The sequence below is a fragment of the Lactococcus sp. FSL K6-0773 genome, assembly GCF_038006485.1.
GTDB lineage: Bacteria > Bacillota > Bacilli > Lactobacillales > Streptococcaceae > Lactococcus > Lactococcus lactis.
This window is the reverse complement of sequence record NZ_JBBOVF010000001.1, coordinates 1844214-1901884: the sequence shown is the minus strand read 5'-3', so window position 1 is coordinate 1901884 and position 57671 is coordinate 1844214. Positions and strand designations below refer to the sequence as shown.

The 57671-nt window shown below is 38.2% G+C and carries 45 protein-coding genes, 10 tRNA genes, 6 rRNA genes and 1 pseudogene (2 of these 62 cut by a window edge); 29 read left to right on the top strand and 33 right to left on the bottom strand.

Annotated features, from left to right (window positions below; genetic code table 11):
- A protein-coding gene (locus MHB61_RS09420; protein ID WP_262651913.1) for an IS30 family transposase crosses the window boundary here: on the top strand, positions 1–932 show its 3' portion. It extends 4 nt beyond the left edge of the window; the window shows 932 of its 936 coding nt (coding positions 5–936); its start codon lies beyond the left edge, outside the window; the stop codon is at positions 930–932.
- An 83-nt stretch (positions 933–1015) separates the two neighbouring features.
- Positions 1016–2383 carry a tRNA uridine-5-carboxymethylaminomethyl(34) synthesis GTPase MnmE gene (mnmE, locus tag MHB61_RS09415; protein WP_003131240.1) on the top strand — a complete coding sequence of 456 codons (1368 nt, stop codon included), beginning with the start codon at positions 1016–1018 and terminating at the stop codon, positions 2381–2383.
- Positions 2384–2433: 50 nt separating this feature from the next.
- Here mnmE and MHB61_RS09410 read toward each other — a convergent pair whose 3' ends face one another.
- The 5 genes and pseudogenes from MHB61_RS09410 to MHB61_RS13830 all read right to left on the bottom strand — a co-directional run.
- Positions 2434–3180 (bottom strand): hypothetical protein, encoded by a 747-nt coding sequence (locus tag MHB61_RS09410; RefSeq protein ID WP_003131241.1) that lies wholly within the window; start codon positions 3178–3180, stop codon positions 2434–2436.
- Positions 3180–5180, bottom strand: coding sequence for an ATP-dependent DNA helicase RecG (recG, locus tag MHB61_RS09405; RefSeq protein ID WP_003131242.1), 2001 nt, complete (start codon positions 5178–5180; stop codon positions 3180–3182). Before recG ends, MHB61_RS09410 begins: the two co-directional genes overlap by 1 nt.
- 137 nt (positions 5181–5317) lie before the next feature.
- Positions 5318–5683, bottom strand: a complete 366-nt coding sequence (locus MHB61_RS09400; protein WP_170959132.1) for an alkylphosphonate utilization protein — start codon at positions 5681–5683, stop codon at positions 5318–5320.
- 47 nt (positions 5684–5730) lie between these two features.
- Positions 5731–6909: a tyrosine-type recombinase/integrase gene (locus MHB61_RS09395; protein ID WP_137015852.1), complete on the bottom strand. Its 1179-nt coding sequence runs from the start codon at positions 6907–6909 to the stop codon at positions 5731–5733.
- 1483 nt (positions 6910–8392) lie between these two features.
- Positions 8393–8576: pseudogene (locus MHB61_RS13830) on the bottom strand (helix-turn-helix domain-containing protein); the annotation flags it as partial.
- A gap of 137 nt (positions 8577–8713) precedes the next feature.
- Here MHB61_RS13830 and MHB61_RS09385 point away from each other — a divergent pair.
- The 14 genes from MHB61_RS09385 (at position 8714) to MHB61_RS09320 (ending at position 16222) form a co-directional block, all read left to right on the top strand.
- Complete coding sequence (locus MHB61_RS09385; RefSeq protein ID WP_021212072.1) at positions 8714–8953, top strand: hypothetical protein; 240 nt, start codon at positions 8714–8716, stop codon at positions 8951–8953.
- Between the two features lie 146 nt (positions 8954–9099).
- Positions 9100–9792, top strand: coding sequence for a BRO-N domain-containing protein (locus tag MHB61_RS09380; protein ID WP_046781648.1), 693 nt, complete (start codon positions 9100–9102; stop codon positions 9790–9792).
- A gap of 75 nt (positions 9793–9867) precedes the next feature.
- Positions 9868–10062 (top strand): DUF1655 domain-containing protein, encoded by a 195-nt coding sequence (locus tag MHB61_RS09375; protein ID WP_023188559.1) that lies wholly within the window; start codon positions 9868–9870, stop codon positions 10060–10062.
- Between the two features lie 4 nt (positions 10063–10066).
- Complete coding sequence (locus MHB61_RS09370) at positions 10067–10492, top strand: hypothetical protein (protein ID WP_098404901.1); 426 nt, start codon at positions 10067–10069, stop codon at positions 10490–10492.
- Positions 10493–10503: 11 nt separating this feature from the next.
- Complete coding sequence (locus tag MHB61_RS09365; protein ID WP_137015854.1) at positions 10504–10785, top strand: hypothetical protein; 282 nt, start codon at positions 10504–10506, stop codon at positions 10783–10785.
- Between the two features lie 36 nt (positions 10786–10821).
- Positions 10822–11061 carry a hypothetical protein gene (locus MHB61_RS09360; RefSeq protein WP_137015856.1) on the top strand — a complete coding sequence of 80 codons (240 nt, stop codon included), beginning with the start codon at positions 10822–10824 and terminating at the stop codon, positions 11059–11061.
- Positions 11058–11312, top strand: coding sequence for a hypothetical protein (locus tag MHB61_RS09355; RefSeq protein WP_137015858.1), 255 nt, complete (start codon positions 11058–11060; stop codon positions 11310–11312). Before MHB61_RS09360 ends, MHB61_RS09355 begins: the two co-directional genes overlap by 4 nt.
- Entirely contained in the window at positions 11309–11644 is a 336-nt protein-coding gene (locus MHB61_RS09350) for a hypothetical protein (protein ID WP_137015860.1), read from the top strand. The genes MHB61_RS09355 and MHB61_RS09350 overlap by 4 nt, the downstream gene beginning before the upstream one ends.
- The gene (locus MHB61_RS09345; RefSeq protein WP_262652051.1) at positions 11641–12435 is read left to right on the top strand and encodes a bifunctional DNA primase/polymerase; all 795 of its coding nucleotides are present in this window, start codon (positions 11641–11643) and stop codon (positions 12433–12435) included. Before MHB61_RS09350 ends, MHB61_RS09345 begins: the two co-directional genes overlap by 4 nt.
- Positions 12436–12445: 10 nt before the next feature.
- A complete protein-coding gene (locus MHB61_RS09340; RefSeq protein ID WP_262652053.1) occupies positions 12446–14074 on the top strand; it encodes a DNA primase family protein in 1629 nt (542 codons plus the stop codon).
- Positions 14075–14309: 235 nt separating this feature from the next.
- Complete coding sequence (locus MHB61_RS09335; RefSeq protein WP_262652054.1) at positions 14310–14891, top strand: hypothetical protein; 582 nt, start codon at positions 14310–14312, stop codon at positions 14889–14891.
- A 132-nt stretch (positions 14892–15023) separates the two neighbouring features.
- The gene (locus MHB61_RS09330) at positions 15024–15461 is read left to right on the top strand and encodes a terminase small subunit (protein ID WP_042748244.1); all 438 of its coding nucleotides are present in this window, start codon (positions 15024–15026) and stop codon (positions 15459–15461) included.
- A 2-nt stretch (positions 15462–15463) separates the two neighbouring features.
- Positions 15464–15874: a RinA family protein gene (locus MHB61_RS09325; RefSeq protein WP_137016602.1), complete on the top strand. Its 411-nt coding sequence runs from the start codon at positions 15464–15466 to the stop codon at positions 15872–15874.
- A gap of 24 nt (positions 15875–15898) precedes the next feature.
- A complete protein-coding gene (locus tag MHB61_RS09320; protein WP_137016600.1) occupies positions 15899–16222 on the top strand; it encodes a sigma factor-like helix-turn-helix DNA-binding protein in 324 nt (107 codons plus the stop codon).
- Between the two features lie 722 nt (positions 16223–16944).
- On the opposite strand, the gene gap is transcribed toward MHB61_RS09320, so the two are convergent.
- Positions 16945–17955, bottom strand: coding sequence for a type I glyceraldehyde-3-phosphate dehydrogenase (gene gap / locus MHB61_RS09315; protein ID WP_340817529.1), 1011 nt, complete (start codon positions 17953–17955; stop codon positions 16945–16947).
- A 278-nt stretch (positions 17956–18233) separates the two neighbouring features.
- On the bottom strand, positions 18234–18755 hold the full coding sequence (locus MHB61_RS09310) for a DUF536 domain-containing protein (RefSeq protein WP_003131246.1): 522 nt from the start codon (positions 18753–18755) through the stop codon (positions 18234–18236).
- Between the two features lie 128 nt (positions 18756–18883).
- Between MHB61_RS09310 and MHB61_RS09305 the strand changes: the two genes are divergently transcribed.
- Entirely contained in the window at positions 18884–21577 is a 2694-nt protein-coding gene (locus MHB61_RS09305) for a cation-translocating P-type ATPase (RefSeq protein WP_003131248.1), read from the top strand.
- A 41-nt stretch (positions 21578–21618) separates the two neighbouring features.
- On the opposite strand, the gene MHB61_RS09300 is transcribed toward MHB61_RS09305, so the two are convergent.
- A complete protein-coding gene (locus MHB61_RS09300; RefSeq protein WP_003131249.1) occupies positions 21619–22146 on the bottom strand; it encodes a TetR/AcrR family transcriptional regulator in 528 nt (175 codons plus the stop codon).
- Between the two features lie 124 nt (positions 22147–22270).
- Here MHB61_RS09300 and MHB61_RS09295 point away from each other — a divergent pair, with 124 nt between their 5' ends.
- From MHB61_RS09295 to MHB61_RS09285, 3 genes are all read left to right on the top strand, one after another.
- Complete coding sequence (locus MHB61_RS09295) at positions 22271–23290, top strand: SDR family NAD(P)-dependent oxidoreductase (RefSeq protein WP_014570889.1); 1020 nt, start codon at positions 22271–22273, stop codon at positions 23288–23290.
- A gap of 302 nt (positions 23291–23592) precedes the next feature.
- Entirely contained in the window at positions 23593–24297 is a 705-nt protein-coding gene (locus tag MHB61_RS09290) for a CPBP family intramembrane glutamic endopeptidase (protein ID WP_003131254.1), read from the top strand.
- Positions 24298–24482: 185 nt separating this feature from the next.
- The gene (locus tag MHB61_RS09285; RefSeq protein WP_003131256.1) at positions 24483–24776 is read left to right on the top strand and encodes a hypothetical protein; all 294 of its coding nucleotides are present in this window, start codon (positions 24483–24485) and stop codon (positions 24774–24776) included.
- Between the two features lie 131 nt (positions 24777–24907).
- Here the strand turns inward: MHB61_RS09285 and MHB61_RS09280 are convergent.
- The 12 genes from MHB61_RS09280 to rplM all read right to left on the bottom strand — a co-directional run bounded on the left by MHB61_RS09280 (position 24908) and on the right by rplM (position 31651).
- Positions 24908–24991, bottom strand: a tRNA-Leu gene (locus MHB61_RS09280).
- A 12-nt stretch (positions 24992–25003) separates the two neighbouring features.
- Positions 25004–25075, bottom strand: a tRNA-Gln gene (locus tag MHB61_RS09275).
- Between the two features lie 6 nt (positions 25076–25081).
- Positions 25082–25154 (bottom strand) — tRNA-His (locus MHB61_RS09270).
- Between the two features lie 10 nt (positions 25155–25164).
- A tRNA-Trp gene (locus tag MHB61_RS09265) sits at positions 25165–25235 on the bottom strand.
- 6 nt (positions 25236–25241) lie between these two features.
- Positions 25242–25322, bottom strand: a tRNA-Tyr gene (locus MHB61_RS09260).
- 35 nt (positions 25323–25357) lie between these two features.
- Positions 25358–25430, bottom strand: a tRNA-Val gene (locus MHB61_RS09255).
- 3 nt (positions 25431–25433) lie between these two features.
- Positions 25434–25549: ribosomal RNA gene (gene rrf / locus MHB61_RS09250) — 5S ribosomal RNA — on the bottom strand.
- 83 nt (positions 25550–25632) lie between these two features.
- Positions 25633–28533, bottom strand: a 23S ribosomal RNA gene (locus MHB61_RS09245).
- Between the two features lie 138 nt (positions 28534–28671).
- Positions 28672–28744: transfer RNA gene (locus MHB61_RS09240), tRNA-Ala, on the bottom strand.
- Positions 28745–28837: 93 nt separating this feature from the next.
- Positions 28838–30384 (bottom strand): 16S ribosomal RNA (locus tag MHB61_RS09235).
- The 16S, 23S and 5S rRNA genes sit together here with 7 tRNA genes alongside, the layout of an rRNA operon.
- 408 nt (positions 30385–30792) lie before the next feature.
- Positions 30793–31185: a 30S ribosomal protein S9 gene (gene rpsI / locus MHB61_RS09230; RefSeq protein WP_004254378.1), complete on the bottom strand. Its 393-nt coding sequence runs from the start codon at positions 31183–31185 to the stop codon at positions 30793–30795.
- Between the two features lie 19 nt (positions 31186–31204).
- Positions 31205–31651, bottom strand: coding sequence for a 50S ribosomal protein L13 (gene rplM, locus MHB61_RS09225; protein WP_010906417.1), 447 nt, complete (start codon positions 31649–31651; stop codon positions 31205–31207).
- Positions 31652–32020: 369 nt separating this feature from the next.
- On the opposite strand from rplM, the gene MHB61_RS09220 reads away from it, so the two are divergent.
- The 4 genes from MHB61_RS09220 (at position 32021) to lepB (ending at position 35432) form a co-directional block, all read left to right on the top strand.
- Positions 32021–33091: an ABC transporter permease gene (locus tag MHB61_RS09220; RefSeq protein ID WP_170959130.1), complete on the top strand. Its 1071-nt coding sequence runs from the start codon at positions 32021–32023 to the stop codon at positions 33089–33091.
- A gap of 8 nt (positions 33092–33099) precedes the next feature.
- Positions 33100–33771, top strand: coding sequence for an ABC transporter ATP-binding protein (locus MHB61_RS09215; RefSeq protein ID WP_004254370.1), 672 nt, complete (start codon positions 33100–33102; stop codon positions 33769–33771).
- A 144-nt stretch (positions 33772–33915) separates the two neighbouring features.
- A complete protein-coding gene (gene rnhC / locus MHB61_RS09210; RefSeq protein ID WP_004254365.1) occupies positions 33916–34794 on the top strand; it encodes a ribonuclease HIII in 879 nt (292 codons plus the stop codon).
- A gap of 11 nt (positions 34795–34805) precedes the next feature.
- Positions 34806–35432, top strand: coding sequence for a signal peptidase I (gene lepB / locus MHB61_RS09205; protein ID WP_004254359.1), 627 nt, complete (start codon positions 34806–34808; stop codon positions 35430–35432).
- Between the two features lie 49 nt (positions 35433–35481).
- On the opposite strand, the gene purR is transcribed toward lepB, so the two are convergent.
- From purR to rpsL, 4 genes are all read right to left on the bottom strand, one after another.
- On the bottom strand, positions 35482–36297 hold the full coding sequence (purR, locus tag MHB61_RS09200; RefSeq protein WP_004254356.1) for a pur operon repressor: 816 nt from the start codon (positions 36295–36297) through the stop codon (positions 35482–35484).
- A 350-nt stretch (positions 36298–36647) separates the two neighbouring features.
- The gene (gene fusA / locus MHB61_RS09195) at positions 36648–38777 is read right to left on the bottom strand and encodes an elongation factor G (RefSeq protein WP_003129877.1); all 2130 of its coding nucleotides are present in this window, start codon (positions 38775–38777) and stop codon (positions 36648–36650) included.
- Positions 38778–39041: 264 nt separating this feature from the next.
- Positions 39042–39509, bottom strand: coding sequence for a 30S ribosomal protein S7 (rpsG, locus tag MHB61_RS09190; RefSeq protein ID WP_003129876.1), 468 nt, complete (start codon positions 39507–39509; stop codon positions 39042–39044).
- Positions 39510–39527: 18 nt separating this feature from the next.
- On the bottom strand, positions 39528–39941 hold the full coding sequence (rpsL, locus tag MHB61_RS09185; protein WP_003129874.1) for a 30S ribosomal protein S12: 414 nt from the start codon (positions 39939–39941) through the stop codon (positions 39528–39530).
- A 327-nt stretch (positions 39942–40268) separates the two neighbouring features.
- On the opposite strand from rpsL, the gene MHB61_RS09180 reads away from it, so the two are divergent.
- Entirely contained in the window at positions 40269–41576 is a 1308-nt protein-coding gene (locus MHB61_RS09180) for a serine hydrolase (protein ID WP_003129871.1), read from the top strand.
- 74 nt (positions 41577–41650) lie between these two features.
- Here MHB61_RS09180 and MHB61_RS09175 read toward each other — a convergent pair whose 3' ends face one another.
- The 9 genes from MHB61_RS09175 to MHB61_RS09135 form a co-directional block, all read right to left on the bottom strand.
- Positions 41651–42538, bottom strand: a complete 888-nt coding sequence (locus MHB61_RS09175; protein WP_003132622.1) for a GRP family sugar transporter — start codon at positions 42536–42538, stop codon at positions 41651–41653.
- 126 nt (positions 42539–42664) lie between these two features.
- A complete protein-coding gene (locus tag MHB61_RS09170; protein ID WP_003132719.1) occupies positions 42665–43255 on the bottom strand; it encodes a tRNA (mnm(5)s(2)U34)-methyltransferase in 591 nt (196 codons plus the stop codon).
- Between the two features lie 130 nt (positions 43256–43385).
- Positions 43386–44327: a TIGR01212 family radical SAM protein gene (locus MHB61_RS09165; protein ID WP_003132720.1), complete on the bottom strand. Its 942-nt coding sequence runs from the start codon at positions 44325–44327 to the stop codon at positions 43386–43388.
- A gap of 95 nt (positions 44328–44422) precedes the next feature.
- Positions 44423–44496, bottom strand: a tRNA-Asn gene (locus MHB61_RS09160).
- Positions 44497–44532: 36 nt separating this feature from the next.
- Positions 44533–44604, bottom strand: a tRNA-Glu gene (locus tag MHB61_RS09155).
- A gap of 9 nt (positions 44605–44613) precedes the next feature.
- Positions 44614–44729: ribosomal RNA gene (gene rrf / locus MHB61_RS09150) — 5S ribosomal RNA — on the bottom strand.
- A gap of 83 nt (positions 44730–44812) precedes the next feature.
- Positions 44813–47713 (bottom strand): 23S ribosomal RNA (locus MHB61_RS09145).
- A gap of 138 nt (positions 47714–47851) precedes the next feature.
- A tRNA-Ala gene (locus MHB61_RS09140) sits at positions 47852–47924 on the bottom strand.
- A 93-nt stretch (positions 47925–48017) separates the two neighbouring features.
- Positions 48018–49564, bottom strand: a 16S ribosomal RNA gene (locus MHB61_RS09135).
- Between the two features lie 843 nt (positions 49565–50407).
- Between MHB61_RS09135 and dnaA the strand changes: the two genes are divergently transcribed.
- The 4 genes from dnaA to addA all read left to right on the top strand — a co-directional run.
- Complete coding sequence (gene dnaA / locus MHB61_RS09130; protein ID WP_003130853.1) at positions 50408–51775, top strand: chromosomal replication initiator protein DnaA; 1368 nt, start codon at positions 50408–50410, stop codon at positions 51773–51775.
- 156 nt (positions 51776–51931) lie between these two features.
- Positions 51932–53074, top strand: coding sequence for a DNA polymerase III subunit beta (dnaN, locus tag MHB61_RS09125; RefSeq protein WP_003130856.1), 1143 nt, complete (start codon positions 51932–51934; stop codon positions 53072–53074).
- 105 nt (positions 53075–53179) lie between these two features.
- A complete protein-coding gene (gene rexB / locus MHB61_RS09120; RefSeq protein WP_003130857.1) occupies positions 53180–56479 on the top strand; it encodes an ATP-dependent nuclease subunit B in 3300 nt (1099 codons plus the stop codon).
- Positions 56472–57671, top strand: partial view of a helicase-exonuclease AddAB subunit AddA gene (addA, locus tag MHB61_RS09115; RefSeq protein WP_014570317.1) — the 5' end (the start) only. The gene runs 2412 nt beyond the window's last position; only the first 1200 of its 3612 coding nucleotides appear in the window; it begins with the start codon at positions 56472–56474; the stop codon falls past the right edge of the window. Before rexB ends, addA begins: the two co-directional genes overlap by 8 nt.

The window sequence follows — 57671 nt, the reverse complement described above, 5'->3', positions numbered from 1 at the left end:
AAGACTATTCTATCACAAGCCAGAGCAAAGGGAAACACCTGACCAATCAAGACCGTTTAAACATTGAACGTTGGCACAATAAAGAAGGACTGAGCAACCGTGAGATTGCGCGCTTATTGAATAAAGCTCATGGGACGATTGACAGAGAGATGAAGCGAGGGGAAATCCAGCTCAAGCGGAAGGTAAAATACTCTGCTAAAAAGGCTCAAGAAAATTATGAAGGATTGAGGCGTCCGAGTAAACTCACGACTGAGATTGATTGTTATGTGAGTACACGTCTTAAAGAAGACAAGGACTCTTTGGAAGTCATTCATCAGGCTCTAAAAGGAGTTTCTCTGAGCAGCCTCTACAATTGGGTCAACTGGGGCTGGTTAGAAGCCAAGCGTCATCATCTTTTCTATCCGCAGTATAAGGCGGCAAAGAAAATCAAACCTCGTGCGCCAAAGCATCCTTTTGGCAAGTCTATTGAAGAACGGCCTGAGTTCATTAACAATCGCTTAGAAGTGGGGCATTACGAGATTGACACGGTCATTCTTACGAGAGCTAAGAACAAGGTGCTTTTGACGCTCACAGAGCGAAAATACCGCACGGAGATCATTCGCTTGATTGATGGGAAAACAGCACAGGCGGTCAATGATGAGCTGGTGGAACTTCAAAAAAGTTATGACTTCAAATCCATTACCCCTGACAATGGCCATGAATTTGCAAGGCTCTCTGAGGTCGTAAGCTGTCCAGTTTACTATGCACACGCCTACGCGAGCTTTGAGCGAGGGACGAATGAAAACCATAACCGAATGATTCGTAGGCATCTGCCAAAAGGCACAACAAAGACGACCCCTGAAGAAGTCGCCGCTATCGAGTATTGGATGAACCATTATCCAAGAAAAATGTTCAACTATAAGAGTTCATATGAGATGAGCTTGGCTGGCTAACTTGGACTTGCAATTTGCGGATTTATTTTAAAATAAATTAAATAGGCTAGGAAATTCAGCCTTTTTGCGTTAAAATAGTCTTTATGACATTAACACAAGAATTTGATACGATTGCGGCGATTTCGACACCGCTTGGTGAAGGAGCAATTGCCATTGTTCGTTTATCAGGGACAGATGCCCTAAAAATTGCTCAATCTGTCTATAAAGGAAAAAATTTAACTCAAGTTGCTAGCCATACGATTAATTATGGCCATATTTTTGAAGAAAAACGTCTCGTTGACGAAGTCATGGTTTCAGTCATGCGTGCGCCTAAAACATTTACACGCGAGGATATTGTTGAAATAAATACGCATGGTGGAATTGCAGTCACACAAGAAATTTTGCAATTACTTTTACGTAATGGCGCAAGACTCGCTGAACCTGGCGAATTTACCAAACGTGCCTTTTTAAATGGACGAATTGACTTGGCTCAGGCTGAATCTGTCATGGATTTAATTCGAGCTAAAACTGACAAAGCTGCCAACATTGCCGTAAAACAACTTGACGGAAGTCTTTCAAAAATGATTAATAACATTCGTCAAGAGATTCTCGAAAGTTTGGCACAAGTCGAGGTCAATATTGACTATCCAGAGTATGATGATGTCGAAACAATGACTTCACAAATGCTCCTTGAAAAAACGGCTCATTTTGAACAGCTTTTGGAAAATCTTTTATCAACAGCTAAACGCGGAAAAATTTTAAGAGAAGGTTTAAAAACGGCGATTATTGGTCGGCCAAACGTTGGAAAATCAAGTTTACTTAATCAATTGCTTCGTGAAGAAAAAGCCATTGTCACTGATATTGCTGGAACAACGCGCGATGTCATTACTGAATTTGCCAATATTGGCGGTGTTCCTCTTGAACTAGTGGATACTGCTGGTATTCGTGAAACAGATGATTTAGTCGAAGCGATTGGGGTTGAACGTTCTAAAAAAGCTTTGGCTGAAGCTGATTTAGTTTTACTCGTTTTAGATGCCTCAAATGAATTGACTGACAAAGATTTAGAGCTCTTAGAACTGTCTAAAAATTCAAATCGCATTGTTCTACTCAACAAAACCGACCTGCCAGAAAAAATTGATAGCACTCAAATTTCTGGTGATTTTATCCGAATTTCAGCCCTTAAAAATGAAAACTTAAATGCTGTTGAAGAAAAAATCAATCAAATTTTCTTTGCCGGTGAAATTGAAGCCAAAGATGCAACGGTATTATCTAATGCCCGCCACATTTCAATTGTTGAAGAGGCTTTGAAGGCTCTTAAAGAAGCAAACTCTGGGCTTGCTCTGGGCTTACCTGTTGATTTAATTCAAGTGGATGTCACACGTTGTTGGCAATTACTTGGAGAAATCACAGGGGAAGCTGCCCCAGATGAATTGATTACACAACTTTTTTCACAATTTTGTTTGGGAAAATAAAAAAGAGTTCAAATGAACTCTTTTTTTTACTGACAGAAATTGGTCAATCATCAAATCATCCCTTTAATTTCTGTCAGACATTTTCTAACAAACTGGTCAGTCATTCCACCGAAATAAGTTCCTTGAAAGTTTCGACCGTTAATCACGATTAATTTTTTATCGACACGATAAGCTCGAACGTATTTGGCAGCTTTTCCTATTTCTTCTTTATCAAATATTTCTTCGATTTCAGTTCCAGCATTTTTAAGTAAAATTTTTAAATTACTTACTGACAGACTTGTCAGTAAAATATCTGGTTCTAAAAGTTGCAAAAGTTGCGGAAATTTCATCTTGAATTGTTCTTGTTGGCTCTTAGCTAAACCTGGCCAAACTGGATGTGTCGCAATTGGGGTAAACAAATCAATGTGTAAGGCTCGATTAATTTGATTTTCAGATTCTTTATAAGCTGAATCAAAAACAGGTAAAAATTTTGCTAACTGATTGAACCAAGGACTAGGATTGTATTCAAAATACCGATTGAGATTTGACTTGTAAGTTTCCAAATTTACTGACGAAAATTCTGTCAGTAATTTTTCATAACGTTGATTTTCACCAAATTCCGCATAAGAAACATTTTTACTGACCGTCAGTATTTTTAAGTCTGATTTTTCATATTTGGCTAAGTCACCAAACCACAAAAGTGGCATACTATTTGGAATCAAAACTTCTGACAGCTCAGCCTTATTTTTTAAGTCAATAAAATCTGTCCATGTTTCTAAAATCAAGTGGTCTAATTTTTCATTATCCATTTTACTCATCAATCAAAGCCCCCGTCAACATTAACTTGAGCAATCAAATCAGGAAACTCATCTGCATTTTTAAAAATTTCAACTGCTTCTTTTCTAGCCACTTCTAAAATATTATAATCATTGACTAAATCAGCCGCAATAAATTCTGGAAGTCCTGACTGACGAAGTCCAAAAATCTCTCCAGAACCACGCATTTTCAAATCTTCTTCGGCTAAAATAAAACCATTTTGTGTTTCTGTCATAATTTTCATCCGTTGTTTTCCTGAATCGGACTTAGGATTTGCTACTAAAATGGCATAAGATTTTTTTGTTCCCCGACCAACACGACCACGCAATTGGTGAAGCTGCGAAAGTCCAAAGCGGTCAGCATCCATAATCACCATAATGGTAGCATTAGGAACGTCAACTCCCACTTCAATCACTGTTGTTGAAACCAAAATATCTAATTTTTTAGCCTTAAATTCTTGCATGATTTGGTCTTTTTCATCATTTTTCATTTTTCCATGTAAAAGACCAATTTTGGCAAATAATCCAAAGTATTCATTTAATTCCGCAAAAAGAGCTTCTGCGTTTTTCAGGTCCAACGTTTCACTTTCCTCAATTAAAGGTGAAATAAAATAAACCTGTGAATCTTTAGCAACCTCTGCTTTTATCCAACTTAAAACTTCGGAAAATTGTTCATGTTTGACCCACCTTGTAGTAATGGGTTGACGTCCCTTGGGTAGTTCATCAATAATTGAAACATCCATATCCCCAAAAGCCGTAATCGCAAGCGTTCTTGGAATGGGTGTAGCTGTCATCATTAGAACATCTGGATTTTGCCCTTTTTCTCGTAAAATTTTTCGCTGATTAACTCCGAAACGGTGTTGTTCATCTGTAATCACAAGACCCAAATTATAAAAATCTACCCCTTCTTGAATTAGTGCATGAGTTCCAACTACCATATGTGTATGACCACTAACTAAATCAGCCAAAATCTCGCGGCGCTCTGCCACTTTCAAACCCGAAACCAAAAGTGAAATTTGCAATTCTGGAAAAAGAGCTTTCAAGTTTGCAAAATGCTGACGGGCAAGGATTTCCGTTGGTACCATAATTGCTGCTTGAAAATTCGCCAAACAAGCCGCGTACATGGCAAGGGAAGCAACAACTGTTTTACCAGAACCCACATCACCTTGCAAAAGTCGATTCATGTGATAAGGAGATTTCATATCCGTCAGAATCTCTGACAAAGCGCTTAATTGAGCACCTGTCAGTTCAAAAGGTAATTCAGAAATCTTCTGATCAATTTCTCCTTGCTCAAAAACAACTTCTAATCCTGCTCGGCCCGATTTTTCTTTATTTTTTAACGCCTGTAATTTCAACTGAAACATGAATAATTCTTCAAATTTTACACGACGTAAAGCCTGCTTATGAGCTTCCATATCTTCAGGAAAATGCATAGCCAAAACGGCTTCTTGCCGGTTCATCAGACGATATTTTTTAATCAAAAATTCTGGTAAGTTCTCAGGTAATTCTGATAGAAGATCTGATTCAAAAACCTGATGAATTACTTTGACCAATTGACTTTGTTTCATACCAGCTGTCAAATGATAAACAGGTTCTAAGCCATCGTCCACCTGAGCCACAACTTTCATCCCCATCAGTTGTTGCTTTGCCTGCTCCCATTTTCCGTAAACTGCAATTTCCTTACCAACTTCCACTTTGTCAGCCAAATAAGGTTGATTAAAAAAGCTGACAGCAACCACGGCCTCACCTTCTTTAATTTTAAATGAAAGTCGATTACGTTTAAATCCGTAATACTGGACATTAGCTGGTGTCACTACCGTTCCAATAATTGTTGCTTTTTCTCCGTCAACAAGTTCAAAAACCGAACGACTTGCGAAATCTTCATAACGAAAAGGGAAATAAAGCAATAAATCTTGAACCGTGAAAATTCCTAACTTATGGAAATTTTCCACAGATTTCGGTCCCACACCTTTTAAAAATTGCACTGAATCTGTTAATTTCATACTTTTATTATACCAATATATAAGGTTAAATGCTTCAAAAATCAAATATAATTTGCTGACAGAGAATTTATCAGCAAAATTTACTGACAGAAAGCTCTGTCAGTAAAAAAATAATCAGAAATTACTCTGATTATTTTTTATGCTTTCTTAACAACTGAACCCTTCAAAGCAATTGCTCCAAAGCCCGGAATTTTTGAATCAATAAAATGTTCATTTTTCCCTTCTGGATTAATGCGAATGTTTTTCACTTTTGTTCCCTGCTTAATTGGTTTTGGCATTCCCTTAACTGGCAAATCTTGCACAATAACAAGGTCATCCCCAGTTTCTAACTCATTTCCTGAACTATCAAGGACAATAAATTTTCCAGCTGCCTCAATTTCCTCAAGAGTAAATTCATTTCCACATTCAGAACAGCCAAAGCTCGTATCTGATAATTCATAAGTATATTCACTTGAACAATGAATATATAAAGAGCTTAGACCCTTGATATATAAGCACTCCACAGAAAACAACGCTATTTTTTTACGCTTTTTAATACGTTACACAAAAATTATAATGCTTTTAAGATGTCGCCGAACTTTTCAGCGGTCTCTTTTTCTTTACTTTTGGATAAGTGGCTGTATGTGTTCATTGTGATAGCATAGTCGGCATGTCCTAATCGCCTTTGTATCTCTTTGGGGTTTACATCGTTGTTCATTAAAAGGCTGGCATGAGTATGACGGAAACCGTGAAAGCCAATATTAGGAACGTTGGCACGCGCAAAATGTTTTTTTAGTTGAGTTACTTCATTTATATAAGTGTATGTCTTCCCATTATAAGAGAATACTGGCGAATCTATAAGCCTAACAGTATTATTGTTTTGGCACTTCTTCCACTCTTTCAGCATTTTAATAGTGTCATTGTCCAAAGCGATCACCCTGTTACTCTCTTTCGTTTTAGGCATGTTTTGCACTCCCCGCGCTTGTATCATTGTTTTGCTCACAGATACAGACTTATCAATAAAATCAACATCAGACCATGACAGCGCCAAAGCCTCCCCGATACGTAAACCAGTAGCAAGCAAAAAGCGGTATAAAGTTATACGCCTTTTATTTGTTGGCGTTGTTTCCAAAGTGTCTAAGTATGTTAGAAATTGTTTAAGTTCTTCATTATCAAAGTATTTTATTTTTGAAACTTCTCTAATTTTGAGTTTTGGCGGGAAAACTTTAGTAGCTGGATTCTCTTCAATAGCCCCTAACTGTATACCATAGTCAAGAATACGTTTGATGATATTAAGCATAACTTTATAATCCTTACACTTACCGCGTTCGCGCTTTCCGTTTACTATTTTAGCCGTGTTCGCATTCTTTGCCCATTTATTAACGATTGTTTGTAATAACACGGGATTAATTCTATCAACTCTATACGCGCCAAGTTCGGGCAATATATAAACTTTCAAGTTATTGTTTGCTATCCTTATGCTGTTGGCTTTAACAGTCATCTTATAACTTTCAAACCAGCTCAAAGCCAAAGATTCAAAGTTATCAAAAGAAACTTTTTTTCTTGCAATTGTTTGACCGTTATTGATAAAATCATTTATAACTTGATGTGCTTTAGTTTCACACATCTTTTTGCTTTTTGCGGTTACGCTTGTTCGTACTTGCTTACCAGTCAGGACGTCTACACCTATATAGACGTTCGCGCGGTACACCTTTGTGCCGTCTTTTTTTATATATTCTTTAATATTCATAATTTTTTCCTTTCCTTTTTGTACTAATGTCAGGCAAGGCAATGTAAAAGGATTGAGAAATATTTTTATTAGAGATATTTACTTAACTGGTTCATTAGTTTATAGAGTTATTAAATTCTCTACTAATATAGTATTATTTACGGTAACAAGGTAACAAAGTATTATAAAGCTATATATATCAACACTTTAAGCTGTTACCGTTCTTTATATTAAGAGTAACAACAAGGTAACAAGGTAACAACTATAAGAAAAGAGATTGATAGAAAACAAACTAAAAACAGCTTAATAGAGCCTTTTTATTTGGCAGAACTATCAACATAATGGCGCCAGCTTTTAACGTGGTTCAGGTTTGCACGTATTGGCATGATTCACGCGCGTGACATGTTGCTTATATGTTTGGCGGTAAATATTGCGCTGGTTGTATATCTTCAAAAATGGAGCAAATGGAAAACGTTAGACATTTAAAAAACGGTTTTGAGTATTGAAGTGCTTTACTTCACTTTATAACTTCTTAGAAGTATAGTGACATTTCTGACACCCTAAAAAAGTAACTATAAAATATATAGGGAAATTTAAACGCTCCTTTTATGTATGGTATGAACTTTCCTAATGGTAAGGTTTTGGTAAGGTTAATCACAAAAATGTGAGAAAGTATCCTTCGTTATCTGAGACCCTAAAAAATGGGTAACTATCCGTTCCTCCCTAGCAAGTCGCGAATCACGACCCCCTTAATAACAACAACGAAATTTTCGTTTTTGCCACTTGTGGCAGAAAGCTATACCGACATTACGTAGGGTATGAACAACATACAAAATTTACATACTGTCAGTATCATACTGAACAACCGTACCTGAAAGTACACTTGCTAATTGTTGGCAAATGTTGGCAGAAATTGACTTGGTACGTCATTGTATTTTTTGTTATTTGTGTTTTTATATCATTGACTGGAAGAATAAAAACAAATTCTTTTCTATCCCACCAACTCAAACCAACACAACTCACACAGCAATGCACGCGCTTCGTCATAAGCGTTGTGATGATAGCCGTAAAAGTCTTTTTATTAATAAACATAATTTAGGAAAGATAGATAAGCCTCACTTACTCTCACTCTCTCTTTTCATATTCAACATTTCAGTATATTCAAGAATTTTATTTAAATCTTCTAAATTAAGTTTCGGAAACAACTCCAACATCTTAAGAATTGGTTCTCTTATGTTTTCATCCGATAGAACGACAACTTCGTTTCTACTGATTCCATACTCTTTCAAATATTGGTAGTCAAGTGAATTCCCTAAACTATATATCACTTTAGCATTAAATCTTTCGCGTTCTATTTCCTCAAGAACTTCTTTAAATTCTTTGTGATTTGGATTTTTTTGTAGATTTTTTTCCACCCTTTTCTGAAGTTCATCCAATTTTTTATTAGTTAGCTCAAATGTTTTTTTATTATCGGTATCAGATAAGCCTAATAAATAATTAATCGAAACATTAAAAAAACTAGCTATATCTTCTAGCTCTCCCATTTTAGGACTTCTGGATCCTTTTTCCCATGTTGAGATAGTTGATTTTGTTTTACCAAGTTTATTTCCAAGTTCTTCCATAGTCATGTCTTTCGACAATCTCAACTCTTTAATTCTTTTAGCAAATTTTATTTCATCATTATTCATAATATCATCAACTTTCTTTTTGATAATATCAATTATAATATTTTTGTTTGATTTATTCAAACTTCAGTGTTGACATTTTTAAAACTTTATTTTAAAATATTCTTGTCAACAAAAATAAAACAGAGAGGCTTTACAAAATGACACAAACACCTTTTGAAAAACTGTTAAAATCTAAAGGATTACGCACAGGATTTATAGCAGATAAGCTTGGAATGACACCTTTTATGTTTTGGCATAGAAGGCAAGACCCAGCTAATCGTTTTAAAACAAAAGAAATCGAAATGCTGGCTGAAATTTTAAGTGTAAATGAAAAAACGGTATTTGATGCCGTTAAATTTAGCTCTTTAAGTTCGCAAAAATCAAACAAAGAAGGATAAAATGGCAACTTTTGAAGATATTGAAATCAATGATATGGCAAAACTTGCGCGTATCCTTAATATTGATTTCGAAAAGATTTACTTAGCAATGAAACAAGTTTCTTCTGAAAACTACTAACTGCGTGTGAGCGCTGGAAAGAGAACAAATGAACTTACAATTAGTCAATCAAGAATTATTCAACGGCATTACCTGTGATGTTTGGCGAAATGATAATCATGAAATTTTCATGACAACTGAACAACTTGCTCAGTGTATTGGATATCAAACTAGATATGGTATTACAAAACTAGTACAGAAAAATAAGTATCTCAAAAACAGAGAATTTTCAGTTAGTGCCAAATTGGCACACGGTGACGGAAAGCAATACGATACTCGAGTATTTACTTTTGAGGGAATCAAAGAAATTCTTTTCCTTGCACCAAAGAGTGAAACGGCTCGAAAATTCCGTGAATGGACACGTAGCGTATTGAAAGCTTATTTCAAAGGCGAATTAGTCAAAGCCAAAGAAATGGCAAAAGCCACTATCACACGGCGAGAACTATCGACTGCCATAAGTGAAAGTCCTCACTTTGAGAAAAACTATCATGTTATCTTTGCTAATATGCTGACAGCTCTGGTTACTAACGGCGAATATAAGAGTGTCCAAGGCATGAGAAAAGCGCTAGGACGTCCTAACGCTAAACTTAAACAAATGCTTGACTGTCCTGAAGAACTGCAGATACTGCAAACTTATGAATCGAGTATTACTAATTTACTAGATTTAGGTTTTGACCGACACCAAATCAAAGCATTTTTGACAAAAGAAAAAGCCCAACCGCTACCAACGAAAAAGGCCTAATTCAAAACTTAGCATGATTCACGCGCTAACGTGATTTCATGCTCTTATTTTACCATAATGAGAGGAATTTTCAACATGAACACACCAATAAACAAAGAAACTTATATCCTTGACGATTCAATCGCTTTCGAGCTTATGGACTTATTAAAAGCCAAAGCAAGACACTTTATACAGCTTAATGAGTATGTTTACCGCTTGTTTGACGGTCAATCAGTAGTAACTTTCACAACTTTAGAAAATGATATCCAAGTAGAAATGGTTAAGGGGTAAGAAAATGGCAATAACAGACGAAAAATTGAATGTACGTGCAGAAATCGAGCAGGCAGTCGCAAAAGAATGTAGCTTTACAGAATTTAACCCAGTATTTGAAGATTTATTTTTCTCTCTTAACTGGCTCGAAGAACAAGACGGCTTAAAATTGGAAAAATACGATATCTATCAAGCATTAATGACCGCTTATAGTGTGGGATTTAATCGCGGTAAAAAAGCGCACAAACCTACAAAATGGCTAGAAAAAGAAACCGAAGAATTTGAAAATTATTGGCAACTCTATAACACTGTAAAAAATCAGGCAATTAAAGATATATCAGGCGGAAGCGTGGCAAGAAAAAGCCGTGAATTTAATTCTTTGGTAACTCGAAGAATGTACGAAGCAGGAATGGCAGAGGAAAAGAAAAACTGGACTTCTTGGGATAAGTAAGGAGGTAAGCCGTGAATGAAGACACACTAATAAACCTTGTGGCGCGTGGTTTAGTTGATAAAGTCATCAGCCTATTTAACGAACATCTTGCTACACAGCTCAAAATCAGAAATGAAAAGCGAGTATTGCCCTATATTTCTAAAAAGCGTGTCATGGAAGACTTAGATATATCAGACGGCACACTTGATAATTGGGAAAAGCATGGCTTGAAACGCTATAAGCCAAAATATAAAACTTCACTTATTTATTATTTGATTGATGATATATGCAAGTTCATCATCATAGATACATAGCAACTTGTCAGGCAAGGCAAAGAGGATTATAAAAAAATGCAAAATATTGTTAAAATTTGCCCTTATGTGGCTGGCATTGATAGCTTAGGCATGCAAAACTTAAAAGCCTATCATTCAGAGCTGACAGACAAGCAGATTGAAAAATTAGACCCGTTAAACGCCAATGCTGGATCCGTTGACTATTCTTTCAAAGTTCGTAAATATAAGCATGGTATCCGATTTGAGGGCGAGAAAGAGGGCGGAGAAATCAGCTTATTTGATGAGGTAGCGAAATGATTGAACACCACCAAGGCTACACGGCTATAAAACGGCACGGACAGAATAGTTTTAGACAAGCAGGTAAACACTCCTATAAGATTATTCACAACGCACGAGCGGTTAAATATGACTTAATACAGCAGTTTGAAGCAAGTACAGGCATAATCTTACCCAGCGGAGTAAAAAGCAACTTATGCACGCAATCAGTGCCGATTTTAGGCAAGCAACTGGCTATCATAAAATTACAGATAAAGGAAAATAAAAAATGAAATTAAGCGAATTACAAACAATTGACCAAAATATCATTAAATTTCTTGCTGAACATCGAGGAATTGACCGAGCCGTCAAAGGCAAAATTTTAGCACAAGCCCTTGATATTGATTTTAGAACGCTTCAAAGTCGAATTGAGTACCTCCACAAGCAAGGTTGCGCCATTGGTTCGATTGATAACGGCTATTTTATCCCAACTAATGAAGACGAGCGCAGGGCTGGCATTATCAAGAAACAACGCACAGGCATAGCGATTAATAACGCAGTCAACGGCTACACCCTTGCAGAGCTTAATTGGATTGACCAACTCTTTGAGGAGGTTGACCATTGACACCCAAAGAACAAGCCTTAAACTGTATTAATCGCGGTTTTTCTGTTATCGCTGGTTATCCCGCTGGAAAAAGTGAGAGGGCTGTTATCCGCGGGACTTCAAGCGGAACACTTGACGAAATCACAGTAAGCGCGTGGTTCGATGAAATACCGAACCGTAACATCATGATTAATCTTAGAAATAGCGGTTTGATTTGTATTGACTTAGACCAGCACCAAAACGGACAGAATGGTCGGAGTGTTTTCAGTCGATTGTGGAATGAACACAGCGAGGGCGAAATATTAAGTACCTATGTTGAGAAAACTCCCACAGGCAACGGCTTGCATGTTTTCTTCAAAGTTCCCAAAGAGCTATTCAGTCAGCCAATTGTCAGCGAACTAGCGGACGGCGTGGAGATAAAGACACACTTCACACCAATCTACCCAAGCAAACGCACAGACGGCGATTATATGCCTTTGAATGATACCGAAACAAATAAGCCCTTAACTTTCGATAGTCTTTGCGATTGCCCTGACTGGTTACTTGAAATGATACAGCGACCGCAGGCACGCGCAACAACTGGCACAAGTAGCCGAACTTATGGCGCTGAAATGTGGGAGCTATTCAACCAAGGCGCACGAAAAGGCAACCGAAACAATGACACGAACCGCATTCTTCACTACTGGCGAAAAATAGGCATTGATAACAATCATTGCATGGACTTATTGCGAACCTTTAACAATCGAACCAGTCCGCCCTTACCTGATGACGAGCTGGCAACTATTTGGAAAAGTGTATTCAAGATGAAATAGAAAGGAAGTTATGGCTGACCAATTAGATGAACTTGTGGCAGAAACACCACAGGAAAACGTAAGAAGTCCAAAACCTAAAATAGAGGACTTCACAGAATACGGAGAGGACGGCAAAAAAGTCGTCAATATCGCAGGTTATCAGGAATGTTTAAAAGACTGGCTGGAACAAGAAAAAGAAATCATTAATCACTCCGATTATGTCAAAGCAAACACTCAAACGCTTAGAGCTGTTAGAAAACTATTCTTTGAACACCGTAACTTATTTTTAAGCACACCTAAAGAGGACGGCAACACACCCAAGTCATTAAGCCCTTTAGATACGGCTAGAATCATCTATAAAACGCTCAAAGTCATCAAATTAGACCACCAAAGCGGATTGTTAGGCGTTTATAATCCTGAACTGGGAATATATGAAACAAATGAAAACTTCTTTCATCGCCTCATTTACTGGCTAGAGCCGTCATACAGTCAGGCACGGTCAAAAGAGGTTCTCTTTAAACTTGAAACCTTATCAGAGGTTAAGCAACAAACCGCAGAAGCTCATCTTATCCCAGTAGCGAACGGTATTTTTAACAAGAAAACGCAACAATTAGAGCCATTCAGTCCTAAATACGTCTTTACTTCAACGATTGCTACAAAGTACAATGACAAGGCAAAAGTACCCAATATTAACGGTTGGAACGTAGACGACTGGCTCAATGATTTAATGAGTGGAGATAAAGAACTTGTTAGCCTTTTATGGCAAATTATTTCCGCAAGTACCAACGGAAACTACTCTTATCGCAAAGGCGTTTGGCTAGTCGGTAAAGGAAATGACGGCAAAGGGACTTTTCAGAGCCTCATCATGAACCTTATCGGACGTGAGAACGTCGCAAGTGTCAAAGCTGAACAATTTGCGGAACGGTTCGCCCTTTCCCAAGTCGTTGGCAAAACTTGCGTTATTGGAGATGATAGCCAAGTCAGTTACTTAGACAACGCAGGAAATTACTTTTCAGTAGTTACTGGCGACCCTGTACCGATTGAAGCGAAAGGGAAACAACCAACTTTGGCAGTATTTAACAAGCTAGTTATTCAATCGACTAATTTCTTACCTAAGTTCAGAAACAAGTCGAACGGAACTTATAGGCGTTTGCTTATCGTGCCTTTTGAAAAGTCTTTTACCGCAGATAATGACAACTGGAAAATCAAAGATGATTATATTAAACGCAAAGACGTTTTAGAGTACGTGCTAAAAATCGCCTTATCACTTAATTTTGATAAGTTTGACGAACCTAAAGCCACACAAGGGCTATTAGATGACTTTAAAATTTCTAATGATAACGTGCTGGCTTTTGTAAATGATATGTTTGAGGAGTTCGTCAGTGATTTTCTACCGACCGCCTTTATAAGCGCCTTATATCGTGCATGGTGTGAAGATGAGGGAGTGAAGCCCTTTACTAAGCGAGAGTTTGAGAATAAACTACCTGATTATGTCAAAGACCAATGGAAAAAGACCGTGCAAAGACCAAATAGCGCAGGCTTTAATAGAGCTGTCGATTTACATCGAGCCAATGAAATGGAATTGTTTAGACGGTTGTTTTATTGGGACGATGAGAAACATAAAAAAGTCACTAAAGGTTATTCCCGCAAGAAAAAATAAAAGTGTTACTGAAAATCGGTAACACGTTACTGTTAGAAGTAACAGCTTTAACCCTATGGTTAAGCCGTTTATAGGTATCTGTTACTCTGTTACCGCAAAAACACCTACTCGCTAGGAATTTATCAGAGGAAATAAAAACATGAAAAAAGCACGCTGTCCGACAAATTGAAGTGTTGACAAATGTTGTCATAAAAAATACTACAAATTACTACATAGAAAAATCGGAGAAAATAAAATGAGCCAAAATACAAAAACAATCTTATCTAACCTTTTTACACTTACAAGTGAACTTTCAGAACCCACTTCAAAATTAATTCATATTGAGGGAGCAAACGAAACTCCAGCCACTCAGAAAGACTTAGCGGAAGGATTGCATGAGAACCTAGTCAACCTTACAGAAGTTTTGGGCTTATCTGTGGACGAACTGACAGAACCGCAGGAATACGAACCACAAGAAAAAGTAAAATCAATCATTAAGGAAATGCAAGAGCTGACCTTTGCACCTCATGAAATATCAGGCAATGACACGCAAGTCTTTGCGGACTTACTGACGGATAGTGTTGAGCGTTTGATTAAAGCGCTAGGATTGAATGAAATGAGCCTTTCAGCAGAGAGCGAGAATAAACCGCAAGAGCTGGCACTAAAAGCACAGTTACAAGACTTGCACGCGCTCAATCATTCAATGTTTAAAGAAGATATCAACGAAGTGCCACGGTTCACAGACGGCACAATCATCACAGCGAAAGACTTAGCAGATATGAATATCAACGCGCTGGATAATATCGCGGAATTAATCGGCTTTGAGTTAGAAGAATAAACAAAAAGAGCCTAGTCAATGACTGGGCTTTTTTAACGTTATGTGGAAATAAAAAACTTATAAAACTTATAAAACTTGTCTTTTTACTTTGTTATAATCAAAAGGACGTATAAACAGAAACGAGGGAAAACAATGACACCGAAACAGCGTAAATTTTGCGACGAATATATAAAAACAGGAAACGCCACGCAGTCGGCTATTAATGCAGGGTACAGCCAAAAAACAGCGAAGTCGATAGGAGCCGAAAACCTGACTAAACCTGACTTAAAAAAATACATTGATAGCAAGTTAAAAGACATTTCAAACAACGCCATAGCAACCGCAGAGGAAACCTTGGGCATATTAACACAGATAGTCCGCGGAGAGCATACAGAGCAAGTGATAACAGCAGAGGGCGACGTCATAGACAAACACCCTGATACTAATCAAGTCATTAGGGCGAGTGCTGAAATCTTAAAACGTTACCCGCTTGCCCAAGACATTAATATCAAAGGGAATTTAAACGTGAGCAATCCTTTTGAGAATCTAACGGAAGAGGAGCTTAGAGCCTTAGCAAGCAGAGAGGGGTAAGCGTGAAAGATAAAATAGATAGAATCATAAGTGATTATATTAACGGGCGCACACAAGCCAAAATAAAAGCAATTGAGAGCCGTTATCTATACAGGGTAAAACAGGACAACCTAGGGATTAGAACAGCTTATAAAGGCACAGCGGAGCCAGAGGGTAACACATTAGACAAGGAACGCATGGAAGAGGACAAAGAGCTGATAGGATTAAGGCGAACACTTGAACTTTTAGGAGCTTTATACAATACTTTAACAGTATCAGAAAAAAGAATCATAGAGTTAAGATATAAAGGGTATAACGGTTTTACGTGGTATCGTGTCGCTATGGAGTTAGAGAGTGCAGGCATAGACATACCTATCAAGAGAGCTAAAAGAATATACTTTTCTTTCAAAGAAGACGTGGCGCGTGTTTTGTAGTGTTTTTGTTTGGAGGGCGATACTATGAATAAAACAGAGTTTAATATCAGGCTATATCTTTCGGGAGTTATGGAGCCATGGACTGACAGGATAGACAGCACAGGGAAAGAAACACCACAACGCTTTGTATTAAACGCAATGACAGAGCTGTTTGATTCATTGAGTGATGATGACATAGAATTGATAAGACTTAGATACGTGGAACGCATGACACTATCAGAAGTCGCAAGCCGTTATCTGTTAAACGAGCATACTATTAGAAACCACACGAACCCAACTATTAAACAAGTCAAAGACATTATAAAACAAGGCACAGAACAAGCACAGCACGCGCGTGATGTTGATTGAATATAATTTACCGCAAAACATATTAAAAGCTCACAGACAGTAAACTGTGGGCTGTCGGTTAGGTATCCCCCCACTTCTCAAGTATTTCAAAACTTATAAAAAGAACCGATTGAGTATAGCTTTTTCCAAGTGTACGCAGGTCTGAAAAACTTTTTTTCTGAACAAAAATGGCTCAACCATGAGGTTTATAAGGGCTTAGTATGGCCCTTAGCATACATTAAAAACTAAAAAAAGAGTGTTTTTACACCTTGTAATAGGCATGGTTAAGCCATTCTTATAAATACGTAACTTTAGGTCTGTTTTTGAAAGAATATAGAATAAAAATGGCTTAGACATATTTCAAAAAACAAGAATCGCTCAACCGTGGGAATCTCAAAATATTTTTTTACGTTCGTTAAAAAAGTCAGCAAAATTAAAAGCCGTATATCGTGGATATACAGCCCCTTACCTGACAAAAATTTGTTCATTTTTTTAACGCTTTTTACTACGTTCGTATTTTTTACGTCTTTTACTACGTTTAAAAACATGTATATTATGGTCTAATAGGTCATGTTTTTGTTGCATAATTGTATAAAACGACTTTCCTGTCCTCTGTTTCCCTCTAATAGTTTATAGGGATTCAATTGAACAATGAATACATTTTGGTGTTTCCATCTTCTCTCCTTTATTAAATCAAAAAAACCAGCCCGAAGACTGGTTTTTATACCGTTAAAATCGGAAAATTATTTAGCGATTTTAGCGAAGTATGCAAGTGTACGAACAAGGTTTGAAGTGTATGACATTTCGTTATCGTACCAAGATACAGTTTTAACAAGTTGAGCTCCATCAGCTGAAGTAACTTCAGTTTGAGTAGCATCAAAGAGTAAAGAGTTTGAGATACCAACGATATCAGATGAAACGATTTGGTCTTCGTTGTAACCAAATGATTCATTTGAAGCAGCTTTCATAGCTGCGTTGATTTCGTCAACTGTAACTTCTTTGTTAAGGATAGTAACAAGTTCAGTCAATGAACCAGTTGGAACTGGTACACGTTGAGCATGTCCTTGAAGTTTACCTTGAAGTTCTGGCAATACAAGACCGATAGCTTTAGCAGCACCTGTTGAGTTAGGTACGATGTTTTCAGCTGCAGCACGTGCGCGACGGAAGTCTCCACCGCGGTGTGGGCCATCAAGAGTCATTTGGTCACCAGTGTAACCGTGAACTGTAGTCATTGTACCAACTTTGATACCGAATTGTTTGTTCAAAGTATCAGCCATTGGAGCAAGACAGTTAGTTGTACATGAACCAGCTGAAATTACTGTTTCAGTTCCATCAAGTACTTCGTGGTTAGTGTTGAAAACGATTGTTTTGACATCAGATCCACCAGGTGCAGTGATAACAACTTTTTTAGCACCGTTAGCGTGCAAGTGTTGTTCAGCTTTTTCTTTAGTTGCGAAGAAACCAGTTGCTTCAAGAACGATTTCTGCACCAACTTCAGCCCAGTTGATGTTAGCTGGGTTAGATTCAGCAGTAACTTTAACGAATTTACCGTTAACTTCAAAACCACCATCTTTAACTTCAACTTTACCATCAAAACGACCTTGAGTTGTATCGTATTTAAGCAAGTGAGCAAGCATTGCTGGATCTGTCAAGTCGTTGATTGCAACAACTTCAACACCTTCAACATTTTGAATACGACGGAAAGCAAGACGACCGATACGACCGAAACCGTTAATACCAACTTTAACTACCATTAGTAGTTTCCTCCTTATAGGGATTAGATTTTATAAAAGGCTTACCTTTTAAATTGACTAAGTTAACAATTTAACTTACTCTTTTATTTTAACACTTTTTTTAAAATTTGCAAACATAAACTCCCTTAGAAAGCGCTCTACAAAAGCAAAAGAAGTCCACTTCTCTTGAAAGCGTTTAACATTAAAAAAGCTCGTACTTTTAAGAATAGTTTCTTCTTCCACTTCTATAAAAAAGCAATAAAAAAATTTACTGATGAAACGCTCAGCAAATTTATGATTTATTTCTTACCAAATAAACGCCCAAAAAAGCCCTTATTATCAGTGGTTTTTAACTGTTCTTGCAAATCCGTAAAAAATTGTTTTTGATCTGTCAAAGCTTTTTCCATTAACTCTTGCTGTTTTTTAATCTGTACATCTTTTTCAGCAATTTGAGCATCTTTTACGTTTAATTGTTGATCTTTGGAGATAAGTTGACTGTTTAAACGTTCAATCTCAGCGTTTTTATCTTTCATCAAAGCGCTAATCATTTCGTAAGCTGCGGATGTTGCATCATCTGTCTTAAGCGCAACCTCAGAACCTTTGTCAGCATTTTCTTCCAGAACCTCTGCCTTGGCAGTCACCACTTTTCCGTATAGTCCCTCAAGTTCATGAATTCCCTCGGCATTAACGACTGTTACATTCTTCTCATTTTTTTCAACAAATTTAGTATCTAGCGACTTAACACGTTTATTCATCGCTTGGCGAGTCACTCCAAAAAGCTCTGCCAATTCACTTACTGTTTTAGTTTTCATATCATCCATAATACCATATTTTCGGCTAATTATACAGACTTTTGTAAAAATTTTATTTGCATATCGTTCCAGTAATTATTAAAAATATATTATAATTATATTATAATGTAAATTTCCAAAAGAAAGGGCTAAAAAATATGAAATATAAAACAGAATCCATTGATAATATAAAAAAATTCTATGATATTAATAGTAAAACTGGTCTCAGTCCAACTCAAGTCACAAATTCACGAATAAAATACGGTCATAATAACTTTGAAGAACAAAGTGGCCCAAATATTTTTCAAAAACTTCTTCATCACCTCTTAGAAGTCATGAATATCATTCTTATTTTAGTTGGTGTTCTCTCAGCCTATTTGGCTTATATCAGTAACGGAAACTACACTAAAACAATTGTTGTTTTACTTATCGTTGCCATCAACGTTTTCGTTTCAATCTTCCAAGAAAACAGGGCGGAAAATGCACTCGCTGCACTCAAAGAGCTTTCCTCACCAACTTCAACTGTTCTTCGTTCTGGAAAACGCCAAACTATTCCTTCAAGTGAATTAGTCTGCGGTGACCTCATTGAGCTGACAGCCGGCGTACAAGTTGGAGCTGATATTCGCTTACTCACAAGTAATAGCCTGCAAGTTGATGAATCTTCACTGACAGGTGAATCAGAACCCATTGACAAGAATGCTGACCTTGATATTACTGACGAAGTTCCTCTTGGAGATCAACTGAATATGGTTTTCTCAGGAACAAATATCCTTAACGGAACAGCCGAAGGAATCGTTGTCGCAGTTGGTTCCGAATCTCAAATGGGACAAATTGCCACACTTATTGGCGAACAAATAAAAGGAAAAACTCCTCTTCAAAAAAGAATCGATAAACTTGCCAAACGCTTAGCAATCATTGCCTTTGCCGCTGGAATCTTAATCTTTGTCATTAATCTTTTGTATGGAAACGTTCCTTTTGTTGATAATTTAATGACCGCCGTTGTTTTAGGAGTAGCTGCCGTTCCAGAAACACTTCCAGTTATTGTTACCCTCAGTCTGATTTACGGTGTAGAAAATATGGCTCAGAAAAAAGCCATTATCCGAAATGTCCCTGCCGTTGAAACTCTTGGAAACGCAACAGTCATTGCTTCTGACAAAACCGGAACACTCACACAAAATCAGATGACCATTCAAAAACTTTGGCTATCTGGACAAGATAGTTGGTCAGGAGGTCAATTATCAAGCTCTGAAGTTTCCTTAATACAAAATTTTGCTTATGCCTCAAACGCCAGTGCACAACTCATTGACGGTAATTGGGAAATCCATGGTGACCCAACCGAAGCAGCAATCATTCGCTTTTTAATTACTCATGACCTCTATGAACCCGAAAAAAATCCAAAACGACTTGCCGAACTCCCTTTTGATAGTTCACGCAAAAAAATGACCGTTGTCATTCCACATCCGCAAGATAATGAAAAATATCTTGTACTGACCAAGGGCGCTTTTGATAGACTTGCACCAAGCAGTCAACATCAAGCACAGCATCCACAGCTCCTTTCTTCAAATAACGAGGAGACTTCCACTCACTTATCAAATGATTTATTGAGTCAAGCCCAAAAAATACATGATATTTTTGCTGACCAAGCCCTACGTGTTCTTGCTCTTTCTTACAAAATCATCGATAAAGTCCCAGAAGATTTAACTGAATTAGAAAATAATCTTACCTTTCTTGGAATCGTGGGAATGATTGACCCTCCACGATTAGAATCAAAAGCCGCTGTTCAAGAAGCAAGGGCTGCTGGTATTAAACCAATCATGATTACAGGGGTCCACGCGCTTACAGCAAAAGCAATCGCTCAACAAATTGACATCTATCGTGACGGAGATAAAGTTATTGACGGCTTAACGCTCAAATCAATGACAGATGATGAACTTAGCCAAACGATTGAACAAATTTCGGTCTATGCCCGAGTAAGTCCTGAAGACAAACTTCGTATTGTAAAAATCTGGCAAGAAAAAGAACAAATCGTCGCCATGACAGGAGACGGGGTCAATGACGCACCTAGCTTAAGAGCAGCCGATGTCGGAACTGCAATGGGAATAGCTGGAACAGAAGTTGCAAAATCCGCTTCTGATATCATTCTTGCTGACGACAATTTTGCGACCATCGTCGCTGCCATTCGCGAAGGCCGTCGCGTTTACACCAATATCAAAAAAACAATTTATTACCTTCTCTCAGCAAACGTAGCTGAAATTCTAACAATGCTCATTGGAGCAATTGTCGGTTGGGGAATGCCTTTTACAGGAATTCAACTCCTTTACATCAATGTCCTTGCTGATGGAATTCCCGGATTTGGACTTTCACGTGAAAAAGCCGACAGTCATATCATGGAACAGCCACCTGTTGGAGTCAAAGAAAGTATCTTCTCAAGAGGAGTCAGCTGGCGTATCGCCATTTGTTCTACAGCATTCATCATTACTGCTCTAGTTGGTTTTTATCTTGGTAGGTTTATTGAAATCGCTGGATTGACACCCAACCATCAACTCGGACAAACAATGGCCTTTGTGATATTAACCCTTGCTTCTACGATTAATGTCTATAATGCTAGAAGTAATGAATCTCTCTTCACAAGAGGAATAACCACTAATAAAATGATTTTTGGTACCACCTTATTATCACTAGGAATAACCGTTCTCTTTACAAATGTTCCTATTTTGATGAACATCTTAGAAGTTGCTCCTTTATCAATGACACACTGGCTAATAGCTATCATCTTAGCTTTAATCCCAACCCTTGTCATTGAAATTACAAAAGTGTTTCTTAATAAACAAGGGAAAAAATTTATTGGCTAAAAGAAAGGCTCAAAATAACTTGAGCCTTTTTATCTGTCCACTTATTCATGGAATTCTACAACCATCTTCACCACTTCATCATAAGACTCTTGACAGCCATTTTTCACCCAATTTCCTAAAACATAAAATAAACCAGCAGCCATAAAATCGTTCCAAAATTTTTGCTTTGTCCCTAGATAATCAGCCCAAGTCGTTGTTTCATTATAAAAAATAATCATCTTTTGAGCAAATACCTGAAAAATCAGCGAATAATAATTCCCCTTGACAGCTTTTTCTATTTCTTCTTCTTGTTCAACAAATAGTCCCACCAACTTCTCACTTAAAATAAGTGAGTTAATACTTTCTAGCTCCAAAAGTTCTTTGAGAAATTTATCATAGATTAGCTCAAAATACTCTAATACGACTTCTTCCTTATTTTTGAAGTGCCGATAGAAAGTCATCCGACTCACCCCGGCTTTTTTGCAAACTTCTGTCAATGGCAATTCATTGATTGTATATTTCTCTAAACACAACATCATTCCTTCAATAATAAAGTCATGAAAATCTTGATATTGCTCTTTTCGCTTCATTTCTGTTACACTTTCATTTTGTTGTCACTTTTAAAGACAAACCGTCCAAAGTTAATTGTAAAAGTTCTTTTTTGCTGTTACACTTGTATCACATAAATATTATAACACAAAGGAAAATTTTATTATGTCAAATCAAGAACCAATAGCAAACTACAAATTTAATTATAAAACAACAGCAAATAAAGTTATGAAAAATATTAATCTTTCAGGAAAAACAATCATCATCACTGGTGGGTATTCTGGTATTGGTTTAGAGATGACCAAACAACTTTCACGTGCTGGAGCAAAAATTATTATCCCTGCCCGAAGAATGGAGGTAGCCAAGAAAAATTTATCTAAAATAAAAAATATTGACATTCTTCCCCTTGACCTCACCAATCCAGAAAGTATTCATCAATTTGCCGAAAGTTTTTTGCAAAATAATTCAAAACTAGATATTCTTATTAATTCCGCTGGATTAATGTACCTTCCTTTAAAAAGAGATTCACGAGGAATAGAATATCACTTTGCCACAAACCATCTAGGCCACTATCAATTAACAATGGAACTTTTACCCGCTTTAAAAAATGCAAAAAACTCAAGAGTTATAAATTTATCCAGTCGTGCTCAACAAATGACACCATTACTAGAAGATTGGAATTTTGAAAAAATAGAAAACTATAATCCCCAAATAGGCTACCAACAATCTAAAACTGCCAACGTTTTATTTTCAATAAAACTAGATGAACTAGGAAAAAAATATGGAATTAGAAGTTTTGCCGTCCACCCTGGTATGATTCCAATGACAAATATTGGTCGTCAAAATTCACCAATTACCCCTTGGCTCCGCTACCTAGCCGACTATTTTAAATTAATTCATATCCCCGTATTTTTTAATGCACTTAAATCCGGCTTTGACCGAAGTAAATATCGCTATTTAAAAACAATCGCTCAAGGTGCCGCAACACCTCTTTGGGCCTCAACAAGCCCTGATTTAGAAAGTAAGGGTGGTCTTTATTGTGAAGACCTTAATATTGCCAGACTTATGACATCAGAAGAAGCTAATAATTTTTCTGGAGGCTTACGTCCGCATGCAATAGACCACAATGACGCAGATAGACTTTGGCAGATTTCAAAAAATATAACAGGTCTAGATTTTGAATAAACCCTTACTATAAAATAAAACTGACCTATTATAAATAGGTCAGTTTATCTATTTTTTCATTAGATGAAACTTATTATACATACTACTTTTGATTAAATAATGGTATTTATATTAAAAATACACAAACTTCTTTGACATGTTATTGATCAAGTGCTAATATTATGCTATATATTCGAAATAGTTTGAATATATAGTTTTTTTATAACAAAGGAGATGCTTATGAAGAAGAATTTAAATGAACTTCAAAAATTTATAGTGATGAACCTGCAACACTCACTAAAAATTTTTATAAGAGAACAGCCATGATTTTAAAAAAATACAAACTTAATATTTTAGGAATTCTATTTTTTCTTTTATTAAACATTCTTTATCAATATCCTCTTGTTTTAGTTTTTGCCTATTTCTTTAATAAAACAATCTTTTTCTTTACCGATTTTTTATATACTAATTCCTCTTGGACCTTACCACTATTAATGACTTTGGTATTAATACTCATTTTTATAATTGCTTGGAAGCTCGGATATCTAAAAAATACACTTAAGAACTGGGATTTAAAGCGTATTTTTTGGCTAATGGGGATTGTATTTTTCACTTTAGCAACCAATTATCTAGTAACAGTACTTGTCCTAAAAGCACAAATTATTTCTTCCGTGACGAGTGATACTGGTATGTCGGATATTTTAGGCCAACTACCAATCCTTTGTCAAAAATATATTTTAGGAATTATTGTTCCACTTTCGGAAGAGCTATTGTTTAGAAGTTATATTTTTGGATCAATAACTAATAAAAAGGTTGCCTTTTTAATCTCTTTTGTACTTTTCGCTCTTGTCCATACGGGATTTTCTTGGTACTTACTTCCATATCTCATCCTTTCTTTCATTATTACTTGGGTTTATTCAAAAAGAAATAATTTCATCGAGAGCGCGATTGTCCATAGCTCAGTGAATCTTTTTGGTGGATCTGCAATCAAACTGCTAGACACATTTTTTAAGCTATTACCTTATTAAAAAATAATGTAAAAAGGAGAACTATGAAAAATTTTATAAACAAACCAAATAATATTAAAAGATGGATCTTATTACTATATTCTATCCTTTCACTAATTATTACCATCACTTATATTATTTTTAACCACACATTTTTTAAAGTAGATTGGCAAAGGTATGATATAGATGGGACTTACCGAGGAAAGGTGGATGAGATACTAAAACATGGTGTCTTCTGGATAAATGGGAATTTAACAGCAATCAACTCTACACTACTGATTTTACTTCTAGCTGTAGGGACGATTCTTTCACTATTAATTTTCTATTTAGCTTGGCATAATCTAGCAACTAGAACATGGACCCCAATTCTGTGCTTAGCAGGATTTTTGATTCCTCTAATCGTTCATGGCGACGGAAATATTCTCAAATCCTTGATTATTGGCTATATTTTTATCATTGCTGGAGCAAGCTTCTCAGTTCAGGCTTTACGCTTTTCCTGATTTTAAAAACGCATTTAATATAACAAAAAACTACTGAATTCAATAATTTTCAGTAGTTTTTTATTAACTATAAAATAATCCAATTAATTATATAAAAAAAGCTAACAATAGGCATGTTAGCTTTTATGTTATGCCGAAGGCCGGGGTCGAACCGGCACTCCCGTGAAGGAACCAGATTTTGAGTCTGGCGCGTCTGCCTATTCCGCCACTTCGGCGAAACATAACAACTGGGGTAGCTGGATTCGAACCAACGCATGAGGGAGTCAAAGTCCCTTGCCTTACCGCTTGGCTATACCCCATTAAAAGGCGGATGACGAGGATCGAACTCGCGAGTGCCGGCGCCACAAGCCGGTGTGTTAACCACTTCACCACATCCGCCATAATGAAACACGGGCAGCAGGAATTGAACCCACACTAAAGGTTTTGGAGACCTTTGTACTACCTTTATACGATGCCCGTTTTCTATGGAAGGGGAGGGATTCGAACCCCCGAACCCGAAGGAGCGGATTTACAGTCCGCCGCGTTTAGCCTCTTCGCTACCCTTCCAAACTCTTTATTCACTTAATGGCTGAAACAACCAATGGGAGTTAACGGGATCGAACCGCTGACCCTCTGCTTGTAAGGCAGATGCTCTCCCAGCTGAGCTAAACTCCCAAAACTTGGCCACTCGCCTATCTCCCAGGGGGCAACCCCCAAGTACTTCCGCCGTAGATGGACTTAACTTCTGTGTTCGACATGGGAACAGGTGTATCTCCATCGCAATGATGACCAAATCATTAAATGTTACCTTGAACATTCAAAACTAAATAACAATTCTTCTAACTTTTAAACCATAAGCATATTATATTTGACTCTTTTGGTAAAGTCCTCGAGCGATTAGTACTGGTCCGCTCCAAGTCTCGCAACTCTTCCACTTCCAGCCTATCTACCAGATCATCTCTCTGGGCTCTTAATTCTTACGAATGGGTAATCTCATCTTGAGGTGGGCTTCGCACTTAGATGCTTTCAGCGCTTATCCCTTCCCTACATAGCTATCCAGCCGTGCTCCTGGCGGAACAACTGGTACACCAGCGGTAAGTCCATCCCGGTCCTCTCGTACTAAGGACAGATCCTCTCAAATTACCTACGCCCGCGACGGATAGGGACCGAACTGTCTCACGACGTTCTGAACCCAGCTCGCGTGCCGCTTTAATGGGCGAACAGCCCAACCCTTGGGACCGACTACAGCCCCAGGATGCGACGAGCCGACATCGAGGTGCCAAACCTCCCCGTCGATGTGAACTCTTGGGGGAGATAAGCCTGTTATCCCCAGGGTAGCTTTTATCCGTTGAGCGATGGCCCTTCCATGCGGTACCACCGGATCACTAAGTCCTAGTTTCCTACCTGCTCGAGTTGTAGCTCTCGCAGTCAAGCTGGCTTTTACCTTTACACTCTACGATTGATTTCCAACCAATCTGAGCCAACCTTTGAGCGCCTCCGTTACTCTTTAGGAGGCGACCGCCCCAGTCAAACTGTCCGTCAGACACTGTCTCCCTGGCCGATTATGCCAGCGGGTTAGAGTAACCATAAGTCAAGGGTAGTATCCCAACAACGCCTCAATAGAAACTAGCGTCCCTATTTCAATGGCTCCTACCTATCCTGTACATGACTTACAGGTACTCAATATCAAACTACAGTAAAGCTCCATGGGGTCTTTCCGTCCTGTCGCGGGTAACCTGCATCTTCACAGGTACTAAAATTTCACCGAGTCTCTCGTTGAGACAGTGCCCAAATCATTACGCCTTTCGTGCGGGTCGGAACTTACCCGACAAGGAATTTCGCTACCTTAGGACCGTTATAGTTACGGCCGCCGTTTACTGGGGCTTCAATTCATACCTTCGACTTACGTCTAAGCACTCCTCTTAACCTTCCAGCACCGGGCAGGCGTCACCCCCTATACATCACCTTGCGGTTTAGCAGAGAGCTGTGTTTTTGATAAACAGTTGCTTGGGCCTATTCACTGCGGCTGGCTTTTACACCAGCACCCCTTCTCCCGAAGTTACGGGGCTATTTTGCCGAGTTCCTTAACGAGAGTTCTCTCGATCACCTGAGGCTACTCGCCTCGACTACCTGTGTCGGTTTGCGGTACGGGTAGATATGACTTTACGCTAGAAGCTTTTCTTGGCAGTGTGACATCAGAGAGTTCGCAACCGTAGTTGCTTCCCCATCACAGCTCAATGTTAAAGAGAAATGCATTTGACACATCTCACACCTCACTGCTTAGACCAGAATCCATTAACTGGCATCTCTTAGCCTACTGCGTCCCTCCATCACGATCATATCTAGTACTGGAATATCAACCAGTTGTCCATCGACTACGCCTTTCGGCCTCGCCTTAGGTCCCGACTAACCCAGGGCGGACGAGCCTTCCCCTGGAAACCTTAGTCTTACGGTGGATAAGATTCTCACTTATCTTGCGCTACTCATACCGGCATTCTCACTTCTTAACGCTCCAGCACTCCTCACGGTATACCTTCATCGCGGTTAAGAACGCTCTCCTACCATTGATAAAATATCAATCCAAAGCTTCGGTAATATGTTTAGCCCCGGTACATTTTCGGCGCAGGGTCACTCGACTAGTGAGCTATTACGCACTCTTTGAATGATAGCTGCTTCTGAGCTAACATCCTAGTTGTCTGTGCAACCCCACATCCTTTTCCACTTAACATATATTTTGGGACCTTAGCTGTTGGTCTGGGCTGTTTCCCTTTCGACTACGGATCTTAGCACTCGCAGTCTGACTGCCGAACATGTGTATTAGCATTCGGAGTTTATCTGAGATTGGTAATCCTAGACGGACCCCTCACCCAAACAGTGCTCTACCTCCAATACACTTACATTTCGACGCTAGCCCTAAAGCTATTTCGGAGAGAACCAGCTATCTCCCAGTTCGTTTGGAATTTCTCCGCTATCCACAAGTCATCCAAACACTTTTCAACGTGTCCTGGTTCGGGCCTCCAGTGCGTCTTACCACACCTTCACCCTGCTCATGGATAGGTCACTAGGTTTCGGGTCTACATCATGATACTAAGTCGCCCTATTCAGACTCGGTTTCCCTACGGCTCCGTCTCTTCAACTTAACCTCGCATCATAACGTAACTCGCCGGTTCATTCTACAAAAGGCACGCTCTCACCCATTAACGGGCTCGAACTTCTTGTAGGCACACGGTTTCAGGTGCTATTTCACTCCCCTCTCGGGGTTCTTTTCACCTTTCCCTCACGGTACTGGTTCACTATCGGTCACTAAGGAGTATTTAGGGTTGGGAGATGGTCCTCCCGGATTCAAACTGGATTTCGCGTGTCCAGCCCTACTCAGGATACTGCTAGGTATAAGCGCTATTTCGTCTACGGGATTATTACCCTCTTTGATTAACCTTCCCAGGTTATTCGACTATAATGCTTAAGTCCACGTTGCAGTCCTACAACCCCAAGAAGCAAGCTTCTTGGTTTGCCCTTCTTCGCGTTCGCTCGCCGCTACTTACGAAATCGTTTTTACTTTCTCTTCCTGCAGGTACTTAGATGTTTCAGTTCTCTGCGTTACCTTTACATGAGCTATGTATTCACTCATGAATAACTGCTAGTAGCAGCTGGGTTTCCCCATTCGGAGACCTAGGGATCAATGCGTACTTACTGCTCCCCCTAGAATATCGTCGTTAGTCACGTCCTTCATCGGCTCTTAGTGCCAAGGCATCCACCGTGCGCCCTTATTAACTTTGCCATGATGATTTATAATCATCGTTTTTCAAGTATAAGTTTGTAAATTCTTTAAAATTCACAGCTTTTGGTTTATTTATCGTTATTAGATATTGTTATTTAGTTTTCAATGTTCAAGTGATTTTAACGTCTTGTCTGACAATGGAGCCTAGCGGGATCGAACCGCTGACCTCCTGCGTGCAAAGCAGGCGCTCTCCCAGCTGAGCTAAGGCCCCACAATCAAGAATTTGATTCTTGCTTAGGTTTATCACTAAACCCCTCAAAACTGAATAAAGTTGAATGCTCATGTCTTTGTATATATTCCTTAGAAAGGAGGTGATCCAGCCGCACCTTCCGATACGGCTACCTTGTTACGACTTCACCCCAGTCATCGGTCTTACCTTAGGAAGCGCCCTCCTTGCGGTTAGGCAACCTACTTCGGGTACTCCCAACTCCCGTGGTGTGACGGGCGGTGTGTACAAGGCCCGGGAACGTATTCACCGCGGCGTGCTGATCCGCGATTACTAGCGATTCCGACTTCATGTAGGCGAGTTGCAGCCTACAATCCGAACTGAGAATGGTTTTAAGAGATTAGCTAAACATCACTGTCTCGCGACTCGTTGTACCATCCATTGTAGCACGTGTGTAGCCCAGGTCATAAGGGGCATGATGATTTGACGTCATCCCCACCTTCCTCCGGTTTATCACCGGCAGTCTCGTTAGAGTGCCCAACTTAATGATGGCAACTAACAATAGGGGTTGCGCTCGTTGCGGGACTTAACCCAACATCTCACGACACGAGCTGACGACAACCATGCACCACCTGTATCCCGTGTCCCGAAGGAACTTCCTATCTCTAGGAATAGCACGAGTATGTCAAGACCTGGTAAGGTTCTTCGCGTTGCTTCGAATTAAACCACATGCTCCACCGCTTGTGCGGGCCCCCGTCAATTCCTTTGAGTTTCAACCTTGCGGTCGTACTCCCCAGGCGGAGTGCTTATTGCGTTAGCTGCGATACAGAGAACTTATAGCTCCCTACATCTAGCACTCATCGTTTACGGCGTGGACTACCAGGGTATCTAATCCTGTTTGCTCCCCACGCTTTCGAGCCTCAGTGTCAGTTACAGGCCAGAGAGCCGCTTTCGCCACCGGTGTTCCTCCATATATCTACGCATTTCACCGCTACACATGGAATTCCACTCTCCTCTCCTGCACTCAAGTCTACCAGTTTCCAATGCATACAATGGTTGAGCCACTGCCTTTTACACCAGACTTAATAAACCACCTGCGCTCGCTTTACGCCCAATAAATCCGGACAACGCTCGGGACCTACGTATTACCGCGGCTGCTGGCACGTAGTTAGCCGTCCCTTTCTGGGTAGTTACCGTCACTTGATGAGCTTTCCACTCTCACCAACGTTCTTCTCTACCAACAGAGTTTTACGATCCGAAAACCTTCTTCACTCACGCGGCGTTGCTCGGTCAGACTTTCGTCCATTGCCGAAGATTCCCTACTGCTGCCTCCCGTAGGAGTTTGGGCCGTGTCTCAGTCCCAATGTGGCCGATCACCCTCTCAGGTCGGCTATGTATCATCGCCTTGGTGAGCCTTTACCTCACCAACTAGCTAATACAACGCGGGATCATCTTTGAGTGATGCAATTGCATCTTTCAAACTTAAAACTTGTGTTTAAAGTTTTTATGCGGTATTAGCATTCGTTTCCAAATGTTGTCCCCCGCTCAAAGGCAGATTCCCCACGCGTTACTCACCCGTTCGCTGCTCATCCAGTTGGTACAAGTACCAACCTTCAGCGCTCAACTTGCATGTATTAGGCACGCCGCCAGCGTTCGTCCTGAGCCAGGATCAAACTCTCAAATAAAGTATTTAAGTCACCTTAGTGACTGGCTTGTCTTTCATTATTGATTGACAGATTTTTGATGTATCTTACTACATCACATGAGTCATTCTTCTTTATTCAGTTTTCAATGGTCTAGCTTATCGCTTCAAGACTCTCGTCTCTTGCGACAACTATTATATTCTATCAAACCTAACTAAACTTGTCAAGAATTAACTGTGACTTTTATACCTTTTTTTATCTTACATCCGGAAAATCCCACGGTTGTCATGTTCTCTAATGTACATTTTTTATAGAAAATGTAATTTTTGGGTTTATTATTTTACCCTTTGGATATCGTAAGAGAGAATTTACAAATTTTCTAGGTGTAAATTTAATACAAAAAAAACACTTCCGTATGGAAGTGTTTTAAACATTGATATATGAATAATATTAACGTTTTGAGAATTGTGATGCTTTACGGGCTTTTTTGAGACCTGGTTTTTTACGTTCAACCATACGGGCGTCACGTGTAAGGAGTCCAGCGCGTTTCAAAGCACTACGGAAGTCTGGGTCTACTTGGAGCAATGCACGAGCGATTCCGTGACGGATAGCTCCTGCTTGACCTGATACACCACCACCATTTACGTTTACGAGTGTATCGTAGCTACCTTCTGTTTGTGTAGCTGCAAATGGTTGGTTGATAACGAGACGCATGTCTGCGTGTGGGATGTAGCTTTCTACTTCACGTCCGTTAACTGTGATTTTACCAGTACCAGGTACGAGACGTACGCGTGCTACTGCATTTTTACGACGGCCTGTGCCGGCATATTGTACTTGTGCCATTATGTTCGTTCCTTCCTGATTAAATCAAACCTGTGATGTCAAGGACTTCAGGTTTTTGAGCTGTATGTGTGTGTTCTGCACCAACAAACACTTTAAGTTTCATGCCTTGAGCACGTCCAAGTGTGTTGTGTGGAAGCATACCTTTTACTGATTTTTCAATCAAACGTACAGCATTTTTTTCACGGAGTTCACCAGCAGTAACTGATTTCAATCCACCTGGGTGAAGTGAGTGTGAGTAATATACTTTATCAGTTGCTTTTTTACCAGTCAATTTGATTTTTTCAGCGTTAACAACGATTACGAAATCACCTGTATCAGTATGTGGTGTGTATGTTGGTTTGTTTTTTCCGCGAAGTACGCTTGCGACAACTGCAGAAAGACGTCCAAGAGGAACATCAGTTGCATCGACGACGTACCATTTACGGTCAACGTTTTGAGCGTTAGCCATGAATGTAGTTTTCATCATTTTGGTTATTTTCCTTTTACTAGAATTTGTTTACAGCAGGTGTAAGAGTCCTGCAAAGTATTTTTGGGTTTCCGGGGCCACAAAAATGGGGTAAACAATACCGTTTATCATCATATCATATTATTCCTGGGTTTGTCAAGACATTTTAGGGATTATATCCCCTTTATTTACTTCTTTTCGTGGATTATGTATTTTTTAGTTTTATATCTTTTCAAATGTTTCTTTGTGGTTTTTGCTACAAGCATTATGGCAGCATTTCCATTTGAACTATGATAGACTTTTTTAAAAGGGGTTTATATAATACAAGTCCTTTTATTCAGTTAGTCCTCAGAAATTTTGGGGATTTATATAGAAAATAGGAGCTCGATGATGTTTTTAGCAATTAATGAAATTAAACATTCAAAATTAAGATATGCTCTCGTAATTGGTGTCATGTTTTTGATTTCCTATCTTGTATTTTTCTTATCTGGTTTGGCCTATGGTTTGGCTCAAGAAAATAGAATGGCAGTTGATAAATGGAAAGCAACTGATATTTTTTTATCTGAGAAAGCCAATGATTCTCTCAATATGTCAATGATTGATTCAGATATTGCCAGTCAGGTGAAGGCGAAAGAAAAGGCTGTTCTCGCTCAAACTGCTGTGATTATTTATGATGCCAATGATGAAAGTAAAAAAAATAATGTCAGTTTTTTTGGAATTAATTCAAATGAATTTTTAAATCCCAATATTATTGAAGGGAGGGATTTTAAAAATAAGGGCGAGGTAGTAGCTGATATTAGTTTTAAAAATCAATATGATTATAAACTTGGTGATAAAATTAAATTAGCAACCAATAATGAAGTATTGACTATTGTTGGTTTTACAGATAGTGCTAAATTTAATATTTCACCTGTGCTTTATACTTCTTTAGATACTTTCCAACAAATTCGTTATGGTTCAAATTCCAATTTTCAACCTAAAACTACTTACAATGCTATCGTCACGCGCGGAAAAATTAGCCAACAGCCTAAAGGGCTCCAAAAATTATCTATCAGTAAATTTATAGATAAACTTCCTGGTTATAGTGCACAAGTTTTGACCTTTGGTTTCATGATTGGCTTTCTAGTGGTTATTGCTGCGGTTGTCATTGGAATCTTTATTTATGTTCTGACAATGCAAAAAATAGCGATTTTTGGTGTAATGAAGGCTCAGGGAATTTCCAGTCGCTTTATTAGTAATTCTGTCATTGCTCAAACTTTTATTTTAGCTTTTAGTGGTGTATTAATTGGTTTGTTAGCCACTTTAGGTTCTGCGTTAATTTTACCGGAAGCTGTTCCTTTTCAAACAAATCTCCTCTTCTTTGGAGTGATTACCCTTTTAATGATTGTGGTTGCAATTGTGGGCGCTTTGTTCTCTGTCAGAGCAATTGTCAAAATTGATCCACTAAAAGCGATTGGATAGGAGAAATAATGAAAGCTATTGAATTAAAAAATGTCAAAAAATCTTTTAAGGATGGGGATGAAACAATAGAGGCTTTAAAAGAAACTAATTTCTCTGTTGATAAGGGTGAGTTTGTGGCAATCATTGGGCCTTCAGGTTCTGGAAAAAGTACCTTACTTACTATTGCCGGCGGACTGCAAAGTCCTTCTTCTGGGGAAATTTGGATTAATGGCCGAGCTTTAAATGAAAAAAAGGAGAAAGCACGCGCTAAGGTTCGTTTTGAAGAAATTGGTTTTATTTTACAAGCTTCTAATCTCGTGCCATTCTTAACGGTTAAGAAACAACTTCAATTGGTTGACAAGGTAAATAAGGCAAAAGAAAATAGAGCAGGCTTAGACTTACTCAAGCGTTTAGGGCTTGAAAAATTGGTGGATAAATATCCTGAGGAACTTTCTGGTGGAGAACGCCAACGGGTAGCTATTGTTCGTGCTTTATATAATGACCCTACAATCATTTTGGCTGATGAACCGACCGCAAGTTTGGATACTGAAAAAGCTTATGAAGTGGTTAAAATATTAGCTAAGGAAGCAAAAGAAAAAAATAAGGCAACAATTATGGTCACTCATGATTTACGTTTGGTTGATTATTGTGACAAAGTTTATCTGATGGAAGATGGGCGTTTAAGTGAGAAAGTTGACTAACTTTGAGGTCTTCATATTTAGAATATGAAGACTTTTTTCATTATTTTACAACATGTTTGCTATAATAGATTCTAATAAGAAATTATTTTTAATAAATGGTCGGATTCTTATTCTAGAATAGCTAATTTATGGTAGAATGTTCTTATGAATATTGTTCTAAAATTAGAGACTAAAGAACGCCAACAGCTCGCTGAGAAATACAAATCTTATGAGCAAGTTTCCAAAAATCCTTACATCACTTTTTTTGCCAAGGTTGGGAAAACTTCTATCTCGGTTTATACTTCTGGAAAAGTTGTTTTTCAAGGAAACGAGGCTGAAAAATTAGCGAGTGACTTTGGTCATATTGCTCAAGTCGTTCCTCAAAAACAAACAAATCTTATTGGGACTGACGAGGTGGGCAACGGGTCATATTTTGGTGGTTTAATGGTTACTGCTAGTTTTGTCATTGAAGAAAACTTGAATTTTCTAAAGGAAATTGGAGTCGCCGATTCTAAAAAATTAACTGACGAAAAAATTTGTCAAATTGCTCCAAAATTGATTGATAGAATTCCACATGTTGCTTTAGTGGTTGAACCTGCCAAGTATAATGAGGTGATTGCTTCTGGTTATAACGCTGTCAGCATTAAAGTTGCTCTGCATAATCAAGCCATTTATCTTCTTGAAAAACAATTAGGTCATAAGCCTGAAAATATTGTTATTGATGCTTTCACAACGGAAGCAAATTATAAAAAATATGTTAATAAAGAGCAAAATCATCCGCTGACAAAGGTAACTTTACTGACAAAAGCTGAAGATCAGTTTCTGGCTGTTGCTGTCAGTTCAATTATTTCTCGTTATCTTTTTTTAGAAAATCTAAAAAAATTATCTAAAGAATCAGGTTTCACGTTACCCAGTGGAGCAGGAAATTTATCTGACAAAATTGCAGCACAAATTATCAAAAGTCAGGGAGTTGATGCTCTGAATCAGTTAGCAAAACTTCATTTTGCTAATACACAAAAAGCGATTAAAATCGCTCAATTATAGAAAGTAAAATTATGATGAAATTTTTAAAAGAGTGGGGATTATTTCTCTTTATAATTATCGCTATTCTTCTCTCACGTGTCTTTCTTTGGTCACTTGTTGTTGTGGATGGTCATTCAATGGACCCAACTTTAGCTGACAAGGAACGTCTGGTTATTGTAAGAAAATCAACCATTAATCGTTTTGATATTGTTGTTGCCAAAGAAGAAACAGCCGATGGTTCAACTAAAGATATCGTGAAACGTGTCATTGGAATGCCTGGAGATACTATAAAATTCGACCACGACCAACTCACAATCAATAACAAAGTTTATCCAGAAAATTATCTCAAAGATTACCAAAAGCAACTTGCTGACGGTCAGTTGGAAAAAACTTACGGTAAGTATCCTTTAACAAATGCACTCAGTGAACAAAACCGCAGTTTGTTTGTTAGTTTAGCTCAAAGTACCAAAGCATTTACCACTGACAGCACTGGTAATCCAACCTTTACAGTAAAAGTTCCTGAGGGACAATACTTCCTGATGGGAGATAATCGGGTAGTTTCTCAAGATAGTCGCGCAGTTGGAACTTTCAAACGTTCAGCAATTGTTGGTGAAGCGAAATTACGAGTGTGGCCACTCAGCAAAATTTCTTTCTTTTAAGTAAATAAATATAAAAAGTTACTGACAGAATGTCCTGTCAGTAACTTTTTTATTTGTCATTAAATATATTTCCCAATTGAACATCAATTGAGCGGTTAGCAATGTCAATTCGATCAACTTTCAAGATTGATTTATAGTCATCAATCAATCGTTCTCCTTTAAAAGGTCCCTCAAGAAAGACGACAACACCGGCAAGTAAACAATCAAATTCATGAACAAGACTTCTCATTCCATTGATTGTTCCTGCGCCTTTCATGAAGTCGTCAACGATCAAAACATTTTGACCAATTGAAAGACTCCGTTTGGATAAAGTCATATTTTCAACACGAGAGCTTGAGCCTGACATATAATTTACATTAAGTGTTGCTCCTTCGGTCACTTTAGGGTCACGACGAACAATTACGAAAGGGACATCTAGAATCTCAGCAACTGACTGAGCAATTGGAATCCCTTTTGTGGCAATAGTCATGACGACATCAACTTGCTTTTCATGATACTCATGAGCAATAATTTGACCGATTTTACGAAGATTTGATGGAGTGCCTAAAATATCTGACAGATAAATATATCCTCCAGGTAAAATTCGATTTTCTTCACGTAAAAGTTCAGCAATTTCCTGACTCATTTCCAACGAACGTTCGTCAGTAATGTAAGGCGTAAACCGAACTCCTCCAAGGCTACCTGGGAAAGTTTCAACCAGACCTACTCCTTGGTTTTCAAAAACACGTTTGATAAATACTAAATCTTCTGAGATAGATGATTTGGCTACCTCATAATGTTTACTTAATTCATTTAAATTTAGCATTTGATTGGGATGATTAATTAAAAAATTTGTAAAATCAACTAAACGTTCGTTTCTTTTCATTTATTATCTCATCTCCTATTTGATAAGCTTATTATAGCATGGCATTTCCGAACATTCAAGTTTCACATGAAACAATTTTACTGACAGATTTCGGATTCATAAAATATTTTTCTGTCAGTAACGTTTCATTTTAAAATGAAAATAAAAAAAGCAGTATCACTTAGATACTGCTTTTTCACTTTTAGGAGTAAAGTTATGAAAAAATTTTTTTGGAATAAATATATTATAGCTTCACTGACTTAATGGTTCATTAAGTCAAGATAAAGTGAAACTAAACCAAAGAAAATCTTGTCAGTAAAAAAATAACCTGTCAGTACTGACAGGTTATCTCATATTATTAAAATTAAAGCTTAGTCAGCGTTACGGCCGTTTTTAGCAATAATTTCTTCTTGTACTGATTTAGGTACGTCTGAATAGTGGTCAAATACCATCATGAAAGTACCACGTCCTTGTGTAGATGAACGGAGAGTAGTTGCGTAACCGAACATTTCAGCAAGTGGAACGAAAGCATTAACGATTTGTGATTTACCATGAGCTTCCATTGAGTTAACTTGACCACGACGAGCAGTCACGTGACCCATGATATCTCCAAGGTTTTCTTCAGGAACAGTGATTGTAACTTTCATCATTGGTTCAAGAATTGCTGGTTTCGCAGTTTTAGCAGCTTCTTTCATTGCAAGAGAAGCGGCAACCTTGAAGGCAGTTTCTGATGAATCGACATCATGGTATGAACCATCATAAAGTTTAGCTTTAATGTCAACCATTGGGTATCCAGCAAGGACACCGTTAGCCATAGTTTCTACCAAACCTTTTTCAACGGCTGGTACGAATTCACGAGGAACGACACCACCGACGATAGCATTTTCAAATTCAAATCCAGCGCCTTCTTCGTTAGGTGTGAATTCGATCCATACGTCACCATATTGACCTTTACCACCTGATTGACGTTTGAAGAATCCACGTGCTGAAGTTCCAGCGCGGAATGTTTCACGGTAAGCAACTTGAGGCGCACCAACATTTGCTTCAACTTTGAATTCACGTTTCATACGGTCAACAAGAACGTCCAAGTGAAGTTCACCCATACCAGAGATGACTGTTTCACCAGTTTCTGGGTTTGTTTCAACACGGAAAGTTGGATCTTCTTCAGCCAATTTTTGAAGGGCAACACCCATCTTATCTTGGTCAGCTTTAGTTTTAGGTTCAACCATCAATTGGATAACTGGTTCTGGAACTTCAATTGATTCAAGGATGATTTTAGCTTTTTCATCTGTCAATGAGTCACCAGTTGTCGTATTTTTCAAACCAACAGCAGCAGCGATATCCCCAGCATAAACTGTTTGGATTTCTTTACGAGTGTTAGCGTGCATTTGAAGAATACGTCCGATACGTTCACGTTTACCTTTTGAAGTATTCAAAACGTATGAACCAGCATCAAGTGTACCTGAGTAAACGCGGAAGAATGAAAGACGTCCAACAAATGGGTCAGTCATGATTTTGAAAGCAAGAGCTGCAAATGGTTCTTCATCTGAAGCTGGGCGTTCGTCTTCTTCGTCTGTATCAGGGTTAACACCTTGGATAGCAGGGATATCAAGTGGGCTTGGAAGGTAGTCAATAACTGCATCAAGCATCATTTGAACACCTTTGTTCTTGAAGGCTGAACCAGCAAGCATTGGGTAGAAGTCAACATTGATTGTTGCTTTACGGATAGCAGCTTTAAGTTCTGCTTCTGGAATTTCTTCACCAGCAAAATATTTTTCCATGATATCTTCATCGAAATCAGCAATTGCTTCGATGAGTTTTTCACGCCATTCATTTGCAAGTTCTGTGTATTCTTCAGCATTGAAATCCAAAGCTGCCAATTCAGCGTTAAATTCGTCTGAACCTACAACAGTTTCTTTAATATCTGTACCAAGGTCGTTAGTATAGATTTCAGATTTCATAGTTACCAAGTCAATGATACCGATGAAGTCATCTTCTGCACCAATTGGAATTTGGATTGGATGAGCATTAGCACCCAAACGATCTCCCAAAGTAGAAAGTGAGTAGTAGAAATCAGCACCGATTTTGTCCATTTTGTTAGCAAAAACGATACGTGGAACACCGTATTCAGTCGCTTGACGCCATACAGTTTCTGTTTGTGGTTCAACACCTGATTGAGCATCAAGAACGGTAACAGCACCATCAAGAACACGGAGTGAACGTTGTACTTCAATTGTGAAGTCCACGTGACCTGGTGTGTCAATGATATTTACGCGGTTACCTTTCCATTCAGCAGTTGTTGCTGCAGATGTGATTGTGATACCACGTTCTTGTTCTTGCTCCATCCAGTCCATTTGTGATGCACCTTCGTGAGTTTCACCGATTTTATGGATTTTACCAGTGTAGTAAAGAACACGTTCAGTTGTTGTTGTTTTACCAGCATCGACGTGGGCCATGATACCGATATTACGTGTATTAGCAAGTGAAAATTCGCGAGCCATTTTGTTCTCCTATTTGATTTTAGTCATGAGAATTTCTCATTAGTTTTATTGTATCAAATTAATGTTAAAAAATTAAAACAAAACCGAGCAGGCGAGGAGCCCAAGCCCGGTAATGTTCGTTTTTACATCAATTCGATGTTACTTTACAATCTTTAAGACTGATCGTAAAATTTATTTGCTAAGCAGAAGCGAGAAAGAAGGTTCCGAAGCGTACTAGAGTACGCGAGGGTTCTTCTGACGAAGCAGCCGCAACGCAAATAGATTTTACCAGCGGAAGTGAGCGAACGCACGGTTAGCTTCAGCCATTTTGTGAGTATCTTCACGTTTTTTGACTGCTGCACCTGTGTTGTTAGCTGCATCCAAGATTTCTTTTGCAAGACGATCTTGCATTGTGTGTTCACCACGGTTACGAGCGATTGTTACCAACCAACGAAGTCCAAGAGTTGTACGACGTTCTGGACGAACTTCAACTGGGACTTGATAGTTAGAACCACCGACACGACGAGCGCGAACTTCAAGAACTGGCATGATGTTTTCCATAGCAGTTTCGAAGACTTCGAGTGGGTTGTTTCCAGTAGCTTCTTCAATTTGTTTGAAGGCACCGTAAACGATTTGAGCCGCAACACCACGTTTACCATCAAGCATAACGCGGTTGATAAGACGAGTTACGACGATTGAGTTGTACATTGGATCTGCCAAAACTTCACGTTTTGGGGCACGATTTTTACGCATTCTTACTTATCTCCCTTCTTAAGCTTTTGGTTTTTTAGCACCGTATTTAGAACGGCTTTGTTTACGGTCAGCGACACCTGCTGTATCAAGTGCACCACGAACGATATGGTAACGTACCCCTGGAAGGTCTTTTACACGTCCACCACGAAGAAGTACAACACTGTGTTCTTGGAGGTTGTGTCCGATACCTGGGATGTACGCTGTTACTTCCATAAGGTTTGAAAGACGTACACGCGCGAATTTACGAAGCGCTGAGTTAGGTTTTTTAGGAGTCATAGTACCAACACGAGTTGCTACTCCACGTTTTTGTGGGCTTGCAAGTTTAGTTTGTACTTTTTTACGGCTGTTGTAGCCAACGTTCATTGCTGGTGATTTAGATTTAGTCACTTGAGCACGACGTGGTTTGCGTACCAATTGGTTAATTGTAGGCATTTTACTGTCTGCTTTTTGTATTTTTCCACATTTTTATGCGAAGCGATGAGAAATACAAAAGCATTCCTTTCTTTTTATTGGATGGCGAATCGCCAATTTTTTAGTCAGTATATGGTCGCTTAAGCCAAGTTCTGACAAGAAGTTTAGCAACTTATACAAGTTCTCCTGAGAGTCCAAAGTAAAAAGTACCGTTTAATATAATATCATTTTTTATAACAATTGTCAATCTATTTTTTAGAATTGATTTTGAAAAAATAAAACTATTTAATTATCTATCAAGTTTTGAATCTATTGTACCTTACGAATAGACTATGGTATAATCGAGTCATGAAAAAAATTGCAATTATTTTTTGTAGTTTCCTGATTAGTCTGTCAGTCCTTTCGGGCTTTTCTGTCAGTGCTGCTACGACTCCAACGACAAATGATTTTACAGTTGCTGCTAAATCAGCAATTGCTATTGATGCCTCAAGTGGTAAAATTTTATACGCGCAAAATGCTGATGATGCAAGCACTCGTATTGCCTCTATCACAAAATTACTGACAGCCTATTTAGTTTACAAAAATGTAGCTGAAAATAAATTGACTTGGAATACTAAAGTTCCTATTTCAGATTATGCTTATGAATTAACTCAAAATTCTAATGCTTCCAATATTCCCCTTGTTCAAAATGGTCAATATACTGTCAAAGATTTATTGAATGCTTTACTTCTTCCGTCAGCAAATTCTGCTGCTGTCGCTTTAGCTGAAAAAATTGCTGGTTCAGAACCAAAATTTGTTGATATGATGACAAAACAAATGAAAGACTGGGGAATTACTGACAGCCATCTCGTCAATGCTTCTGGCTTACCAAATGATGATTTAAACGGTCATATTTATCCAGGGTCTGGTGCCTCAGCAACAAACACAATGAGCGCAAAGGCTGTAGCAACACTTAGTTATCATCTTATTCAAGATTTTCCAGAAATTCTTCAAATCACTAAAAAAACAGAAATTCCTTTTGATACCGGCAATGAAGCAAAGATGACCTTAACTAATACCAATCAAATGCTTAGTGGTTTTTCTACTTCAAGAACTGGTGTGGATGGCTTGAAAACAGGTTCAACAAGTTTTCAAATTGACTGTTTTGCTGGAACAACAAATCAAAACGGTTTTAGAATCATTACGGTTGTTTTAGAAGCTACAGATCCTGCTGCTGACAACTCAACTCCTTTCACCCTCACAAATCAACTGATGAACTATGTTTATGGTCATTGGCGTACGACCAGTCTTGTGCAAAAAAATAAATCCTTAGATGATTTTAAAGAAATTGCTGTGACTGATGGAAAAGAAAAATCTGTTCAACTCGTTGCTCCACAAAATATCACTCCCGTTGTTCCTTATGCTACAGATGGTAGTGCAGATACAAAATCACTGACAGTCAAATTCAGTAAGAAAAAAACAGCCTCAGTTGAAGCAACTGTGACTAAAAACCAAAAACTTGTCACACTTTCTACTACAGTAAAGGATAGTTTAGGCTATCTTCCAAATTGTACAGCGGAGCAAATTCCATTGGTTGCCAAGAAAACTGTCCCCCGTAGTAGCGCTCCAAAGGTTTTTTGGAATCATTTTGTAAATTTCGTTAATGAAAAACTCTAAAATTTTACTGACAGAAAAGCTGTAAGTAAATTAGCTTATAAAAAAAAGCCGTCAAGTTACTGACAGCTTTTTTATTATCCTTTAGATTTTACAATTGCAAGTAAAATTGCACCTGTTACGAATAGAACAATCCCAATTCCAACATAAACCAATTCTTTTTTGGTTTTCTTTTCACCAAGGAAGAGAATTCCTCCAATAGTTGAAATGATGACACCTAATTGCGAGAATGAAAAGGCAATTGCGTTACCAGCAGCGCTTGCAGCCATAAGCATAAAGATATTACCTACACCCCACATTGCTCCAACAATCATATTTTGATAAACATATTTTTCCATTTTAATTTTGAAACGACCCATCACAAGTGCTCCAAAAATCATTCCAACTGACATTGGCAAGATAATTGTCAATGTATCAAAATGAACATTGAACCAAAGTACTGCTAAGTTATTGAAAAGAATAACATAGATAACATATCCTAAAGTTGAGTAAGTTAAAGCAGTCAATCCTTTAGTATAATTACGTCCTTCTTCAACAACTGCATTTTCTGGGTCACGTTTAGCTGAGAAATAGAAACCAACTACCAAAACAGCCATCGCAATAAATCCGAGAATAAATTGAATTTGTTTTGTCCATTCGTGGAAAGCAAAAACCCCAATCAATCCACCAATTACTAATTGACTTCCTGATGAAAGTGGACTTGCTACTGAAACACCCATGTATTTCATTGAATTAAACTGACCAAATTGTCCAATTGCCCAAAGCAATCCACCAATAAATCCAATTAAGAAAATTTGCCATGTCAACGTTGGCATGCGGAATAAGAAAACAATAAGTGCAAAAACAAAAGCGCCCAAAGTCATTCCAAGTGTTTGTTGTTTAGCATCACCACCAAATTTATTAGCTACAAATCCGATAGAACCCCAAGCAAACATTGGAACAAGCGCGAGAAGAACTCCTTGCATGTGTATATTTACCTCTTTAAAATAGTTTTTTTACTTAAAAAAATAAGCATTTCTCTATTTTACTCTTTTTTTTGGAAAAAACAAGAGATAAAAGAATACATAAGATTCATAACTATTCAAGTAAATTTATTTTCTTTTTTCGATTAGGACTAAAATTGGCGGCGTATGAATTTGGTTAAGAGGTGCATAAGAAGTCACTTCCCAGTCCTTTTGTGGCAAACTAGAAGTCCACTTAATAACGGCATCTTTTTCTTCCATTCCCCCCTCATGACCGTAATAAATCATAATCGCAATTCTTCCACCTACAACTAACTGATTAGTCAAAGCATCTAGAGCAGTCAAAGTGGTATCAGCTTTTGTAACCACACTTTTATCAGTTTTTGGTAAATATCCAAGATTAAAAATAGCTGCTTTGATTGGCTCTTTGACATATTCAGAAAGCTTTTCATGACCAGACAAAACTAGATTTACTGACGGCTCTGTCAGTAAATTCGAGAGATTTTTTTCAAATATTTGATTCTTTATTCCAGCATCATCTAAACGTTTTTCAGTTGCATTTAGCGCTTCTTCTTGCACATCAAAAGCATATACATTCGCCCCTAATTCCGCTAAAAATTGAGTATCATAACCATTCCCCATCGTTGCATCCACCACAACATCATTAGTTTTGATGATATCTTTCAACATCCAGTGAGCCATTTCTAACTGTTTTAACATTTATTTCCTCATCACTTTCTAATTATTTTTATATACCAATTTCAGTTTTACTGACAGATTTTCAATTTCTTTCCTATTATAACACCAAATTCAATAAAAAAGAGATGAATAAAAATTCACCTCCTGTCAGTTAAAATGTAATTAGATCACTAATCCGAACATCTTTACAACCTTGAACACTTCCTCGCCGTTCCATTTCAGCATCAATACTATTCAAAACTTCCCACTTTTTTAAAGACCACATAGGTCCAATAATTAAATCCCGCGGAGCATCTCCTGTTAAACGATGAATAACAATTTCTTTTGGAATCATCTCTAGTTGGTCACAAATCACTTTTACATATTCCTCTTGCGACATCAGCTGTAATTTTCCTTCATGATAATCACGTTGCAAACGAGTTTGCTTCATCAAATGAAGTAAATGTAATTTCACACCTTGAATATCAGAATCTAAAACCATTCTTCGAACATTTTCTAACATCATCTCACTAGTTTCACCAGGTAAACCATTGATTAAGTGAGTACAAACATTAATATTATGAACCCTCAATCGCTTCACCGCATCTACATAGGTTTCATAATCATGAGCTCGATTAATCAAATCTGATGTTTCTTCATAAGTTGTCTGCAGACCCAAATCAATCCAAACTTCCATTCGACGATTTAATTCTGCCAAGTAATCTACAACGTCATCTGGTAAACAGTCAGGACGAGTACCAATTGAAATACCTACAACATCTGGTTGGTTTACCGCTTGTTCAAAACGCTCTCTCAGTACTTCAACAGGGGCGTGAGTATTAGTGAAATTTTGAAAATAAACAATATATTTCTTCACTCCAGGCCACTTTTTATGAAATTGAGCCACTTCGGCAGCAAATTGGTCCGCAATTGGAGCTTCTGGCTCCAAAATCATGTCCCCTGAACCAGATACTGTACAAAAAGTACATCCACCATGAGCAACCGTACCATCCCGATTAGGGCAGTCAAAACCAGCATCAATAGGAACTTTAAATATTTTTTCACCAAAATTGGTTCGCAAATATTCATTCCAAGTTGTATATCTCTTTTGCATTCTATATCATCTCTCCGTTTATCAAATTATATCAATATTTCTTAAACATTTTCTACATTTATAATAAAAAAAGAGACCCGTAGGTCCCTTAAAAGCTGCGGATGTCAGACTCGAACTGACGACATCATGATTAACAGTCATGCGCTACTACCAACTGAGCTAATCCGCAATAACATAAAACTCGGTTCCCCGAGTTTTAATAATATAGTCCGTACGGGATTCGAACCCGTGTTACCGCCGTGAAAAGGCGGTGTCTTAACCCCTTGACCAACGGACCATACTTTCAACTTGGCCACTCGCCTATCTCCCAGGGGGCAACCCCCAAGTACTTCCGCCGTAGATGGACTTAACTTCTGTGTTCGACATGGGAACAGGTGTATCTCCATCGCAATGATGACCAAATCATTAAATGTTACCTTGAACATTCAAAACTAAATAACAATTCTTCTAACTTTTAAACCATAAGCATATTATATTTGACTCTTTTGGTAAAGTCCTCGAGCGATTAGTACTGGTCCGCTCCAAGTCTCGCAACTCTTCCACTTCCAGCCTATCTACCAGATCATCTCTCTGGGCTCTTAATTCTTACGAATGGGTAATCTCATCTTGAGGTGGGCTTCGCACTTAGATGCTTTCAGCGCTTATCCCTTCCCTACATAGCTATCCAGCCGTGCTCCTGGCGGAACAACTGGTACACCAGCGGTAAGTCCATCCCGGTCCTCTCGTACTAAGGACAGATCCTCTCAAATTACCTACGCCCGCGACGGATAGGGACCGAACTGTCTCACGACGTTCTGAACCCAGCTCGCGTGCCGCTTTAATGGGCGAACAGCCCAACCCTTGGGACCGACTACAGCCCCAGGATGCGACGAGCCGACATCGAGGTGCCAAACCTCCCCGTCGATGTGAACTCTTGGGGGAGATAAGCCTGTTATCCCCAGGGTAGCTTTTATCCGTTGAGCGATGGCCCTTCCATGCGGTACCACCGGATCACTAAGTCCTAGTTTCCTACCTGCTCGAGTTGTAGCTCTCGCAGTCAAGCTGGCTTTTACCTTTACACTCTACGATTGATTTCCAACCAATCTGAGCCAACCTTTGAGCGCCTCCGTTACTCTTTAGGAGGCGACCGCCCCAGTCAAACTGTCCGTCAGACACTGTCTCCCTGGCCGATTATGCCAGCGGGTTAGAGTAACCATAAGTCAAGGGTAGTATCCCAACAACGCCTCAATAGAAACTAGCGTCCCTATTTCAATGGCTCCTACCTATCCTGTACATGACTTACAGGTACTCAATATCAAACTACAGTAAAGCTCCATGGGGTCTTTCCGTCCTGTCGCGGGTAACCTGCATCTTCACAGGTACTAAAATTTCACCGAGTCTCTCGTTGAGACAGTGCCCAAATCATTACGCCTTTCGTGCGGGTCGGAACTTACCCGACAAGGAATTTCGCTACCTTAGGACCGTTATAGTTACGGCCGCCGTTTACTGGGGCTTCAATTCATACCTTCGACTTACGTCTAAGCACTCCTCTTAACCTTCCAGCACCGGGCAGGCGTCACCCCCTATACATCACCTTGCGGTTTAGCAGAGAGCTGTGTTTTTGATAAACAGTTGCTTGGGCCTATTCACTGCGGCTGGCTTTTACACCAGCACCCCTTCTCCCGAAGTTACGGGGCTATTTTGCCGAGTTCCTTAACGAGAGTTCTCTCGATCACCTGAGGCTACTCGCCTCGACTACCTGTGTCGGTTTGCGGTACGGGTAGATATGACTTTACGCTAGAAGCTTTTCTTGGCAGTGTGACATCAGAGAGTTCGCAACCGTAGTTGCTTCCCCATCACAGCTCAATGTTAAAGAGAAATGCATTTGACACATCTCACACCTCACTGCTTAGACCAGAATCCATTAACTGGCATCTCTTAGCCTACTGCGTCCCTCCATCACGATCATATCTAGTACTGGAATATCAACCAGTTGTCCATCGACTACGCCTTTCGGCCTCGCCTTAGGTCCCGACTAACCCAGGGCGGACGAGCCTTCCCCTGGAAACCTTAGTCTTACGGTGGATAAGATTCTCACTTATCTTGCGCTACTCATACCGGCATTCTCACTTCTTAACGCTCCAGCACTCCTCACGGTATACCTTCATCGCGGTTAAGAACGCTCTCCTACCATTGATAAAATATCAATCCAAAGCTTCGGTAATATGTTTAGCCCCGGTACATTTTCGGCGCAGGGTCACTCGACTAGTGAGCTATTACGCACTCTTTGAATGATAGCTGCTTCTGAGCTAACATCCTAGTTGTCTGTGCAACCCCACATCCTTTTCCACTTAACATATATTTTGGGACCTTAGCTGTTGGTCTGGGCTGTTTCCCTTTCGACTACGGATCTTAGCACTCGCAGTCTGACTGCCGAACATGTGTATTAGCATTCGGAGTTTATCTGAGATTGGTAATCCTAGACGGACCCCTCACCCAAACAGTGCTCTACCTCCAATACACTTACATTTCGACGCTAGCCCTAAAGCTATTTCGGAGAGAACCAGCTATCTCCCAGTTCGTTTGGAATTTCTCCGCTATCCACAAGTCATCCAAACACTTTTCAACGTGTCCTGGTTCGGGCCTCCAGTGCGTCTTACCACACCTTCACCCTGCTCATGGATAGGTCACTAGGTTTCGGGTCTACATCATGATACTAAGTCGCCCTATTCAGACTCGGTTTCCCTACGGCTCCGTCTCTTCAACTTAACCTCGCATCATAACGTAACTCGCCGGTTCATTCTACAAAAGGCACGCTCTCACCCATTAACGGGCTCGAACTTCTTGTAGGCACACGGTTTCAGGTGCTATTTCACTCCCCTCTCGGGGTTCTTTTCACCTTTCCCTCACGGTACTGGTTCACTATCGGTCACTAAGGAGTATTTAGGGTTGGGAGATGGTCCTCCCGGATTCAAACTGGATTTCGCGTGTCCAGCCCTACTCAGGATACTGCTAGGTATAAGCGCTATTTCGTCTACGGGATTATTACCCTCTTTGATTAACCTTCCCAGGTTATTCGACTATAATGCTTAAGTCCACGTTGCAGTCCTACAACCCCAAGAAGCAAGCTTCTTGGTTTGCCCTTCTTCGCGTTCGCTCGCCGCTACTTACGAAATCGTTTTTACTTTCTCTTCCTGCAGGTACTTAGATGTTTCAGTTCTCTGCGTTACCTTTACATGAGCTATGTATTCACTCATGAATAACTGCTAGTAGCAGCTGGGTTTCCCCATTCGGAGACCTAGGGATCAATGCGTACTTACTGCTCCCCCTAGAATATCGTCGTTAGTCACGTCCTTCATCGGCTCTTAGTGCCAAGGCATCCACCGTGCGCCCTTATTAACTTTGCCATGATGATTTATAATCATCGTTTTTCAAGTATAAGTTTGTAAATTCTTTAAAATTCACAGCTTTTGGTTTATTTATCGTTATTAGATATTGTTATTTAGTTTTCAATGTTCAAGTGATTTTAACGTCTTGTCTGACAATGGAGCCTAGCGGGATCGAACCGCTGACCTCCTGCGTGCAAAGCAGGCGCTCTCCCAGCTGAGCTAAGGCCCCACAATCAAGAATTTGATTCTTGCTTAGGTTTATCACTAAACCCCTCAAAACTGAATAAAGTTGAATGCTCATGTCTTTGTATATATTCCTTAGAAAGGAGGTGATCCAGCCGCACCTTCCGATACGGCTACCTTGTTACGACTTCACCCCAGTCATCGGTCTTACCTTAGGAAGCGCCCTCCTTGCGGTTAGGCAACCTACTTCGGGTACTCCCAACTCCCGTGGTGTGACGGGCGGTGTGTACAAGGCCCGGGAACGTATTCACCGCGGCGTGCTGATCCGCGATTACTAGCGATTCCGACTTCATGTAGGCGAGTTGCAGCCTACAATCCGAACTGAGAATGGTTTTAAGAGATTAGCTAAACATCACTGTCTCGCGACTCGTTGTACCATCCATTGTAGCACGTGTGTAGCCCAGGTCATAAGGGGCATGATGATTTGACGTCATCCCCACCTTCCTCCGGTTTATCACCGGCAGTCTCGTTAGAGTGCCCAACTTAATGATGGCAACTAACAATAGGGGTTGCGCTCGTTGCGGGACTTAACCCAACATCTCACGACACGAGCTGACGACAACCATGCACCACCTGTATCCCGTGTCCCGAAGGAACTTCCTATCTCTAGGAATAGCACGAGTATGTCAAGACCTGGTAAGGTTCTTCGCGTTGCTTCGAATTAAACCACATGCTCCACCGCTTGTGCGGGCCCCCGTCAATTCCTTTGAGTTTCAACCTTGCGGTCGTACTCCCCAGGCGGAGTGCTTATTGCGTTAGCTGCGATACAGAGAACTTATAGCTCCCTACATCTAGCACTCATCGTTTACGGCGTGGACTACCAGGGTATCTAATCCTGTTTGCTCCCCACGCTTTCGAGCCTCAGTGTCAGTTACAGGCCAGAGAGCCGCTTTCGCCACCGGTGTTCCTCCATATATCTACGCATTTCACCGCTACACATGGAATTCCACTCTCCTCTCCTGCACTCAAGTCTACCAGTTTCCAATGCATACAATGGTTGAGCCACTGCCTTTTACACCAGACTTAATAAACCACCTGCGCTCGCTTTACGCCCAATAAATCCGGACAACGCTCGGGACCTACGTATTACCGCGGCTGCTGGCACGTAGTTAGCCGTCCCTTTCTGGGTAGTTACCGTCACTTGATGAGCTTTCCACTCTCACCAACGTTCTTCTCTACCAACAGAGTTTTACGATCCGAAAACCTTCTTCACTCACGCGGCGTTGCTCGGTCAGACTTTCGTCCATTGCCGAAGATTCCCTACTGCTGCCTCCCGTAGGAGTTTGGGCCGTGTCTCAGTCCCAATGTGGCCGATCACCCTCTCAGGTCGGCTATGTATCATCGCCTTGGTGAGCCTTTACCTCACCAACTAGCTAATACAACGCGGGATCATCTTTGAGTGATGCAATTGCATCTTTCAAACTTAAAACTTGTGTTTAAAGTTTTTATGCGGTATTAGCATTCGTTTCCAAATGTTGTCCCCCGCTCAAAGGCAGATTCCCCACGCGTTACTCACCCGTTCGCTGCTCATCCAGTTGGTACAAGTACCAACCTTCAGCGCTCAACTTGCATGTATTAGGCACGCCGCCAGCGTTCGTCCTGAGCCAGGATCAAACTCTCAAATAAAGTATTTAAGTCACCTTAGTGACTGGCTTGTCTTTCATTATTGATTGACAGATTTTTGATGTATCTTACTACATCACATGAGTCATTCTTCTTTATTCAGTTTTCAATGGTCTAGCTTATCGCTTCAAGACTCTCGTCTCTTGCGACAACTATTATATTCTATCAAACCTAACTAAACTTGTCAAGAATTAACTGTGACTTTTATACCTTTTTTTATCTTACGTTCGCTTTTTCCCTCTCCTGTATTCGCTTTATTTCATGCCACCACTGATTTTCATTACTTTTTATTTTTTCTTATTTTTTAGTAAGATAAGGTACTTATTTTAGTCTTTCTTACCTTCTGAGAATAAAATTCTTTGATTTTTCACGTAGAAATGATGTTTTTAAGCTTAACTAAATTTTTATTATAAACAGTAGAAAATTGAATTCTCTTTTATTTTGTAGCAAATAATTCGTCTCTTTATTCCGTCTTTATATAGTAGAAAACTTAAAATTTAACAATTTATTTTCAAATTCTTGGATTTTATTACATTAGAGATAAAATATCCCCAAAGATAGAACTGACTGTCTAAAAGCTGTGGTAAATTTTTCTTATTTTTTTCTTTTTCCACAGCAAATAATCTATAAATTTAACTTTTTTTGATTTGTGGATAAGTCCGTATGCATTTGGTATTCCTTATCTTTTTCTGTGGATAAAAAAACTTTTACACATTATCCACAGTTTTGTTAATAACTTTTTCTTATGGTGGAAAACTTTCTTTTGTTAATTTCAACAGACTGTGGAAAAATATAATGTGAAATGATATAATGAGTTATCAACAAACTAAAAAGTAAAGGAGTAATATGGCATCCCTTAATGAAAATCAAAAATTTTGGGCCCGTGTAACCGAACTAGCTCGGCAGAGTATCGGTAAACAAGCTTATGATTTTTTTATTGAGCCTGCTCAATTAATGTCTGTCGAGCAAGATACTGCCAATATCTTGCTTGATAGTGGAATGAAAAAAGATTATTGGAAAAAACAGTCCGATTTGATCACAACGGCGGGATTTGAGGTCTTTGGTCGGATGATTGATTATGAACTCTATGCAAATGATGAGTTAACTGAACTGGAACTTCATCGTTTAAATAATCAATCTTCTATTGAAGAGCAGCCGCATTTTACTGCTAAACCCGCTTCTCCTTTGGTTAGTGGTCTCAACGAGAAATATAATTTTGAAAATTTTGTGCAAGGTCCTGGTAACCGTTGGACTTTGGCTGCGGCAATTGCTGTTGCTGATAAACCTGGTGATACCTATAATCCACTATTTATTTATGGTGGAGCTGGTCTAGGTAAGACGCATTTAATGCATGCAATTGGAAATCAGATTTTGACTGACAATCCGACTGCTCGAATTAAATATGTTTCTTCGGAGAATTTCGTTAACGACTATGTTAATGCAACGCGAAAAAACCAAATGGAGAATTTTGAAAATACTTATCGTAATTTAGATTTACTTCTATTGGACGATGTGCAATTTTTCAGTGATAAAGAGGGGACGAAAAATGAATTTTTCAATACCTTCAACGCACTCTATGATAAAGGTTCCCAAATTGTTTTAACTTCTGATCGTATTCCGCAAGAATTAAATAATTTGGAAGATCGCTTGGTTTCACGCTTCTCTTGGGGTTTGACTACTGATATTACGGCTCCTGACTATGAAACTCGGATGGCTATTCTTTTGATTAAATCTGAATCAAGTCGTTTAGAATTTCCGAGTGAAACTCTATCTTATATTGCTGGTCAGATTGATTCAAACGTTCGAGAACTCGAGGGCGCTCTAAATCGAGTCGAATTTGTGGCTCGAGCAAATGGCATTGCCGTGGTCGATATTGAAACAGCTAGTCAGGCTTTGCGTTCTTTAAAAAATGCAACTCAGCAATCTTTATCAAATCTTACTATTAAAAAAATTCAAGATGAAGTTGCTAATTATTATCATATTTCATTCTCAGATCTTGTTGGTCCTAAGCGTCCTAAGGAAATTGCCTTTCCAAGACAGATTGCGATGTATCTTGTCAGAGAACTTTTAGGTACAAGTCTTCCGGCAATTGGAACTGCTTTTGGCGGCCGTGATCACACAACGGTAATGTATGCTTATAAACAAATTTCGGATAAGATGAAAAATGATATGGATGTTCAAAAAGACATCGATAGCATTAAACGTAAATTTTAAGCCTGTGGAAAACTCAAGGACTTATAAAATGCTTATTCTTTAATTATCCACAGGGGAAAAGCTTATACTTCTAAGTGGATTTGTCTTATACAGATTATCCACAGGACCTACTACTATTACTATTATATTTATAAAAAGAAATTATAAAGGAATCTCATGATTAAATTTTCAATTAATAAAAATGCGTTTCAAAATGCTTTGAGAATTACCAAACAAGCAATTGGTTCTAAAGTAACAATTCCTGCTTTAACAAAGTTAAAAATTGAAGTTGAAGAAAATGGAATTACTTTAATTGGTTCAAATGGTCAAATTTCAATCAAGAATTTTTTACCTGTTGATAATAAAGATGCAAGTATGCTTATTTCAGGAACGGGTTCAGTTTTGTTAGAAGCTGCTTTCTTTGAAAATGTGGTAAGTCAATTACCAGAAGTCACTCTTGAATTTACTGAAAAAGAACAAAAGCAAGTTTTGTTAACTTCTGGTAAGTCAGAAATTACTTTAAAAGGCCTGGATTCAGAAATCTATCCGCATTTACAAGAAATTTCCGAAGGCTCTTCATTGAAAATGAAAGTTAAAGTACTTAAAGAAATTTTTACAGAAACAGTTTTTGCTGTAAGTACTCAAGAAAATCGTCCAATTTTTACAGGTGTTCATTTAGAAACTTTATCAACTGGAGAATTAAAAGCAGTCGCAACTGACTCACATCGGATGAGTCAACGTTTATTGCCTTTAGAAGATTCAGAATTAAAATTTGATGTTATTTTGCCAAGTAAATCAATCAATAGTTTTAAAAATGTTTTCACAAATGATGAAGAAGAGATTGAAATTTTCATTAGTGGAAGCCAAATGCTTTTTAGAAATGAAACAATTAGTTATTATAGTCGTTTGATTGAAGGATCTTATCCTGATACTAATCGTTTAATTCCAAATGAAGCTGATTATACTTTAGATTTAGTTTTTGATGCTGCGCAATTGCGTCATACAATGGATCGTGCGCGTTTGTTGACAGTAATGACAACTAATGGAACTGTAAAATTGACGGTTTCTGGTGATTCTGTAGTAACTACAGCCAACTCTCCTGAGGTCGGTTCTGTCCATGAAGAATTGACAGCCTTATCAAAAGAAGGAAATGACTTAGCAATCAGCTTTAATCCTGAATATTTGATTGATGCTTTGAAAGTGATTAAAGCACCAGAAGTTCGTATTCGCTTTATTTCTAATGTTCGTCCGTTCACTTTACAACCACGTAATGAAGAATCTGGATTTGTTCAATTGATTACACCAGTACGTACAAATTAATTTTACTGACAGCTCTTTTGTCAGCTTAGATTTACTGACGAAAATGTCTGTCAGTAAATTTAGATTTTGTTATAATGGACTTAACGAAAGTTAGGTCTATTTTTTATGGAAATTTTATATACTGAAATTACACAAGATTTAACAGAGGGACTATTAGAGATTTCTCTTGAAGAACTTGGAAAAAATCGAAAAGTTTATTACATTGTGCCTTCTTCAATGTCATTTGAGAAGGAGAAAGAAATTTTAGAGCGCTTGGCTAAGGGAAGTGATGCAGCAGTTTTTGACTTACTCGTCACTCGTTTTAAGCAATTGCCTTATTATTTTGATAAGCGGGAAAAAGCGACAACAAAGACAGAGTTAGGCACAGCAGGCCTTTCAATGCTTTTTCGACGTGTTTTGAGGAGTTTTTCAAAAGAAGAAATTCCGCTGTATTTTTCTCTACAGGATTCTGCTGGTTTTTTGGAAATGCTAATTCAGTTAAGAACAGAGTTACTGACAGCAAATCTGTCAGTAGAAAATTTACCTGACAGCCCTAAAAATCAAGAATTAAAAAAGATTTTAAGTAGATTTGAAGAAAAATTAGCAAATGACTATGCTAACTACTCAGAATTTGGTGATTTTACTAGTCGTCTTGCTGATGGGGAATTTGATTTTCAACTCAAAGATGTGACAATTGTCATTGATGGATATACTCGATTTTCTGCCGAAGAAGAGCTTTTTATTGAAAGTATTCAAGATAGAGTGGCACGTTTTGTCATTGGAACTTATAGTGATGATAATTCACTGACAGCCGGATCTGAAACAATTTATATCAGTACGAGTCAAATGATTGGGCGTTTTCGCAGTAAATTTCCAGTAGAACTAAGAAAAATGGCTTTTTCATCTGTCAATGAAGTTTACAACAAGTTGACAAAATTACTCGATTTGGATTCACGATTTGCCATTTCTGATCAAAATATTGAAATAAATTCTGCTGATGCAAAATATTTCAGAATTTGGGAAGCCGAAAATCAAAAAGTTGAAATTGAAGGTGTCGCAAAGGAAATTAGACAAAAAATAAGTCAGGGGGCTTTTTTCAAAGATTTTACAGTTTTAGTAGGCGATCCAGCTGCTTATGAAATTACTTTGAAAGAAATTTTTGAACTTTACGAGATTCCATTTTTCTACGCCCAAGAAGAATCAATGAGTCAGCATCCTTTGGTTATCTTTTTTGAAAGTTTACTTTCAATTAAAAAAAATAATTATCGGACAGATGATGTTGTCAATCTTCTAAAAAGTAAGGTTTACACTGATGTCAACCTAGATGAAGAAGTCATTGATTACTTTGAATACTATGTTCAAAAATATAAGATTTCTGGTCGAAAAAAATTTACGGAAGCATTCAATGAAAGTGAGTTTTCTAAAATTGAATTAGTGAATCAACTTCGCGAAAACTTATTGGGAAATGATTCTCCTTTACAAGCCTTTTTGGGGACAAATCGGCAAAAAACAGGAAAAAAATGGGTTTCTGATTTACAAGTTTTACTTGAAAATGGAAATGTAATGGCCAATATGAACACTTATTTTTCAGAAGCAGAATCTGAAAATAAGCACCAAATGGCTGATAAACATGAACAAGTTTGGCAAATGCTTATTTCGATATTGAATGAGTTTTTGGCTGTTTTTTCTGATGAAAAATTGAAAAGTGTGGAGTTTTTAGATATTTTATTAGCAGGATTGAAAAATGCGAAATATCGACAAATTCCAGCAAACGTTGATGTTGTAAACATCAAAGATTATGAACTTGTTGAACCTAAAACTAATAAATATATCTATGCCATTGGTTTGAGTCAAACCAATTTTCCAAGAATAAAGAAAAATTCAACACTTTTATCCGATGAAGAGCGACTAGTAATCAATCAAACAACTGATGAAAATCAGTTTATTGAACAGTTGAATGTTGTCAACTATCAAAAAAATCAGTTTACAGTCCTTTCTTTAGTGAATTCAGCAAAAGAAACTTTAGTTTTGTCCATGCCACAAATTATGGCAAATGAGCAAGGAGAATTTTCACCAGTTTTCCAATTATTTTTGAATCATTCGGATGAAAAAATTCTTCAAAAAATTCAAGAAGTCAATCTTTTTGAAAGCTTAGAGCACATTGGAAACAGTCGTTCAGTGATTTCTATGATTGGAAAAATTGAGCGTGAACTTGTTGAAACTGAAGAAAAAAATGATGACAAAAGAGTTTTTTGGTCTAGTATTTTCCGAATCTTAGTTAAGTCAAATCCTGATTTTCAAAAAATATTATTGGATTTAGCTAAAGATATTGATACGGTCAACTTATCAAAAGAAACCTTAGACAAAATTTATGGTGATAAACTTTATGCTTCTGTCAGTTCTTTTGAACGCTTTTATAACTGTGAATATCAGTACTTTTTAGAGACCACTTTGGGTCTGGAAACTTTTGAAAATATTGATATAAATTCCAAAATTGTCGGTAACTTTTTCCATGAAGTTTTTGAAAAAGTCATGCAAGAAGAAGCTTTGTCAGCTGAAAATTTTGATGAAAAATTGACAAAAGTTTTACATGATGTTGACAGTAATTACTCTCGTTATTTTACTCAGGATGCAACAGCAAGATTTACTTGGACCAATTTAGAAGAAATTGTTAGACAGACTGCAACAGTTTTAAAGGAAACAGTTTCTACTGATGAACTTAAAACTTTACTGACAGAAAGTAGTTTTGGCTTACCAAAAAGTGAATTAGGTAATTTTTCTGTTGACGATATTTACTTACGAGGAAGAATTGACCGTTTGGACCAACTTTCTTCTGATTATTTAGGAGCTATAGATTACAAATCAAGTGCTCATTCCTTTAAATTACAGGATGCTTATGACGGTCTGAGTTTACAATTTATGACCTATTTAGACGTGATTAAAGAAGCTTTTCCTAATCAAAAAATATGGGGTGCTCTTTATTTACAATTTAAAAATCAACCAATTAACTTATCAGAAATCAATCATTTATCAGAGATTGCTGGCTTATTGAAAGAATCAATGCGCTATGATGGTTTAGTTTTGGAAGAGGCAGCTGATCAAATAAAAGCAATAGAAAATATTACTGTAAAAAAATCTAATATTTACAATCAAGAAGAATTTGAGCAGCTTTTAAAATTGAATGAAAATCATTATCAGCATGCTGGTCAGCGACTTAAGAGTGGTCAGATTGCAATAAATCCAATTATGAAACGCTCCGAAGGGATTGATCAAACAGGTAATGTTCGAGGTTGTCGCTACTGTCCGCTTAAATCTATTTGTCGATTTGAAGCAAATGTACACATGAATGAGCATAGTCGTGAAATTGGTCAAAAATCCCAAGCAGAAATCTTAGCAGAATTAAAAGGAGAAGGGCGAAATGAGTGAAGTAAAATTAACTCCAGAGCAAAATGAAGCCATTCATAGTTCTGGTAAGAATATTCTAGTTTCAGCGAGTGCTGGTTCCGGAAAAACTTTTGTTATGGCTCAAAGAATTGTCGAGAAAGTCAAACAAGGAATTGAAATTGATCGACTTTTCATTTCCACATTTACAAAAAAAGCAGCAAGCGAATTACGGATGCGGCTTGAGCGAGATTTAAAAAAAGCCAGACAAGAAAGTTCTGATGAAAATCAAGCTCGTAGGTTGACACTTGCTTTACAGAACCTGTCAAATGCTGATATTGGAACTATGGATAGTTTCACCCAAAAATTGACAAAAACGAATTTCAATCGAGTAAATATTGACCCGAATTTCCGAATCTTAGCTGATCAAACAGAGAGTGATTTAATTAGACAAGAAGTCTTTGAACAATTGGTTGAGTCTTATCTATCAGAAGATGATGGATTGAATATTTCAAAAGAAAAATTTGAAGAACTTATAAAAAATTTTTCTAAAGACAGAAATATTGCTGGTTTTCAAAAAGTAGTTTACACTATTTACCGTTTTGCGTCAGCAACCGAAAATCCAATAAAGTGGTTAGAAAATCAATTTTTAAAAGGTTTTGAAACATATAAATCACTGACAGACTTGTCTGCAGATTTTTCAGCAGATATAAAAGAGAATTTACTGATATTTTTTGAACTTCTAGAAACTTCATTAACCAATGGAGTAATTGCTAAAAAAGGGGCTGGACGTGATAAGGCCAATCTTATTTTAGATAATAAAAATGAACTCTTAGAAGCAATAACCACTAAAGATTTTACAACTTTCACAGAACTATTTTTATCAATAGATACAGATATTCGAGTGGGTTCTTCAAAAGATGAAATACTTTCGGCTCTGAAAAAAGATTTTTCAGCACAAAAGCAAGACTTAGTGGGCTCGAAATCCAAACCTGGAGAAATTCGGAAGTTTGTTGATAAAATAAAACATGGTCAGTTGATTGAAAAATATCAAAATCAAACATTTGAAATCGCAGAAAACTTACAAAAATTTGTTATTGAGTTTTACCAAAGTTATTTAGAACGTAAAAAGAATGAAAATGCCTTTGAGTACTCTGATATCGCACACTTTGCCATCGAAATTTTAGAGGAAAATCCAGATATACGTGAAACTTTAAGAGAACATTATGATGAAATC

Bases quoted from the DNA above. Each gene is read 5' to 3' on its own strand.
- MHB61_RS09335 (WP_262652054.1), top strand. From the start codon at position 14,310: ATGAGCCAAAATACAAAAACAATCTTATCTAACCTTTTTACACTTACA.
- MHB61_RS09295 (WP_014570889.1), top strand. From the start codon at position 22,271: ATGTCAAATCAAGAACCAATAGCAAACTACAAATTTAATTATAAAACA.
- MHB61_RS09370 (WP_098404901.1), top strand. From the start codon at position 10,067: ATGGCAATAACAGACGAAAAATTGAATGTACGTGCAGAAATCGAGCAG.
- mnmE (WP_003131240.1), top strand. From the start codon at position 1,016: ATGACATTAACACAAGAATTTGATACGATTGCGGCGATTTCGACACCG.
- rplM (WP_010906417.1), bottom strand. From the start codon at position 31,651: ATGATGAAAACTACATTCATGGCTAACGCTCAAAACGTTGACCGTAAA.
- MHB61_RS09290 (WP_003131254.1), top strand. From the start codon at position 23,593: ATGATTTTAAAAAAATACAAACTTAATATTTTAGGAATTCTATTTTTT.
- MHB61_RS09410 (WP_003131241.1), bottom strand. From the start codon at position 3,180: ATGAGTAAAATGGATAATGAAAAATTAGACCACTTGATTTTAGAAACA.
- MHB61_RS09360 (WP_137015856.1), top strand. From the start codon at position 10,822: ATGCAAAATATTGTTAAAATTTGCCCTTATGTGGCTGGCATTGATAGC.
- MHB61_RS09215 (WP_004254370.1), top strand. From the start codon at position 33,100: ATGAAAGCTATTGAATTAAAAAATGTCAAAAAATCTTTTAAGGATGGG.
- MHB61_RS09305 (WP_003131248.1), top strand. From the start codon at position 18,884: ATGAAATATAAAACAGAATCCATTGATAATATAAAAAAATTCTATGAT.
- gap (WP_340817529.1), bottom strand. From the start codon at position 17,955: ATGGTAGTTAAAGTTGGTATTAACGGTTTCGGTCGTATCGGTCGTCTT.
- MHB61_RS09310 (WP_003131246.1), bottom strand. From the start codon at position 18,755: ATGGATGATATGAAAACTAAAACAGTAAGTGAATTGGCAGAGCTTTTT.
- MHB61_RS09385 (WP_021212072.1), top strand. From the start codon at position 8,714: ATGACACAAACACCTTTTGAAAAACTGTTAAAATCTAAAGGATTACGC.
- dnaN (WP_003130856.1), top strand. From the start codon at position 51,932: ATGATTAAATTTTCAATTAATAAAAATGCGTTTCAAAATGCTTTGAGA.
- fusA (WP_003129877.1), bottom strand. From the start codon at position 38,777: ATGGCTCGCGAATTTTCACTTGCTAATACACGTAATATCGGTATCATG.
- MHB61_RS09170 (WP_003132719.1), bottom strand. From the start codon at position 43,255: ATGTTAAAACAGTTAGAAATGGCTCACTGGATGTTGAAAGATATCATC.
- MHB61_RS09380 (WP_046781648.1), top strand. From the start codon at position 9,100: ATGAACTTACAATTAGTCAATCAAGAATTATTCAACGGCATTACCTGT.
- MHB61_RS09395 (WP_137015852.1), bottom strand. From the start codon at position 6,909: ATGAATATTAAAGAATATATAAAAAAAGACGGCACAAAGGTGTACCGC.
- purR (WP_004254356.1), bottom strand. From the start codon at position 36,297: ATGAAAAGAAACGAACGTTTAGTTGATTTTACAAATTTTTTAATTAAT.
- dnaA (WP_003130853.1), top strand. From the start codon at position 50,408: ATGGCATCCCTTAATGAAAATCAAAAATTTTGGGCCCGTGTAACCGAA.
- rpsI (WP_004254378.1), bottom strand. From the start codon at position 31,185: ATGGCACAAGTACAATATGCCGGCACAGGCCGTCGTAAAAATGCAGTA.
- rnhC (WP_004254365.1), top strand. From the start codon at position 33,916: ATGAATATTGTTCTAAAATTAGAGACTAAAGAACGCCAACAGCTCGCT.
- MHB61_RS09165 (WP_003132720.1), bottom strand. From the start codon at position 44,327: ATGCAAAAGAGATATACAACTTGGAATGAATATTTGCGAACCAATTTT.
- MHB61_RS09350 (WP_137015860.1), top strand. From the start codon at position 11,309: ATGAAATTAAGCGAATTACAAACAATTGACCAAAATATCATTAAATTT.
- MHB61_RS09355 (WP_137015858.1), top strand. From the start codon at position 11,058: ATGATTGAACACCACCAAGGCTACACGGCTATAAAACGGCACGGACAG.
- MHB61_RS09375 (WP_023188559.1), top strand. From the start codon at position 9,868: ATGAACACACCAATAAACAAAGAAACTTATATCCTTGACGATTCAATC.
- rexB (WP_003130857.1), top strand. From the start codon at position 53,180: ATGGAAATTTTATATACTGAAATTACACAAGATTTAACAGAGGGACTA.
- recG (WP_003131242.1), bottom strand. From the start codon at position 5,180: ATGAAATTAACAGATTCAGTGCAATTTTTAAAAGGTGTGGGACCGAAA.
- lepB (WP_004254359.1), top strand. From the start codon at position 34,806: ATGATGAAATTTTTAAAAGAGTGGGGATTATTTCTCTTTATAATTATC.
- MHB61_RS09340 (WP_262652053.1), top strand. From the start codon at position 12,446: ATGGCTGACCAATTAGATGAACTTGTGGCAGAAACACCACAGGAAAAC.
- MHB61_RS09220 (WP_170959130.1), top strand. From the start codon at position 32,021: ATGTTTTTAGCAATTAATGAAATTAAACATTCAAAATTAAGATATGCT.
- rpsL (WP_003129874.1), bottom strand. From the start codon at position 39,941: ATGCCTACAATTAACCAATTGGTACGCAAACCACGTCGTGCTCAAGTG.
- MHB61_RS09330 (WP_042748244.1), top strand. From the start codon at position 15,024: ATGACACCGAAACAGCGTAAATTTTGCGACGAATATATAAAAACAGGA.
- rpsG (WP_003129876.1), bottom strand. From the start codon at position 39,509: ATGCGTAAAAATCGTGCCCCAAAACGTGAAGTTTTGGCAGATCCAATG.
- MHB61_RS09320 (WP_137016600.1), top strand. From the start codon at position 15,899: ATGAATAAAACAGAGTTTAATATCAGGCTATATCTTTCGGGAGTTATG.
- MHB61_RS09300 (WP_003131249.1), bottom strand. From the start codon at position 22,146: ATGAAGCGAAAAGAGCAATATCAAGATTTTCATGACTTTATTATTGAA.
- MHB61_RS09175 (WP_003132622.1), bottom strand. From the start codon at position 42,538: ATGCAAGGAGTTCTTCTCGCGCTTGTTCCAATGTTTGCTTGGGGTTCT.
- MHB61_RS09180 (WP_003129871.1), top strand. From the start codon at position 40,269: ATGAAAAAAATTGCAATTATTTTTTGTAGTTTCCTGATTAGTCTGTCA.